Source organism: Idiomarina sp. T82-3 (genome assembly GCF_001577655.1).
GTDB classification, from domain to species: Bacteria; Pseudomonadota; Gammaproteobacteria; order Enterobacterales; family Alteromonadaceae; genus Idiomarina; species Idiomarina baltica.
The window spans coordinates 1-57,671 of the sequence record NZ_LSBQ01000012.1; the positions used below are offsets into that span (position 1 = coordinate 1).

A 57,671-nucleotide genomic window follows, 5' to 3' on the forward strand; every position below is an offset into this window, starting at 1 on the left:
AAGCAGCTGATCGATGAGTTTGTCTGATATTGGCATTCTGATATCCTTCTTCGATATTGCTAAGAATGCCATTTACACAGATATTTTTACACTCTCGATGCGCCCTCTTTTAACCAATCATTCGCTCCTGAAGACGATGATGAACAGTTGATGTCCTCTATCAAAATTACACATATCGCTTAATTTGAAGAAACGGCGGCTTCTGGAGTCGCCGAGTTTTCTTGTTCCATAATAGCTTCAACGATCGGACGATTAACCCGAATCATCGCTTTCAGCTCATCAATGTAATCTTGTCCTCGCTCAGAATAGCTGTGCAAACCGCTTAATAGAGGAATCGCACGTACTTGCTCCTCTCGATCACGCATCACTTCACGGATCTGACGTAACTCAAGATACGGTTCATGTGTATTAATGTTGCGCATGTAACTTCGAACCGATTGCGCCACGTGGTCAAACTTTGCCACTTCGTGATTCATCCCCTCAGGTCGTTGGCTTGGTACTAGTCCACAACCCTCGCGATAACACCACTGGCCAAATAAATTGAGCCCTTCTTGTGCAAACCGTGATGTACCCCAGGCGGACTCGTTCGCCGCTTGAACGAGGACCATCATGGTAGGAATAATATCCACCCGGCGCTTGAGGATTTCAAATTGCTGTTCGTTATCTAGGGTTGGATCAACTTCGTAGTAATCGACTAAACGAGCGAGTTGACTTTTATCTTGTTCGTTTTCAAAACCTCTGCTGTACGCATTCTCGATGGCAAATAGCTGTTGTCTTTCGTGCAGAATACGTAAATTCTCCGCTTCAATGATGGGCAGTAGATAGCGAAAAAACTCCCTCTTTTTCTCTCGTACATCATTAAACTCGTCAAAATTAGGGATCTCTGTACGAGGTTTTAGGGTTGGCACTGGAGGCAAACCGTGGCTCACTATATCTTTGTCGCTTGTCGGCTTCTCATATTTACTAAAAAACGGTAACAACAAAGCGGCTATACATACCAAGATAAAGAAAATAATAAATAATTTTTTTCGCATTTGAACTCCTTTAAGCAGTCCAGTCATCGGATTGATTTGATTGAGAGGGTGGCTGCAAGCGCACATTGACACCGATGACTTGGCGATAAATCAAACCCAACAGATTTACTAAATAAGGAATCAAAACAAAAAGCAATAGCCCATATGTAATGAGACCCATGATAAAAACCATGTAAAAAGCAAATGTTAGCGCAATAAAAAACGGCAAATGATAATGAGTAATACGGATTGAATAATAGATTGCGTTCAATGGCGATATGCGGCGTTCGACAACTAAGGGGATCGCTAAACAAAAAATCGCTGATGTATACAAGGTCACTATATAGCCTAGTAAAGGCGAGATGCTTGCAGCCAACCATACAAACAGTTGTGAAATTAACGTAGTGATCACGCCCGCAGCAATGAGCGAGGTCACCACTTCAAATCCCTTAAAAATGTGCAAGCCCTTGGTCGGAATATCGATGCTGTGACGTATCCCCATCAGAATAATGCCGCCAAACAACGGAGCCGCTATCGCAGTACTAAACAAGGCTAAGCCTAAGCCTTGAATGGGTGTCATTTGATTAATCGCTTCGGGAGATGAAAGTACTGACATCGGCAACACAATTTGAATGACAGTGACGATAACGAGTAGTACTGCGAGAAAGCTGATCATGGCCGTTACCAGAGGCCAAAAATGCCGCCCAGTAATAGCAAACGCTTCCTTTAGCCATTGCATCGGATGAACACGGTAGTTTCCCTTCAATGCTTCGGCTAAATCTCCGCCCACAATCATTTGTTCTTTTGATTCGTTTTGCTGCAATTTCGACCCCATAAAGCTCTATACATTTGATATAATTAGCGTCAACCATCGATTTTACCATCGATTCTGTAGCTGAGGAAATTTATGCCCACTCAACATCGACGTAAGCGCAGTCCGAAGCGTCCACGTCCAGTAAACCCGAAACTTGTTCTACTCAATAAGCCTTATGGTGTACTCAGTCAGTTTTCTGGGGAGCCAGATGATGTCACCCTTAAAGATTTCGTTCCTCATTCAAACGTTTATCCCGCCGGGCGGCTTGATAAGGATAGTGAAGGTTTAATGTTACTGACAAATGACGGCGTCTATCAGGCGCGTCTTGCGAATCCGAAATATAAAGTAGCTAAGACTTACTGGGTACAAGTTGAGGGCATTCCCGATGAAGCGCAATTAACGGCATTGCGTAATGGTTGTGAATTAAACGACGGACTTACCAAGCCGGCACAAGCTTTTGCTATTGACGCGCCTATAGGTTTGTGGCCGCGCAACCCGCCGGTGCGTGAGCGTAAAACAGTTCCCGACTCTTGGTTAAGCTTATCGATCACTGAAGGGAAAAACCGTCAAGTTCGTCGTATGACGGCTCACGTAGGACTGCCTACCTTGCGATTAATCCGTGCGCAAATCGGTCCGTTTAAGTTGGCTGGGTTACAGCCAGGAGAATGGCGCGAAGAGCCCCCAGTATGGTAAACTGTGCGACTAGCGTTCCGTGTAGTAACAGAGACAGTAAATCATGACTGAGTCCAAGAAAAACCCCAGTGAAACCAAAGTCATCGTCGGTATGTCTGGCGGCGTAGACTCTTCCGTATCCGCCTACCTACTTCTTCAACAAGGCTATCAAGTTGAAGGCCTCTTTATGAAGAACTGGGAAGAGGATGACGACGATGAATATTGTGCCGCCGCTGATGATCTCGCCGATGCAGAGGCCGTGTGTGAAAAACTGGGCATTGAGCTACACACCGTTAATTTTGCCGCGGAATACTGGGATAACGTGTTTGAGCATTTCTTAGATGAATATAAAGCCGGCCGCACTCCTAACCCTGACATCATGTGCAACAAAGAAATCAAATTTAAAGCATTTCTGGAATTTGCAGCGGAAGCCTTGGGCGCCGACTATATTGCTACGGGTCATTACGTGAGACGCGCTTTTAACGATGGCAAGTGGCAGTTATTACGCGGTTTAGATAATAACAAAGACCAAAGCTACTTTCTTTATACGTTGAGTCACGAGCACGTTGCTCAAACGTTGTTCCCTGTTGGTGAGCTCGAAAAGCCAGAAGTGCGCCGTATTGCCGAAGAGCAAGGTTTAGTTACTGCCGACAAAAAGGATTCCACAGGTATCTGTTTTATTGGAGAGCGCAAGTTTAAGGACTTTTTGCAACAATACCTTCCTGCTCAGCCGGGTAAGATCGAGAGCGTTGATGGTGAAGAGCTCGGTGATCATGAAGGACTAATGTACCACACCATAGGCCAACGCAAAGGACTTCATATTGGCGGTTTAGCTGACGCCGGCGATGATCCGTGGTACGTCGTTGATAAAGATGTCGAGCGCAACGTACTCGTCGTTGCTCAAGGCAAGAATCATCCTCGCCTATTCTCAAAAGGCTTAATAGCGAACCAACTACATTGGGTCAATCGTGAGGAAATAACAGAGCCGTTGCGGTGTGTGGTAAAAACACGCTATCGCCAAGCCGATATAGCTTGCCAAATAACACCTGCCGCAGATGGACGTATCACGGTTTCTTTCGATGAGCCTGTGGCTGCCGTAACGCCTGGTCAATCGGCGGTGTTCTATATCGATGATGTCTGTCTGGGTGGCGGAATTATTGAACAACGTATTACCGATTTTGAGGTGCGTTTATGAACGATTGGCAACAGCGGGTTGTTGCTTTAGCGGGAATGGCACAAGCCGCAATCGCCGTTCAGCAGGTCGCACGTACAGGCCGAGTCCATCATGAAGCTGTAGTGGACACCCTTATCAATAGCGTACTTAACCTGGAACCAGAGTCGACAGAAGCGGTCTATGGCGGTTTAGAAGGTGTTCGTCCGGGGTTGATTTTACTCGCCCAACAGTTTCGCAATAATGCCCAGCGTGACCTCGAAATTACTCGGTACATGGTAGGCATGGTGCACCTATCTAGACGCTTGCTGAATCAGCCAAAGTCGCTCAACTTATTAGCAGAGCGGCTACATCAGGTTGGCCGCCAGTACTATGAGTTTGGCTTCGATAAATATCAGATAACGGCGAGTCTCGCTTCGATTTACCGTGAAGTGATTAGCCCATTAGGGCAACCGATAAGAGTCAATGGCAATCCTAAACTATTAAAGCATGAGGCCAACCAACACTTGATTAGAGCCTTGCTTCTATCAGGTGTACGTAGCGCAGTATTATGGCAACAAGTCGGTGGTAAACGACGTCAGTTTTTATTAGGACGCAAGCGTATGCTGGCGGCCGTCAATGAACTACTCAGCGTGAGTGCATAACTTAAACTGTTTAACTTGGAGAACTTTGGATATGTTACCTTTTTCAACCCTTACGGCTATATCGCCTGTTGACGGGCGTTATGCCAGTAAAGTTGAGCCATTACGTGCCATATTTAGTGAGTATGGTCTAATTAAATACCGCGTGACTGTCGAAGTGCGTTGGTTACAAATGTTGGCTCAGCATGAGGGCATTAAAGAAGTTGCTCCACTTAGCGATGAAGCGAATCAACGCCTTAATGCGATCGTTGAAACATTCAGCGTCGAAGATGCTGAACGTGTGAAAGAAATCGAGCGCACAACAAACCATGACGTGAAAGCGGTCGAATACTTATTGAAAGAGAAAGTCGCTGACTTGCCAGAATTAGCCAAAGTCAGTGAGTTTATTCACTTTGCTTGCACGTCAGAGGATATCAACAACCTATCACATGGTTTAATGCTTACAGCTGCGCGAGACGATGTCTTGGTGCCTGTTATGCAAGATATTGTCGATACTGTAAAAGCAAAGGCACGTGAATACCGCTCGGTAGCAATGATGGCACGTACTCACGGCCAACCCGCCACGCCAACCACCATGGGTAAAGAGTTTGCTAACGTCGCGGTGCGTTTGCAACGTCAGCTTGAGCAAGTGCGCGCAGTGGCACTGATGGGTAAAATAAACGGTGCAGTGGGTAACTACAACGCGCACTTAGCGGCTTACCCGAACGTTGATTGGCATCAGGCTTCAGAACAGTTCGTGACTTCTTTAGGCCTGACTTGGAACGCTTACACCACCCAAATCGAACCGCATGATTATATCGCCGAATTGTTCGACGCGGTCGCACGCTTTAATACCGTGTTAATCGACTTTGATCGTGACTTATGGGGTTATATTGCGCTTAACCACTTTAAGCAGAAAACGATTGCTGGCGAAGTAGGCTCATCAACCATGCCGCATAAAGTAAACCCCATCGATTTTGAAAACTCCGAAGGTAACTTAGGCATCGCCAATTCGGTTATGAGTCACCTCGCGCAAAAGCTTCCGATTTCCCGCTGGCAGCGCGATCTGACCGATTCAACCGTGTTACGTAATCTCGGTGTTGGTATCGCCCATGCGGTTATCGCGTATCACGCTTCCTTGAAGGGCCTGAGCAAACTTGAAGTGAATGAATCTGTACTCACGGCTGAGTTAGACGCAAACTGGGAGTTGATGGCCGAGCCCGTACAAACGGTGATGCGTCGCTACGGCGTCGAAAAGCCATACGAAAAACTCAAAGAGCTCACGCGTGGTAAGCGTATCAAGCCGGCCGATTTGGTAACATTCATTGATGCGCTCGATGTTCCTGAAGCCGCGAAAGATGAAATGAAAGCCATGTCACCGATGAACTATATTGGTCGTGCTGAAGCATTTGTAGACGAGCTTAAGTAATGCATTTACAGAATGTCGATAAGCAAGTCTTTCTCGATTCTGACTGGCAAAAACGCCCGCGCTTGTTTAAGCGTGGGCTCGCCAACGTTGACTTGATCGAACCCGAAATTTTAGCCGGTTTAGCCATGGAAGATGGCGTTGATGCTCGTATTATCGAACATCGAGATCAAGCCTGGTCAGTCACTCACGGCCCTTTCGAGGAGTACGAATCGCTCGGTGAAGCGAATTGGACGTTACTCGTGCAAGCAGTCAATGAATGGATGCCCGATGTCCACTCGCTGTTGCAGGCGTTTCGTTTTTTACCCGAGTGGCGCATTGATGATGTGATGGTGAGCTTCTCCGTTGAAGGCGGTGGCGTTGGGCCACACGTTGACGAATACGATGTGTTTATTGTGCAAGGTGCGGGTCGTCGTCATTGGCGCGTGGGTGCACGTCAATCGACTACGCCAACTTATCCGTGCGAGGATCTCAAGCAGATCAAAGAGTCCTTTGATGCGGTCATCGATGAAGTACTAGAACCCGGTGATGTTCTGTATATTCCGGCTGGCTGCCCACATGATGGCATCGCACTTGAACCTTGTCTCAATTATTCCGTCGGTTTTCGTGCGCCGAATCAAGCCGAATGGCTTGCTCAGCTCGCTGACATGGCATTACAGACTGAGCAACTCAAACAACGTTACACCGATCCGAACCTCTCGTGTGACAACCCAAGTCATATCGTAACTGAAGCTCAGCTAGGCCAAGTCAAACAACTCCTTAAATCAGCGGTTGAATCGAGTGATTTTGATGAGCTCATTTTACGTGCTCAGTCAATGAGTAAGCGCCCTCTTCCTGAGCCCGAGTTGCCGATGGTGCCCGAACAAGTGCCTGCTTTACTAACGATGGATAATGCAACCGTCGTTCGTACACCGGGTTCGCGTTTACTAAAGCACTTCGACAAACCACATTACTTTGCCAACGGTGAGTTGTTTGTGGTGACCGCTGAAGCTGAGGCACTGGCTAAGCAGCTTGCAGAGCTCACCGATGAAACAGCGATTACCGAATTGGCCCCCGTGTGCAGTGACGCGTGTGGGCAAGCGCTGATCGCATGGTTAGTCAATCAGGGTGTTATCGAGCTATTAATTGACTAATTTTTGTTAACAAGTTGCCGTTTACGTCAACTGTAAACAACAGTTGCTAAACACCCGTTTGAATAACGATTTTAGTTTTGTTTTTTAGTAGCGCGTTAACATTCCAAGTGGTAATGTGCGCGCAATTTTGAAAACCAATGAGGATGGAAATTCATGTCTCTATTTGAGCATATTGAATTCGATAATCACGAACAAGTGACCTTCTGCCATGATGAAGAATCTGGTCTTAAGGCTATTATTGCCGTTCACGATACAACGCTCGGCCCGAGCTTGGGCGGTACGCGTTTATGGAACTACGCTTCATCGGCTGAAGCATTAACCGACGTGTTACGTCTTTCACGTGGCATGACCTATAAAAGCGCCATGGCTGGCCTTCCTCTAGGTGGCGGTAAAGCCGTGATCATCGGCGATGCTAAAACCATTAAAAGTGAAGCCCTATTCCGTGCTTACGGCCGTTTCATTGAAACCTTAGGTGGCAAATACATCACCGCTGAAGACGTCAACATTCGCACGGCGGATATCGATATCGTTGCTAAAGAAACAAGCCATGTAGCCGGTACTGCAGATAAAGCAGGCGATCCATCGCCTCACACTGCGCTCGGTACTTATTTAGGCCTTAAAGCGGCGGCAAAACACCGTTTAGGTTCTGATGACCTTAATGGCGTAACGATTGCAGTGCAAGGTTTAGGTGCTGTTGGTTATGACTTTGCCGAATACTGTGCTAAGGAAGGCGCGAAGTTGATCGTAACGGATATCAACGAAGACGCCATGCAACGTGCTAAAGATGAGCTCGGTGCACAGGTTGTGGGTCTTGACGAAATCTATGGCGTCGAGGCTGACGTATACGCGCCATGCGCACTCGGTGCAACAATTAACGATGAAACGCTTAAGCAGTTAAAAGTTAAGATCATTGCAGGTAGTGCAAACAATCAGTTAGCGACTCCAGCACACGACCAGAAAGTTAAAGACATGGGTATTCTATACGCACCTGATTATGTCATTAACGCAGGTGGTGTTATCCACGTCTGTTCTGAAGCAGCTAACTTCTCGCTTGAAGAGACTGACAAACGTGTGCGTGATATCTACAACACACTCGATAAGCTCTTTGCTCGTGCCAATGAAGAAAACCGTCCAACCGGCGAATTGGCCGACGAGATGGCGCGCGAAATCATCGCTAACGCGAAAAAATAACAGCGTAACGAGCTACCTTAGTGATTAAGGTAGCTCAAAATAACTTCAAGCGGGTGTCTCACCCGCTTACCTTCCAAACGTTTTACCTGCGAGCGGCAAGAGAATCCAGTCGCAGTAATACCACTGGTTCCGTACTGTTTAACCGCTTCAGCCCAATCCATTTGATACAAAGCAATACTCTCTTTCAAATTGCTACGTTCATGCCCAAACGTTCCGGCCATACCACAACAGCCCGCTTGGACAATATCGAGCTGCAAGCCGACACTGGTAAATAGCGCCTGCCAGTGCTTTGCTGACTCGGGAATGAAGCTCTGCTCGGTGCAGTGTAACAGCAAACCGTAACGGCGATGACTGCTCTCGAGATCGAGTTTCTCTGCCTTGCCCTGTAACCACTCGATGACTGTTTGCACGTTCAATGCTGCAGCTTTATCACCTAATACGTGGTGATACTCGTCGCGGAATACCAATGCGGTGGACGAATCAACACCCACGCGTTCAATTTCGGTATCGAACAAGGGCGCTAGGTACTCATAAACACGTTCAGCCGTTTGCTTAAACTCCGATAAGAAGCCTTTCACATGTTGAGCTTTACCTTGTCCAACAAACGGTATCAATACAGGTTGATAACCTAAACGAGCGGCGAGTTGCGCGAAAGCATGCACGATCTCAGCTTCGTAAAAGCTGGTGAAAGGATCTTGTACGATAGCCACTAGCTGTTGTTGCTGTTCTACTGGTAACTGGGCGAGCTCACTCGGCTCCGCGACTCTAAACTCTGACTGTTGCCACCGTTTAACCAAGTTAGGCACTGAAAACGCGGGCGTATCGACATAACCCACAACTTGTTTCAAGAAAAAGTTGCTCAGTGGGTTTTTGATAATGGCATTACTAAACTTAGGAAACTTTGCACCCACCTTAGCCGTGCTTTCAACACTTCGCACAAGATGATCTTTAATGGGGCGCGGATACCGAGAGTAGTAATGCTGTAAAAACTCAGCCTTAAACGTCGGCACGTCGACACTCACTGGACATTGATTAGTACAGGCTTTGCACGCCAAGCACTTGTCCATTGACGCCTTCACTTCATGGCTGTAGTCATCTTTCGAATCATTGCGGTTACGCCACTTTTCAAACCAAGATACTTCGTCATCAGGCTGCTTATCCGCGCGGTAATTCTGTTCCGCAGTTAAGCGCAACCATTCACGCATCAATGACGCGCGTCCTTTGGGCGACATACGACGGTCACGTGTCACTTTATACGAAGGACACATTGCTGCTCTGGTATCGTAGTTGAAACACAGTCCGTTGCCATTACAACTCATGGCATTGGCGTAGTAGTCACGTGTCTCAATCGGAATTTGACGGTCAAAATAACCGCGCTTTTGCGCATCAACAGAAACTAACTGCGCTTCGCTGTTTAACGGCGTAGCGATTTTACCTGGATTAAACTGGTTAAACGGGTCAGCGGCTGCTTTTACTTTTTGTAGTTCTTGATAAAGCGCCTCGCCAAAGAATTTCGGCGCATATTCTGAGCGATAGCCTTTACCATGCTCTCCCCACATCAAGCCACCGTATTTGGCTGTCAATGCAGCTACTTTATCACTGATTTCGCGCAATAGAACTTCATCATCTGGATTGGTTAAATCCAGCGCGGGGCGCACGTGCAACACCCCTGCATCCGCGTGACCAAACATGCCGTAATGGAGGTTGGCATCGTCTAAGATGTCGCGAAACTCCATTATAAAAGCCGCCAACTGCTCGGGAGGAACCGCGGTGTCTTCTGCGAAAGCAACGGGTTTACGCGCACCTTTAGTGGCACCTAACAGCCCGACCGCTTTTTTTCGCATGGCATAAATGGTTTGGATGCTTTCTAGGTCATCGCATATTTGATACCCGATCACCCCTTTATTATCTTTCGCTTTAATAAGCTTATCCAAGCGTTTACAAAGCGCATCAATTTTCCGCTGATTTTCCGCTTGGTCCGTCGCGGCAAACTCGACCATGTTGATGCCATTCATGACCTGTCCCTCGACCTCTTCTAGCAGCGGCGAAACGCTATGCCAGATGATGTCTTCACGCGCCAAGTTCAGCACATTGGAATCAATGGTCTCTACTGATGTTGCTTCAGCTTCAACTAAGAACGGTGAGTTATTCAGTGCCGCTTGGAAATCGGAATACTTTACGTTGATTAAGGTACGGTATTTGGGGATCGGTGTGATGTTGAGTTTTGCTTCTGTGACAAAGCCTAACGTACCTTCGGAACCCGCAATCAGGCGCGATAAATCGAGCGTATGATGCTCTGCATCGAAGGTGTGTTTTAAGTCATACCCGGTTAAAAAACGGTTTAACGGCGGAAATTTGGCGTCTATCGCCTCGCGCATACCCACACAGGTATTTAGTGCTTGTTTATATAACCGCCCTACCCGCGAATCGACTTCGCTGTAAGTTTGTGCCTGCTGTAAGTCCACCGGTTCACTGGCTAACAGCTCACCACCTTGTAAGACCGTGCGTAACGATAAAATATGATCACTGGTTTTACCGTATACTAACGAGCCTTGACCCGATGCATCCGTATTAATCATCCCGCCGAGCGTGGCACGATTGCTGGTTGATAAGTCCGGTGCAAAGAAATAGCCATGTGGACGCAACGCGTCGTTCAGCTGATCCTTTACCACGCCGGTTTGTACACGCACCCAACCCTCATCCGCATTGACTTCCAACACGCGATTCATATGGCGACTCAAGTCCACCACAATACCCGGCGTTAACGACTGTCCGTTAGTGCCCGTACCACCGCCTCGAGGGGAAAATGTCACTGAATGAAACTCATCTTGAGCTGCGAGTTTCAGTATCGTTTGAATGTCGGCTTCGTTGACAGGATAAAGGACGGCCTGCGGCAACTGTTGATAAACACTGTTATCCGTCGCCGCGATAAGCCGTCCTGAAAACGTGACATCAATCTCCCCACTAAAATCTGACTGTTCAAGCTCACTAATATATGCCTGATACAACGACGGCAGTGCGCGCTTGGCGTCTAACTTAGGGAGTTGTGTCATAACGTTTTATAGTCCTCTTACAGTTGTTCTGATAAGTACATCCAAGTTTCAATAACAGTGTCAGGGTTAAGCGAAACCGAATCAATTCCCTGCTCGACTAACCATTGAGCAAAGTCAGGATGATCTGACGGACCTTGACCACATATACCGACGTACTTACCACGTGCTTTAGCCGCTTTAATGGCCATTTCAAGCAATGCTTTAACAGCGTCGTTGCGCTCATCAAATAAGTGTGCAATTAAACCTGAGTCCCGGTCGAGTCCCAACGTTAGCTGGGTTAAATCATTCGAACCAATTGAGAAGCCATCGAACATATCAAGGAATTTATCGGCCAATAGTGCGTTTGATGGTAGTTCACACATCATGATCACACGTAAGCCGTTCTCACCTTGTTTCAGTCCCTGCTCTTCAAGTAAATCGATAACTTGGCGACCTTCCTCTAGAGTACGTACGAAAGGAATCATGATTTCGATGTTGCTCAGACCCATTTCATTACGTACACGCTTAATCGCTTCGCACTCGAGTGCAAAACAATCACGGAATTCCTCTGAGATATAGCGCGATGCGCCACGGAAACCGAGCATCGGGTTCTCTTCGTCAGGCTCGTATTGACTACCACCGACTAAGTTTGCGTATTCATTCGACTTGAAGTCTGACATACGCACAATAACGCGCTCCGGCGCAAACGCTGCGGCTAAGGTTGAGATCCCTTCAGCAAGACGCGCTACATAATATTCACGAGGTGATTCATAACCGGCGATCATGGTGCTGATCGTTGCTTTCAACGCATCTGGTTGATCGTCGAAGTTAAGCAACGCTTTAGGGTGCACCCCAATCATGCGATTAATAATAAACTCAAGGCGTGCAAGACCTACACCCGCATGCGGTAAACCAGCAAAGTCAAAAGCACGGTCCGGGTTACCGACATTCATCATAATCTTTAATGGTAAATCCGGCATTGCATCAACGCGCGACTCAGTGACTTCAAAGTCAAGCTCGCCTTCGTAGATGTACCCGGTATCACCCTCTGCACAAGACACGGTAACCGCTTGGCCATTGCTAATCAGCTGAGTTGCATTACCACAGCCTACAACCGCTGGAATGCCTAACTCGCGAGCGATGATAGCCGCGTGGCATGTACGACCACCGCGGTTGGTCACGATAGCCGCCGCGCGCTTCATAATAGGCTCCCAATCCGGGTCGGTCATATCAGTAACCAGCACATCACCAGGTTGGATTTTGTCCATTTCTTCGATGCTATCCAATACGCGTGCCACACCTTTACCGATGCGCTGACCAATCGCACGACCTTCACAGACCACCGCACTGGTGTCTTGTAGTGCAAAGCGTTCGATCGCTTGCCCTTTTTGGTTGGACTGCACCGTCTCCGGACGTGCTTGTACGATATATAACTTGCCATCGATACCGTCTTTAGCCCACTCGATGTCCATCGGACGACCGTAGTGTTTCTCGATGATTAATGCTTGGCGAGCCAGTTCTTCTGCTTCTGCATCGGTAATCGAAAAGGTTTGGCTTTTAGCTGAATCGATGTCCTCGATCAATGTTTGCTTACCATGTGCACGATCTTCAGAAAACACCATTTGGATTTTCTTACTACCCAAATTACGGCGCAACACCGCTGGACGTCCCGCGTTAAGCGTTGGTTTGTGCACATAAAACTCGTCTGGGTTTACCGCGCCCTGAACGACCATCTCACCCAAGCCATACGATGAGGTGACGAAAACGACTTGGTCAAAACCTGATTCAGTATCAATTGTGAACATCACGCCTGATGAAGCAATGTCACTTCGAACCATGCGCTGTACACCCGCCGAGAGAGCTACGCCTCTATGGTCATAACCTTGGTGCACGCGATAAGAAATCGCACGGTCATTAAATAACGAAGCGAAAACGTGTTTGATGGCTTCCATCACGGCATCAAGACCGCGGACGTTTAAGAAAGTTTCCTGTTGGCCCGCAAACGAAGCATCCGGCATATCCTCTGCCGTTGCCGAGCTACGTACAGCAAAGCTGAATTCATCGTTGTCTTCACTGAGTTGGCTAAAGGCTTGCTTGATATCGGCTTCGAAGGCAGGTTGGAAAGGCGTGTCGATGATCCACTGACGAATGGTGCGGCCCGCTTCGGTTAATTTATTGACGTCATTAACATCGAGGCCGTCGAGCAATTCATATATTTTGTCATTCAGACCACTTTGCTCAAGAAACTCGTTATATGCATCTGCTGTCGTCGCAAAACCGCCGGGGACTTCAACCCCTGCACCTGCGAGGTTACTAATCATTTCACCGAGTGAGGCGTTTTTACCCCCCACTCTGTTGACATCTTGCATTCCTAGTTGCTGATACCACAGTACGTTTTCTTGCACGTCTTTTTCCTCGATTTAATCCGATGGGAGGTATGATGTGGCAAACATTTTACACATACTTAGCCAACAAGTTAATATCCGATTTACAAAGCTTTCGATTTTTATCTATAGAATAAGGAATAAACGGTCATGAGAACCGCGTTTTACGTCTCTGATGGGACCGCTCTCACTGCAGAGGCGTTTGGTCATGCTTTGCTTTCGATGTTTCCCACCGAGTTTCGACATAAAACACTGCCATTTATCGATACCCAGGCTAAAGCGGAAATGGCGTGCAAACAGATTCAGCGTGCCGCTGAGGACGACGGCGAACCGCCGCTCATTTTTCACACCTTTGTCAATGTAAAACTCAAGCAACGTATTACCCAGTGCGGTGGAATTAGTTATGATTTTCTCGATAACTTTGTCGGCCAAGTCGAGCACGAGCTGGGGATTAAAGCAAAACCAAAAACTCACCGTACTCATGGCGTGCATAAAGACTACAACTTTCGCGTTGAAGCGATTAATTACGCACTCGATAATGACGATGGCAAAAAGCTGAACCAGTTGGATCAGGCTGATTTGATTCTTGTTGGCGTGTCACGTACGGGTAAAACACCAACCAGTCTTTATTTAGCTATGCAATACGGCATCAAAGTAGCGAACTACCCGATAACTGAAGATGACGATTTTGAGCGACTCAGTCTGCCCTATGAATTAAAAATGCAGCGTCACAAGTTATTCGGACTCACGCTCGATTCACAGCGTTTGCATGAAATTCGCAGTCAGCGACGTGAGGGTAGCCAGTACGCGTCGATGCAGCAATGTCGATTCGAATTGTCGGAAGTCGAAAAGTTATATCGCAAAGAGGCCATTCCCTTTATTAACTCGACACGTTTTTCAGTCGAAGAGATCGCTGCCAAAATCCTCGCACAAACGAATCTTCAACGCCGCCGTTACTAGTTCGTTATTGGTCAGTTCCAACAAAAACGGCGACCTTTTGGTCGCCGTTCAATACTGCTAACGCTGAGTTTAACTTGCGTTGGTGCTTTCGAAAATCTTATCCGCAGATGCCGCAACGAAGCCCGAATACAATTTACCCGGCTCAATTTCGTAGCGTTTAGCGAACTCATAAAAGCATGAAGGAATTTCTACTGTCTTATCGCTGAACTCGACTGGATGGTGATTAGCCATGGTCGAAGACTGTTCAAGATAGACTTCCGGAGAGCCTTTGATTTCGCCACCCGAAGTGTTCAGTTTAAAACCATTATCTTTAAGCGTTTGGTTGACCTCTTCTAGATCGGTGTAACCCGGTAATTGGTTAACACTTACGGTGAAGTGGTTAGCACAGAAACCGAATGCAGCCATCCACGCCGCGTATTCGCTTTCTTCTAATAACGCTTGATAATCTTCATGACTGACTTGCCAATGCGTTCCCGAGTACAAGAAGTCGTCCTTTTTGACATCTTCTGGATTAATGTGGCTCACCATTTCTTTGACCTTAGCCTGCAAGCTATCACTAAACTCCTCAGTCATCAGCTCGCTGATGAAGACCTTAGGCAACGTTGGATCGTCGTGCTCAAAGTGCTTCGCACGGAGTTTCTTGGCTTCAAAGTGATAGTCTCCACCCTCTTTGTAGCCTAGATCTAAAAAGTGTTGCGCGAGCGCTTCAAGACGTACCGGGGCAATATCAAACGTTCGGAAAGCAACGTGATCGTTTACAATCGGATGCCCTTTCCCGAGTACCTCGTGCACCTTAGGTGCCGATGGTGTACGAGAAATGTAATCTTGCCAAAGACGTTCAAACAGCTGCTCGACATGTTGAGACATGAAATTTAATCCTTTTAACGTAAAAGTTACTCAAAAATAGTGGCAAATTAACCGTGCCCATTTCGTGCGGCCCCGAGTGACTCAGCCACTAAAAAGGCAAGCTCTAGCACTTGGTCGGCGTTCAGCCGGGGGTCGCATTGGGTGCGGTAGCGGCTGGATAAATCAGCTTCGCTAATTTGGTACGCACCACCTGTACATTCTGTCACATCCTCGCCGGTCATCTCCAGATGGATACCACCTGCATAGCTCCCCTCTGCTTGATGTACCGCAAAGAAGTGACGTAATTCTTTATGTATGGCGTCAAAGTTACGTGTTTTCAACCCACCATCTGCTTTTGTCGTATTGCCATGCATTGGATCACTCGACCACACCACATTCCGACCTTCTTGCTGTACACGTCGAACCAGACGCGGAAGGTTGTCGGCTAAATTGTCGGCACCCATACGTGAAATGAGCGTTAGACGGCCTGCCTCATTATCCGGATTGACCGCATCGACTAACCGAATTAGCTCGTCAGGATCCATGGTCGGTCCCACTTTGACGCCAATTGGGTTATGGATTCCGCGCATGAATTCAACATGCGCGTGGTCAAGTTGACGAGTGCGCTCGCCAATCCAGATCATGTGCGCCGAGCAGTCGTAGGGTAGACCGGTCAATGTGTCGGTACGTGTCAAAGCTTGCTCATACGGCAATAATAAGGCTTCATGTGAGGTGAATAGCTGAGTTTCATGTAAGGTTGCATTATTTTCAGCATTAATTCCCAACACTTCCATAAATTTAAGCGCGGACTGAATTTGCTCGGCAATCTCTTGATAGCGTTCTTTCAGTGGGTTCGCGGCCAAAAAGCCCAAGTTCCACTTATGAACTTTATGCAAATTAGCGAGGCCGCCTTGAGCGAATGCGCGCAAAAGATTTAGCGTTGCTGCAGAGTGATGGTAAGCCTTCAACATGCGTTCTGGATCAGGCGTGCGAGCCGCGTCAGTAAATGCCATATCATTAATGATATCACCGCGATAGCTCGGTAAGCTCACACCATCGATCGTCTCAAGATCACTTGAGCGTGGTTTTGCATACTGCCCGGCCATTCGTGCGACTTTAGTCACTGGACACGAACCTGCAAAGGTCATCACGATGGCCATCTGCAAAATCACTTTGAATGTATCGCGGATCTTTGGTGCATTAAAGTCTGCAAACGATTCAGCGCAGTCACCGCCTTGCAGTAAAAAGCCCTCGCCATGACAGACATCCGTCAACTGACTACGTAACGCACGTATCTCTTCTGCGAACACTAATGGCGGAAATTGACTCAGTTGTGACTCAACGTGTTGTAAGTGTTCTTTGTTTGGGTATTGCGGCTGTTGCTTGATGGGTTTATCACGCCAACTACGTGCACTCCACTGGCTCATAACATCCTATCCAGTTGTGGTTATCGAAACCACCAATCTAGCGAGGTCAGGCGTGAAAAGCAATGCCCAACCCCGCGTGAATGCTAAGTTTTTATTTAAATTCTGCGTAATGCATCAATTCGCTCGCTCAAGGGCGGGTGTGACATAAACAAACGACTCAAGCCACTGCGTTTACCGTTGATACCAAAAGCCAACATTGAACCCTTTAATTCAGGTTCCTGCCCCCGCTGTAAACGCTCGAGTGCGGCTATCATTTTTTGCTTACCAACCAGTTGAGCCGACCCCGCATCAGCACGAAACTCACGTTTGCGTGAAAACCACATCACGATGATGCTCGCCAAAATACCAAATACGATCTCTAGCACCATAACGATCCCGAAGTATGCCAGGGTTCCAAGACCGCCACCTTGCTGATTATTGCCACGGGTCGCGTTATCAATCGCACTCGCAATAATGCGAGCAAAGAACATCACGAACGTATTCACTACGCCCTGAATCAGCGTCAATGTCACCATGTCACCGTTAGCAATGTGGCTCACCTCATGCGCTAATACCGCTTCGATCTCATCTTGATTCATCTGTTCAAGCAACCCGGTACTGACAGCCACCAGAGAAGCAGACTTACTGCGACCGGTGGCGAATGCATTAGGCGCGTGAGACGGGAAGATAGCGACTTGTGGCATCGGTATACCGGCTTTTTGTGTTTGTTGCTTAACCGTTTCAACCAACCAGCGTTCAGCCGGTGTCCGCGGTTGCTCGATAACTTGCGCGCCTGTTGCCCTAACCGCCATCCAGCGCGAAATAAACAGTGATACAAAGGCGCCACCAAAGCCAAACAGACCACACAGTATTAGAAGCCCTAGCGGGTTTTGCACGGTGAGACCCGTGTTAGCGCTTATGATATTAAACACGAAACTAACGACCACCAAAATGGCTATATTGGTCATCAAAAACAGCAAGATGCGTTGCATACACATACCCTCAGTAAGCTAGGACAAATCGGTCTAGATGATATGCTAAATATGGGTGATTGGCTTACATTTCTAGTGACGAATACGTAAAATATTTTAATTATTCACGTTAGAACTAGAGCTAACCCATGACACAACACAAGAATCTATTACTTTTAAGCAGTTCTCGCGTCGGAGATACCGACTATCTTGCCCACAATAGAGAATGGATTAAGAACGCCGTAGGCGATGCAACATTGCTTTTTATTCCCTATGCCGGCGTGGGTATGACGCATAGCCAATATACCGATAAAGTTCGCAACGCGCTTGCGCCTGTCAACGTGGCCGTCACTGGTATAGAGGAATATGCCGATCCGATAGCTGCCGTGCGTGAGGCCCAAGCAATTGCTGTGGGTGGCGGCAACACCTTTCAGTTATTGAATTTAATTTATCAACAACAGCTGATTGAGCCGCTTCGCGATACCGTAAATGCGGGGACTCCCTATGTTGGCTGGAGTGCAGGTTCAAATATTGCGGGTAAAACGATCAAAACCACCAATGATATGCCGATTGTTGAGCCACCGAGTTTCAATGCTTTACGTTTAGTTGAGCTACAAATGAATCCACATTACACCGACTATCATCCACCTGGCTTTAATGGCGAAACGCGCGATGATCGCCTCAACGAATTTATCGCACTCAATAGCGCCGAAACAGTCTTGGGTTTGCCCGAGGGTACAGGGCTCCAAATACGGACCGGAGAGTGTTACTGGCGCGGAGATGCAGAGCCCGTGCTCATTGATAGCGCGGGCAAACAGATTCAACACAACTTAGAACGCATTCGCACATTAATCGGGTAAATTAATTAAGTGCCCGAGTGCCAAGTTTTGCCAGTTCGCATCAAAGCTTATCGAGCCAAGGTGCGAACTCGCCATACGCTGCTTTAAGGTGTCGAGGTTCTGTTCAAATCGTGCCATGGGTTCAACAGTGGGTTGATTAGTTATCCAGCCAGAAATAGGCACTGACGATGAAAATATCGCTTGTTCAGTAAGCATCGCATGATTCAGACAGCCAAGCTTCATGCCCACGGTTAGAATGACCTCAGCATTAATTGCTTTTACAAACTCGGGCATCATTAATCGCTCGGAGAGCGGTAAAAGCCAACCACCGGCTCCTTCAACAACAATGGCATCGGGGTTCAACGCAACAAGTCGCTCAAACTGCTGCAGCATATCCTCAAGTGATAATGAGACACCGGCTTCTTGTGCCGCGATATGAGGCGCGATTGCCGGCTCAAATGCATAGGGATTAGTTAAAGCATAATCACAATCCAACGTCATATGGCGTCGTGCATTAGTGGCATCAGCATTAATCCAACGTGTGCCGTCCCAGTCACAACCGCTCGCGACGGGCTTCATAGCCAGCGTTTTGAGGCCTTTGTCTGCAAGGTGTTGTAACACAGCTTGAGTTACAACAGTTTTACCAGAGTCTGTGTCAGTACCTGTAATAAAATAAACTTTCATATTAACCTTTAATTAATACATCTTGTCTTTAATTAATGTTACTTCTAGCACTTTCCAGGTCAATGGGAGTCCTTTTGATGTGCGTTTTTGCTCATAATTGGCTTTCAATTTTTGCCATCGTGTCGGCGTCATCAGACCGCGATCTTGCTGTGGTGTTTGGCTCGCACCCACACCTTTTATATGGCGCAGTAAACTCTCAAACTGCTCAAAATAATCCGTATAAACGACAACCTCACTGGCAACTTCAAATCCTGCTTGACGGAACTTAGCTTCAACTTCAGCTTGTGTGCGGTAAGCTATCGTGTGCTGTTTATCATCTAGCGCTGAATAGGCGTCCACAAGTTCAGCGAACGTCCCCGTGAGTAAAGTGTTCATCAGCACCTGACCGCCGGACCGAGTGACACGAAAAAGCTCATTCGCCACGGTGTTTATATCAGGGCACCATTGCAATGAAAAATTAGCAAATACGGTGTCAAACTGAGCATTTTCTGCCGGAATACATTCTGCGCTACCCTGCTTATACGCAACCTGGGGAAACAACTTGCTCGCCTGAGCCAGCATGCCCACAGCGGGGTCAACACCGAGGTAATGACGACAGTGCTCAAGTAGTAGCTGTGTTTCTGAACCCGGTCCACACCCCAGATCTAAGCAGTCGCCCAGATTGCTACTTTGTGCTTTTTGGTATAAACGCTGCGCAAAGACGTGCTGTGTTTTATTAAATTGCGTATATGTCGTGGCTGCTTTATCAAAGCGCTTAGCTACTTGAGTGAGCCATTGTTCAGGTTGCATTGTCACCGGTTATGTCCTTTCTGCATTAAGATGATCGAACATCACATCAATCATCTTCATATCAACCGTACTACTGAGGCTAATACGTAGACGCGCTGTGCCTTTTGGCACCGTCGGTGGCCGCACGACGCTGACATCGATACCCGCCTCTTTCAAGCGTTTCCCGGTCGCCATGGCGCGACCTTCTTCCCCCAGAATAATCGTTTGGATAGCGCTGTCCGAAGCCACTGAGTGATACTGGTATTTCTTAATCAGTTCCTTCATCCGAGCGATCCGTTCATTCAGTGCGTCACGCCTTAACTGCCCTTCGCGCCCTCTAACAATCTCAATCGATGCGAGTATCGCTGCCACCTGCATCGGTGGCATCGCAGTCGAATAAATATATTCGCGACAAAATTGGCGAATCTCGTCGATGTCATCTCGACTGCCTACAAGTGCCGCCCCACTGGCACCCAGCGCTTTTCCAAAGGTGATGGTGCCCAGCTTAACCTGTTGGTTGAGCTGTCCTAGATAACCTTCACCGTGCTCTCCGATGACACCAATACCATGTGCGTCATCCAGTAACCACTGAACAGGTGATTGTTCAGTGAAATCCCGGCTTTGAGCAATGCTAAGCCGGTCCCCATCCATGCTGTAGATACTTTCACTGATAAACCAGTCGTGAGTTTGAGCTGTTGATGGCCAAGTTAAGTGAGGCACGCGCTTAAATCGAATACCGCTATTTAACATGCCTTCCACCATGGACGCGTGTATCAAGCGATCAGCGTAAATGCGTCCGCCCTGTGCTTGACAATGGGCATGCAATAAACAGGTAATGGCGCCATGATTTGCCGCGAATCCTGTATTAAACAGGATAGCATCCTCGAACCCCAACCAGTCGCACAGTGTTTCTTCAAGCTGTTGATGCAACTGGGTGTAGCCACTCAACAAGGGGGAGCCTGTACTTCCCACTCCCCAGTTATCAATTGCTTGTTGTGCCGCGGCTTTTACCCGTGGATGTTGCGCTAAACCCAAATAATCATTCGACGACAACTGCGCAGGTCGCGCACTGGCGGTGCGCACCTGCTGCGTTCTATAGAGATTTGAATCGCGACGCTGCTCAAGACGCGTCGTAATAAAGTGGCGGTTGCTGTTGTTCACTAATCGCCTCGTTAATGACGGTTTGATGGACTTCATCGTCATAGCCATCACGGGTTTCTGGCGTAATACCTAAACGGTTAAACAATTGCAGGTCGGCATCGGCTTCGGGATTACTCGTGGTGAGCAACTTCTCACCATAGAAAATCGAGTTTGCGCCGGCTAGAAAGCACATCGCTTGCATTTCATCACTCATGTACTCGCGACCTGCCGACAGACGCACATGCGAAGCAGGCATCAAAATACGTGCAACGGCAATGGTGCGCACAAAATCAATCGGATCTAAATCGTCTAGGTTTTCAAACGGCGTACCTTTCACTTTAACCAACATATTAATTGGAACGCTTTCAGGGTGCTTGGGCAAATTAGCTAACTGGACCAACAATGATGCACGATCCTCAACGGATTCACCCATCCCAACGATACCGCCTGCACAGACTTTCATACCCGCATCACGCACATTACGCAAAGTATTGAGTCGGTCTTGATAAGTACGAGTAGTGATAATGTCGCCATAAAACTCGGGCGAGGTATCCAAATTATGATTGTAATAATCAAGCCCTGCCTGTTGCAGCGCAGCGGCTTGTTCGGGCGATAACATACCAAGCGTCATGCAGGTTTCTAAGCCTAACTCTTTTACACCTTTCACCATCTCAATAACATAAGGCATGTCGCGATCTTTTGGATTTCGCCACGCAGCACCCATACAAAAGCGGCTCGCACCTTTATCTTTTGCGAGTTGTGCCTCTTGCAATACTTTTTCAACGGCCATGAGCCGCTCACGATCAAGCCCCGTGTGGTAATGCGCACTTTGTGGGCAGTATTTACAATCTTCGGGGCACGCACCTGTTTTAATTGATAGTAAAGTGCTGACCTGCACCTGATTAGGATCAAAGTGCTGACGGTGAACAGTCTGGGCTTGAAACACCAAGTCGTTAAAAGGCATTGTCAGTAATTGGCTGACCTCTTCCGGCGTCCAGTCATTTCTCACTTCTGTCTTTATTTGCGCGCTCATATCGCTGTTCTCTTTTATTTATTGGCTTCTCATGCTCGACTAGATTACTGCTAATCGATAAACTGTCAATTTTTTACGAACGCAAAACTTTACAAGAGGTCATAAAGTGAGCAACTCGTTACAGCAAGCTATCCAGTTTGACCAGCAACACATATGGCACCCTTACACCTCTATGACGGATCCCTTACCTTGTTATCATGTCAAATCCGCAAGCGGATGCGAAATTGAGCTGTCATCCGGCGAAATCTTGGTGGACGGTATGTCCTCTTGGTGGGCCGCTATTCACGGGTATAACCACCCTCAACTCAATGCGGCATTGCACGCGCAAGCCGATAAGATGAGTCATGTGATGTTTGGTGGCCTCACCCATCAACCCGCAATCAACATGGTTGAGCGTTTGATCGACCTCACACCTGCACCTCTTGATCGCGTGTTTATTGCGGATTCGGGGTCAGTCAGCGTCGAGGTCGCGATAAAGATGGCACTCCAATACTGGTTCTCTATCGAGCAGCCTAAGAAAAACCAATTATTAACCATTCGTGGTGGCTATCATGGCGATACGTTTGCTGCTATGTCAGTGTGCGATCCCGTTAATGGCATGCATCATATGTTTCGACATGCCTTATGTAATCAACGTTTTGTTGAGCGCCCAGCAGTAGAGTTTGGTGAGGAATGGGATCCGAGCAGTCTGAATGCTATTCAACAGGAATTGGAGCAATATCATGATGCTGTAGCGGCAGTGATTGTCGAACCCGTAGTGCAAGGTGCTGGCGGAATGCGATTCTATCACCCAGAGTATTTAACGCAGTTGAGAGAGCTCTGTAATCATTATGACGTCTTGTTGATCGCAGATGAGATTGCCACGGGGTTCGGTCGCACGGGTCAACTATTTGGCTGCGATCATGCCGGTATCGTACCGGATATTATGTGTGTCGGTAAGGCACTGACCGGAGGCTATATGACGTTAGCCGCAACAGTGACACATGCTAAGGTTGCAGAAGCAATTGGTCAGGGACAAGGCGGTGGCGCATTAATGCACGGACCTACCTTTATGGGTAACCCACTTGCCTGTGCCGTCGCAAACGCCTCCTTAACCATAATTCAAAGCGGTGACTGGAAAACGCAAGTACCGCGTATCGAATGCCAGTTACGTGAGGAGCTTGGCCCATTAAAGCGTCACCCGAGTGTTGCGGATGTCCGAGTATTGGGTGCAATCGGCGTTGTTGAACTGAATAAACCTGTTGATGTGGCGCGCACGCAAGCACTTTTTGTCGAGCTCGGTGTGTGGATACGTCCATTTGGTCGTCTCATGTACATTATGCCGCCCTACTGCATCAGCGCACAGCAACTCAGTAAGCTTACGCATGCGATTGCGGTCTACCTTGAAACAACCACTAACTAGCTAAAACCGTAAAAGAATAATAATAAGCCACTGATACTGGCGAGCCCCAGTATCAGTGTATTCACCCATATATGCGTTCGACGTCTTCGGTGGAGCCATATATTCAGCACACACGCGATACAACTCACTACAAGCCCAAGCGCCATTAGGAAAAGATAAAGCTGAGCTAGGCTCGCAATCCAACCTGAACGAAGGTCTACATCCAACCATTCACTGAGTAATGTACCCGTTTCCGGTTTTGCGTAGTCATAGACTATCAATGCAGCAATAAAAATAAGCCAGCCGAGGATAGAAAGCGTCCCCATGACTCGCCGCCAAGCACCCAATTTCTGCAATCGTTTACTGTCATTGCTACGCATATCGTCAGTTTTAATAGGATCCTACTTGAGTCTGTGCCAAAGACAGGTAACATAGCAACCTTTATTTAGTTAAATTTGCATTTCGGAGATTTCTAACCCATGTCGTATGCTTCTGTCGTGGATGTGTTAGCAGGAAAAGTCGCCGTTGATGAAACAGTTACGGTCCGTGGATGGGTACGGACGCGGCGTGATTCAAAAGCGGGTATTTCATTTATTAACGTACATGATGGCTCATGCTTTGATGCCATCCAGGCTGTTGTGCCTGCTGAATTACCTAATTATGAGTCCGAAGTGCTCAAATTAACGACTGGATGTTCAGTCGCTGTAACCGGTGTGGTGGTTGAGTCACAAGGTAAAGGTCAATCGTTTGAGCTACAAGCGACTGGCGTAAAGGTATATGGCTGGGTTGAAGACCCCGATACCTATCCGATGGCACCTAAGCGCCACAGCATGGAGTATTTGCGCGAATATGCTCATTTACGCCCGCGCACCAACGTGACCGGTGCTGTAATGCGTGTACGCAATACATTGTCGCAAGCCATCCACCGCTTTTTCCACGAGCACGGTTACCTGTGGGTCAGCACACCGATTATTACTACGTCGGACTGTGAAGGCGCCGGTGAAATGTTCCGTGTTTCGACGCTTGATCTGATGAATGTCCCTAAAACCGAGCAAGGTAATGTTGACTTCTCACAAGACTTCTTCGGTAAAGAGGCGTTTTTAACGGTCTCGGGGCAGCTCAACGTTGAATCCTATGCATGCTCATTGAGCAAAGTGTATACTTTTGGTCCGACATTCCGAGCGGAAAACTCAAACACGAGCCGCCACTTGTCAGAATTTTGGATGGTTGAGCCAGAAGTTGCGTTTGCCGACCTTGATGATGTTGCGCACCTTGCCGAAGACATGTTGAAGTATGTCTTCAAAGCGGTACTTGAAGAACGCCCTGACGATATGGCGTTCTTTGAGCAACGCATTAATAAAGACGTGGTCGAGCGCCTCACACGTATGGTCGACAGTGACTTTGTTCACATGGACTACACGGATGCCATCGAGATCTTGAAAAACTGTGGTAAGAAATTTGAGTACCCAGTTGAATGGGGAGTCGACCTACAATCGGAGCATGAGCGCTATTTAGCCGAGGAGCATGTCGGAGCGCCTGTCATCTTGAAGAACTACCCTCGTGATATCAAAGCTTTTTACATGCGCCAGAACGAAGACGGCAAAACCGTTGCAGCGATGGACGTATTAGCACCAGGTATTGGCGAAATCATTGGCGGTAGTGCGCGTGAAGAGCGCCTTGATGTGCTCGACCAGCGTATTGCGGAGATGGACCTGCCGGCTGAAGAGTACGAGTTCTATCGCGACTTACGTCGCTACGGTACGGTGCCTCATGCAGGTTTTGGCTTAGGCTTTGAGCGATTAGTGTCTTACGTTACGGGTATGCAAAATATTCGTGATGTGATCCCCTTCCCGCGTGCGCCTAAATCGGCACAGTTCTAAGCTCGCCCGTTTATCCAATATGAATATAAAAAAGCCAGCAGCTGCTGGCTTTTTTATTATTAACACTCTATTGCGCTACTCACCCACTTGGCTCGCGGTTAAAAAGTAAGGCAAATAGTCCTTCTCAGGTTTTATAGGTGTGGGTACTGCGGGCGTTCCAATGTAAAGAAAACCTACAATTTCATCATCTTCGCTGCATTTAAATTGCTCGCGCACGTAGTCGCTTTGAGCCGGCCAACCCGTACGCCAAATAGCCCCAAGCCCTTGCGCAAAAGCCGCCTGTTGCATCGCCATCAGCGCACAGGCTGTGGTAGCAAACTGTTCGTCACGAGGCACTTTATCGTGCTTTTGGTAACGCAAACAGGCAGTAATGATAAGTGGTGCCCGAAATGGGATTTGGCCAGCTTGTTCAACTCGTTCTTCGGAAAAATCGTTAAGCCTCGCAGCCTGTTGATAAATGTCCGCCAATATTTGTCGATCACTCCCCATAAATTGATAAAATGCATAGGGACTTAGGTTCACGTGATCGGGAACTCTCACAGCAGCTTTTTTAATGATTTCAAGCTGTTCGGGCGTTGGCGCTGGTTCTATTAAGCGCGGCATTGATGAGCGTGTCTGTAGCAGTTCTAGCGCGTCCATATTACCTCTATTTTTTCTGCTTTTGTCATGCTTCGTTACATTCTTACTCTGGTTATGCCCATACGGATTGTATAAGCTACGGAATAATATCTTAAGTTAGGAAGGCCCTATGCGTTTTATTGGCTCTATATTTAAATATATTTGGCGAATCATCAATGGATTACGCGTTGTAATCCTGAATATCATTTTCTTCGCATTATTAGTCGGCTTTATCGCCGTTCTTGTCAGTGAAGAAGATCCCGTTGAAGTACCGGACAATAGCGTACTCGTATTGAACCCTCACGGTATCTTGGTCGAAGAACAGACATACCGTGACCCGGTCGACCAGTTTTTTAATCGTGCATTTGGTGCTGACGATGAGATCCCTGAGGTCCTATTATCAGACGTCATTGATGCCATCGAGAAAGCGAAAACTGATGATCGCATCGGTGCATTATACCTCGATCTTTCGGCGCTGTACCCAAGTGGGGTGAATAAGTTACAGGCCGTTGGTGAAGCACTGAGTGATTTTAAAACCAGTAAAAAACCTATCATCGCTGCTGGCGATTACTTTGAGCAGTATCAATATTACTTGGCTTCATATGCTGATAAAGTCTATTTGAATCCACTCGGCTCAGTTGCTTTTGATGGGTTTGATTATTCACAAGTTTACTTCAAAGAGCTACTCGATAAGCTTAAAGTCAAGCCACACGTATTTAAGGTCGGTACCTATAAGGCAGCGGTTGAACCCTTCATACGTAATTCAATGTCCGACGAAGCGCGTGAAGCGAACGAATATTTGTATGATGCGATGTGGGAAAACTTCAAAGCAGATGTCACAGCACAACGTCAACTTTCAGACACTATCACTAGCGGTCAGCTTGACGACTACATGGCGGCGTTTGAATCAGCGAATGGCGATATGGCGCAAATGGCACTCGATACCAACCTTGTCGACGCACTTAAAACACGCACCGAAATTCGCAATGAGTTGATTAACCTATCAGGTTACGATGAAGATGCAAAAACCTTCCGTAACATTGGTTTTTCAGCCTACATTACTGAACCTGATGAGGATCTCAACCCTCTTGCTGAATCCAAGAAAGATCAAATTGCGGTTGTGGTAGCCCGTGGTCAAATTGTCAATGGCACACAGCGTGCAGGCATGATTGGCGGTGACAGCACAGCTGCCCTATTGCGTAAAGCAGGTGAGGATGAACGCACTAAGGCAGTAGTTTTGCGCATAGACTCACCGGGTGGTAGTGGTTTCGCTTCAGAAATTATTCGTCAAGAAATTCTGCAGCTAAAAGAAAAAGGAATCCCCGTCATTGCGTCAATGAGCAGTGTCGCCGCTTCTGGTGGCTACTGGATTGCCGCTGAAGCGGACGAAATCTGGGCGGCGCCAACCACAATTACTGGCTCAATCGGTGTATTTGGCTTGGTCATGACGTTGGAAGACAGTGCTGCTGCAATTGGTGTACATAGTGACAGCGTTAGTACCACAGAAATTGAGTCACTGAATACCCTTGAAGGTATCAGCGACAGTCAAGCACGTATCTTGCAACGCTCAACGGAGAACTTTTACCAGTTCTTTATCACCATGGTCGCCGAAGCTCGCAATATGACCCCTGAAGCCGTCGACGACGTGGCACAAGGTCGTATTTGGACAGGACGTCAAGCATTGGAGCGTGGCCTGGTTGATAACTTAGGTGACTTTGATGATGCCATACAGGCGGCAGCTAAACGTGCGGATTTAAATGATTATACGGTTAACACCATTACTCAAGATTTAAGCCCGCAACAACAGTTTTTCGCCAATTTGATGGGTCAAACAAGCCTATCATGGCCATTTGTATCTAATGAACAAAACTGGTTGATTCGTAACGTAAGACATGTTGTGAGCGAGTCTCAGGCGTTGCAAAACTTTAATGATCCAAAAAATATTTATACCTACTGTGCACTGTGCGTCCAACCGCGGTAAACTGTGTCTCAACACACAGTCACCCTTTGGAGTAGAGTTTGGAGCGTAAGAATATTTACGTCGCCTATACAGGCGGTACCATAGGTATGAAAAAGTCGGCTCAGGGTTATGTCCCAGCAGCGGGACACCTGAGCCAATGTGTCGAAAATCTACCTGAGTTTTTCCGGGATGAAATGCCTCGCTTCGATATCCATGAGTATACACCGCTCATGGACTCGTCAGATATGACCCCTAGCGATTGGGTTCGTATCGCGCGAGATATAGAGCGTAACTATCATCAGTACGACGGGTTTGTCATACTGCACGGTACTGATACCATGGCCTATACTGCATCCGCTCTCTCTTTCATGTTGCAAGACCTAAGCAAACCAGTGATTGTGACAGGCTCTCAAATACCGCTCTCTGCTTTACGATCAGACGGGCAAATTAATTTGCTTAATGCGTTATATATTGCCGCTAATTACCCGATCAATGAGGTCAGCCTGTTTTTTAACAACACCTTATTCAGAGGTAACCGCGCAACTAAAGCTGATGCTAATGGTTTTAATGCGTTCTCGTCACCTAATTATCCCTCCTTGCTGGAAGCCGGAATTCAAATAAAGCTCAATGCCGGTAAGTTAGGTAAACCGCCTACGGTTCCCATGTCCGTAGCAGAAATGACGCCTCAGCCAATTGGCGTTGTCATGCTCTATCCTGGCATTTCGGCAAAGTTAATTGATAATATGATGCAGCAACCGGTAAAGGCGCTCATCATTCAAAGTTATGGTGTTGGTAATGCGCCACAGGATAAACAGCTACTCGATAGCTTTAAGCGTGGCATCGATCAAGGCATTATAATTGTTAATTGTACGCAGTGTTTTAAAGGTCGAGTCAACATGGATGGTTACGCTACGGGCAACGCGCTCGCGCAACTGGGTATTGTCTCAGGTAGTGATATGACAATTGAAGCAGCGCTCACTAAGTTGCATTATCTGTTATCACAAAACCTCTCTCGCCAAGCCATTATTGAACACATTACAACGGACTTGCGCGGCGAACTAACACAATAATTTACAACAATAATAAGAACAGTATATGGCAACTCAAAAACCAGCTTTTGCCTCACGTTTAGGCTTCATACTTGCCGCTGCGGGTTCCGCGGTAGGCGTTGGCAATATTTGGGGCTTCCCTACTCAGGCCGCTAGTAACGGTGGTGGGGCATTCCTGCTCGTATATCTCGTCATGATATTGCTGCTCGCCTATCCCATGTTGGTTGCTGAAATCACCATTGGACGGCTCAAGCGCACCAACCCTATTGATGCCTTACGGTCGATGTCTGAACATAAACTTGGACGTATGTTTGGCGCTATCGCTGGTATTGTCGGATTGTTAGTACTGGCGCTTATTTTGAGTTTTTATGCGATTGTCTCGGGGTGGCTTTTATCATATATGTTGGCTCCACTCATGACACTTATTGGACTAAACGCAACAGCAACTTGGCTTACTGAATTCAGTGTTGAGCGCAACTTAATTGCGATGCTTGTGTTCATGTTGTTGACCGTCTACGTCGTTCGCGGTGGTGTCAATCAAGGGATCGAACGTTGGTCTCGCCGGCTCATGCCAATGCTATTTGTGCTCCTAATTGGTATGGCTTTTTATATTCTTGCTCAACCGGGTGCCTCTGAAGGTTTGATTATGTATTTGCGTCCAGACTTCAGTGAGGTTTTTAAACCGGAACTGATTATCAGCGCAATGGGACAGGCATTCTTTTCCCTTTCGCTGGGTGTTTGCGTGATGATGACCTACGGCGCGTACCTTTCCAATCAAGAAAACATTCCTAAAACTGCCGGTTGGGTGACGCTAATTGATACCAGTGTTGCGTTTTTAGCGGGCCTTCTGATATTACCGGCTATGTTTGTCGCACAAAATAATGGTGTAGAAATCTATGCGGCAGATGGCACGTTAAAATCCGCAGACACACTCGTATTCACTGTGCTCCCCGCAATGTTTGATAGCTTAGGTGTTGCTGGTCTGTTTGTTGCGTTTGCATTCTTTTTGTTAATGCTGATAGCCGCAATTACATCGTCCATTTCAATGCTTGAAGCACCTGTCAATGCGTTACGTGAAGAGCTTAATCTCGAGCGACACTCTGGGACTTGGGTTATTGCAACAATAGTTACTTTAATTTCTGGCGTGATTGTCGTTAATTTCGAATCGTTATTTGGTGCCGTCATCACCTTCAGTACGGTTTATATGCAGCCCATTATGGCCTTGGTATTTGGTGTGATGTTGACTTGGATTTTGCGTCAACACTTACTGCTTAAGGCGTTGCAGCAAGGTGCAGAAGATATTGAGCGGTCACTTTTCTGGAAAATTTGGCCATGGTACGTGAAGTTTATCTGTCCAATACTCATCGCACTCGTTATCTGGCAAGGCTAGAGCCTTGCCAGATAACGCCATGGTTAGGCTAAAGAAAATAGCTGCATAAATTCGTCAGCGGTCATCCTCAAAGTCGATGAAGCATCATCACACTGAGACATAATATGATTCGCACGCTGTGCTGGGTAACAAGTCTTCAAGTTGGCTAAAAACTTGGATTTTAACACTTCCATACCCTCGTCTCGGCGTTTCCTATGACCGATCGGATACTCAACAGTCACTTGTTCTGTTTTTCCTCCATCTTTAAAGAATACTTGCACCGCATTCGCAATCGAACGTTTATTCGGATCTAAGTAATCAGCACTGAAGGATTCATTTTCAGTGACTTCCATTAACTCACGAAGTTGGTCAATTTTAGGGTGCTGCTCATGGAAGCTATCCTCGTAATGATCAGCTGTGAGCTCACCGTAGGCGAGACATACTGCGGTCATATATTGTAGACAATGATCACGGTCGGCGGGGTTATTCAATGCGCCACGCTTAGAGATAATGCGTATAGCTGACTCATGTGTAGTTATTTCGATGCGCTCAATTTCGTCTAATCTATCTTTTACCTGATTGTGCAATTTAATAGCTGCTTCACAGGCGGTTTGCGCATGAAACTCGGCCGGAAAACTCAGTTTAAACAAAATGTTTTCCATAACATAACACCCGTAATCACGCTCAAAAAAGAACCGCCGCTCGCTTTCGGGCTTCACCTTTTGGTCTCGATTAGTTTTGCTGAAGAGGACATCATAGAACCCCCATTGAGGCGCCGACAACGCGCCTGGGATCCCCATTTCACCTCTTAGTGCAATATCGGCAAGCCGAACCGCGCGCCCACATGCATCGCCAGCCGCCCAAGATTTGCGCGAGCCCGCATTAGGCGCATGACGGTATGTGCGCAGCGCTTGACCGTCGACCCATGCATGCGACAAAGCGACTTCAATTTGTTGTTGGTTTCCGCCCATAAGCCAAGTAGCAACCGCTGTGCTTGCGACCTTAACGAGCACTACATGATCCAAACCAACCCGATTAAAGCTGTTTTTTATTGCTAAATTACCTTGTATCTCGTGCGCCTTGATCATCGCTTCTAAAACAGTATCCAGACCAATGGCCGCTTTCCCATCCGCGCGATTTCGTTGACTCACGAAGTCGGCAACGGCGAGAATAGCGCCGAGATTATCGGAGGGGTGTCCCCACTCTGCGGCAAGCCACGTATCATTGTAATCTAGCCAACGAATGATGCAGCCGATATCCCAAGCCGCTTTCTCAGGATCAAGTTGAAAGTGTGTTCCAGGCACACGGACCTGTCCTGAGCTTGCGTTGAGCCCCAATCGCGGACCTAAATGCTTGACACATTCTGGATATCTTAGTGCGAGTAGCCCGCAACCTAGCGAATCTAATAAACATGCATAAGCGGTATCTTTTGCTTCATCACTCGCTTTCAGTGGCGTAGCAACGTATTCAGCAATGTTCTTGATTTCAATATCAAAATCTGGACGCTCGTTACTATCAAATTGATCCGACACGTATCACCTCCCTGCTATATTTATTACATGGCTACGTTGCTGTAGCGAGATTCGATCGCTGACATCGGACAAAAAAACCCGAAGCAAATGAATAGCCTCGGGTATAGGGGAATGGCTCAAATGATGAGCCGTGCGCTAATTAAACTATTAAGTGGCTAAAAAGTAGACACTACATTTTAGTCTAGAACAGATTTTTGAAAGATCTACTTAATTTAAATAAATTTTAAAAATTTAATGAATCAATTGATTGGCGCTTGTAGTCGCATTTAAATCACAGCATGCCAACAACTTATGCACAACCTTTAAACAGGTTGTAGAAGTTCTGCGTCGTAACCCGAGCAACCTCTTCTAACGATACACCTTTAGTATCCGCGACACATTTTGCGACATCGGTCACATAAGCGGGTTGGTTCTGCTTGCCGCGATGCGGCACAGGAGCAAGCCAAGGACTGTCTGTTTCAATCAATAGACGTTCCAACGGCAGTGCTTTAACCACATCTCTAAGCGCTTGCGCATTACGAAAACTTGCGATACCTGAAATCGAAATATAAAACCCGAGTTCTTCAATCGCGCGCTCGGCCATCTCCAAAGTCTCAGTAAAGCAGTGCAAAACACCGCCGCAACGCTCAGCATGACCATTTTTAAGCAAAGCCAATGTGTCTTCTCGCGCATCGCGTGTATGAATGATCAGAGGTTTATCAAGTTCAACGGCGATATCGATATGTGTTGCAAAACTTTGTTGCTGAATCGCTTTGCTATCAGGATCATAAAAATAATCTAACCCGGTTTCACCGATAGCTACCACGCGAGGTTCACTTGATAGCTGTTTAAGATGTCCATGCATATCAGCAAGTGGCGTCTTGTTATCATTCACATAAAGTGGATGTAAACCACAGGATATACTCACATCATCGAATTCCACCACGCTATCTCGCATATGAGGAAAATCTTCTAAGGTCACGTTCACACACAAAATCTTCTCAACTTTCTGTGCGCGCGCGTTGTCGACCACTTGTTGCAAAGTCAGCCCAATTTTATCTGGATCGATTTTGTCCAAGTGGCAGTGGGAGTCGACAAACATTTTTGCTCCTAAATACTAAAACAACCTAGCTAAAATGGTACCACATAATTGCCGATGAGGCTGAATCAAGGCTAAACAGCGCATTCGTAATAAGGCGTGTTGCTCATTGATCATGAACCCGGCGAAATGAATACCATTGATACCAATCAGGTGCGCACTGCGCACTAATTTACCGACGTAAGGTGGTAGGTGGTCGGGCAATAAAATACTGATACGCACATCATGATGGGGTTGAGCCGATACGGGACACCAAAGAATAAGCTGGCTATCGATTTGTGTGATGTGCCGTGCGAGTCGCTCGGCTGAATCAAAGGTATAGCTCAGCTGTGGGATCAGTTGCATATTCTTGCGTCCAAGTTAACCAATGGTTCTGCAAGATTATAGCGATATTAAGCCCGCGGGCTTGTGTTGATAACTGTCTTAATTGTCGAATATCGCGTATTTTTTCCTCAAGCGGAGCTAATCCGCCTAAGCCATTAACCACTATCAAACGATAGGCTTCGTAACAGTCAGGAAATGTCAGCTGGGCGATAGGTGCTGTAGCACTCACCCGCCATAAATCCGTTAAAACATGCTCACTTACGTCAAGCCATTGCTGCAAGCTATGTTTGGCTCCTAAAGCGGGCCAAGGTGAGCGCTTATCGATGGCACTGATCAACTGTTCAGCTAATCGTTGCTCAGATTCGTATTCAGGCTTAGGTAAGGCAATGTGGATCCACTGCATTCGACTGCGTAAAGTCGCTAAAATTCGCTCGGGTTGCTCAACAGACAATAACCAAACGACATTTTCTGGCGGCTCTTCTAAAATTTTTAAAATAGCATTGGCGGCTTGTTCAGTCATTCTATCCATAACTTCAAGGTAAATGACACGTCGACCGCCTTGGTTGGCTGTTTGATGAATAAAACGCGTTAGGCGCCGCACCTCATCTACACCTAAGGTACTGTGCTTTTCATCCACATTAAACTGAATTACGTCCGGATGATTATTCGCCTGACGTAATAAGCACGCCTTGCAGCGTCCACAGGCTCTTTGCCCTGGTTGACGACATAACAACAAGGAGATAAATTCCTGCGCAAGCGCCTCAGTACCCTGTTCGGGAGCCTGTTTAAAATAGTAAGCATGAGATAATCGTTGCGCCTTAAAGGCTGCCAATAAGTGCTGCCAGGGTTGTCTCATCCAAGGAAAGCTCATTAAAACAAATGCTCCTCTAGCGATCGTAATATGGCTTGGTGAACGTTTAACATTTCTTGGTTTGCATTGATTATGACGATGTTTGGATCGCGTTTAGCCAGTTCTAAATAGCGAGTTCGTGTGCGTCGGAAGAATTCAATATCCTCTTCCTCAATACGATCGAGCTCTCCGCGACCACGAGCACGCTGTAAGCCTGTCTCCTCGTCAACATCCAAATATAACGTGAGATCGGGCACAAAAGAGCCGAGCGCAATGTCCTTTAGCTTTTCCAGTAATTCGGCACCTAGCTCGCGGCCTCCCCCCTGATACGCTTGCGAGGAAAGATCATGACGATCACCAATAACCCAGGCTCCCTGTTCAAGAGCAGGCTCAATAACTGTTTTTACCAACTGCACACGGCTTGCGTACATTAAAAGTAATTCGGTCGCCGGTTGAACTTGCTCTTCCCAACGTTGCTTTACAAGACTGCGAATAGCCTCGGCCATGGGTGTTCCACCCGGTTCTCTTACGGTCTCGGTACGAATACCTTTGGCTTGAAGGTGGCTTACAACGCTCGCCATGGCAGAACTTTTACCGGCGCCCTCTAAGCCCTCAATGACGACAAATTTCCCTTCCATTTAAACGTTTTTCCCTATTCGGTCTCTTAATTTAACTGATAACGGTTCACCGCACGTTGGTGCTGCTCTAAGGTTTTAGAAAACACATGTTCACCTTTCTTATTGGCGACGAAGTAAAAGTATTCCGACGGTTCAGGCTGTGCTGCTGCCCATATTGATGCCTCGCTGGGGATTGCAATCGGTGTTGGTGGCAGACCATCTATTCGATAAGTATTATACGGTGTTTTTTCCCTTAAATGTGCCCGCGTCAGGTTGCCATCAAAATTATTAATTCCATAAATCGTCGTTGGATCGGACTGCAAACGCATCCCTTTGCGGAGTCGGTTATGAAATACACTAGACACCATGCGCCTCTCACCCGACACGCCGGTTTCCTTCTCAATAATCGAGGCTAAAATCAGTAGTTCATACGGCGACTGTACTTCGCACAATGTATTACGCTGTTGCCACGCCCTATCGATAAGCGTCACCATCTTAGCATGTGCACGACGCAAAATTGATAAATCTGTTTCGTGCGCTCGATAATGATAGGTCTCGGGGTAGAACCACCCTTCTGCGGAGTCTTGCTTAATATTCAGTAAGTTGGATAAAGCCTGAGTATTTTTGATTGATTGACGGAGGTAGTCGGCACCATGTAGCTGTTTTAGCCACTGTTCTAGCGTCTTTCCTTCGATCAGCGTAACACTAAATAATGCTTCATCATTGTTTTTAATACGTGCCCATAACGAACGCCACGTATCTTGATGCGATACACGATAAACGCCAGCTGGCAGGTTATCAACACCCACTAAAACTTGGCTTAACCGATAATCAAGCGTTGCAAAGTCTCTACTAAAACGCGTGTTAATGCGCGTAACAATGGTACGCGCTGTATCACCCGGTGCGATTTCGAACACGCCATCCTTTGAGTCCACTTTGGCCAATGGCTGGGCCAATCGCCAATCGACTAACACAAACACCGCGCTAGTCGCTATGATCAAGAGAGACAACAGTAAAATTAAGAGCTTAAGCGCACGTTTCATCAGTAAAGGCTTTTAGGTCCGCTGGAATCGTATTATCAATAACCTTATCATGAATTTGCGAAACGGGAATCACACCGCGTACTGAATTTACAATCAACATCGCATTAATATCAGTCAGATCAGTGAGCTCTTCTTCAACTATCGAGACGGAGGGTAACAACCCTTGGTCCAGTATCGCCTGTCTCAATATGCCGGCAATACCGCATCGCTCGAGTTTAGGGGTAAACCAGCGATCATGACGCCGCCAAAATAAATTGCCTTGTATTGCTTCAATAACGTACCCCATACTCGAACATACAATCAGATCGTCAAACCCCCTTTCCGCTCGCTCTTTGTGCAACATAACTTGTTCCAAACGGTTAAGCGTTTTCAGCCCAGCCAGCAACGGCTGTTCGCCGAGTTGCATGTCGGCAAAGCCCACATGACACGATGAATTAAATCGTGAGGGTAATGGTGAAGTCGTCAGGTACCAATTGGGTGAAGCTTGCTCCGGTAAACGGTAGCCTTGTTGACTGTTTCCGCGCGTGACAATCACTTTCATAACACCGTTTTGCTGTTTCTCGCACGTCTTAAAAACGGCTTGCGCGATGTCGTCAAAACATGCATCGCCGAGTCGCATACCTAAGCGTTCGCTTGTAACCAGCAATCGTCGCTTATGGTAAGACCACAGCTGCGGTTGTCCATGTTTGAATACTAACGTCGTAAAATGACCGTCACCAAACTGAATTCCGCGATCGAGACCTGCATTAGCATCGTAAAGCGTATCGAACATAACTCAACCTCGGCTATATCAGGGATCCCAGCACCATCTGATATAAAAAAGGCGACCTGTGGTCGCCTCTCAAAATCTTGCAAGCAATGCCGTTTATTAGTCGTCAGAGTGAGACTTCACGTAATCGATTGCCGCTTGAACAGTTTTGATTTTCTCTGCTTCTTCATCAGGAATTTCAGTTTCGAACTCTTCTTCAAGAGCCATTACCAGTTCAACTGTATCAAGTGAATCAGCACCTAAGTCGTTTTCGAAAGAAGCTTCTGGTTTAACTTCTTCTTCTTTAACACCTAGTTGCTCAATGATGATTTTTTTAACGCGTTCTTCGATAGTGCTCATGATTATAAAATCCTTAAATAGTCTTCACGAGTGTCAAAATTTTCGGCTAGTTTAGTGAAACCAGCGCGAAATATAAAGTAAAAATTTAAAATTATCCTAGAGGTCGTACCCCTAAGACTTTACACCATGGCCATACCACCATTCACATGAATGGTTTCACCGGTGATATAGGCTGCCCCTTTGCTCGCTAAAAAGACCACAGCAGAGGCAACTTCCTCAGGTTGACCTAAACGCTCTGCTGGAATATTAGCATAGATCGCTTGTTTTTGATCGTCCGTTAATGATTTCGTCATATCGGTATCAATAAAACCAGGTGCGACACAGTTTACGGTGATACCGCGCGCTGCTACTTCTTTGGCTAGCGACTTGGAAAAGCCGACTAATCCAGCTTTCGCAGCACAGTAATTAACTTGTCCTGGGTTTCCAGTCGTCCCAACGACAGAGCTGATATTGATAATTCGACCATGGCGTCGTTTCATCATGCCACGGATAACCAATTTACAAATACGGAATACAGCAGTGAGGTTGGTATCAAGAACCGCATTCCACTCATCCTCTTTCATACGCATCATCAGGTTATCTCGCGTTATTCCGGCATTATTGACCAGAATATCGATTTTACCATGCGTCTTTTCAAGATCTTTGATTTTATCCGCCAGCTCGTCTGTTTCATTGACGTTTAACGCCAAGCCCTGCCCTTTATCACCCAGGTATTCCGCAATCGACGCCGCGCCTTTGTCACTTGTCGCTGTACCAATTACAAAGGCTCCTTGAGCCGCTAACTGCTCAGCAATTTTGCGACCTATACCGCGGCTTGCACCGGTCACGAGTGCAACGTGTTCGTTCAATGAAAACATGATTAACCTCTTTACTTATTCTGTTTCAAACGCTTCAGGTGTATTAAGTGCTTGGCAACCAAAAGCTTTAGTAATTCGTTTTGAGAGACCGGTTAATACTTTGCCCGGGCCTACCTCATAAGCGGCCTCAACACCCATTTCAGCTAGCTTTTCTACCGTTTCTGTCCAACGAACTGGAAAATACAATTGCCGAACTAGCGCGTCTTTAATTGCCTCAGGATCATCGTTAATAGAAACATCCACATTGTTGATTACATCACATGATGCCGGCTTAAAAGTGACCGCTTTTAACGCTGACATGAGTTGTTCAGCTGCGGGCTTCATTAATTCACAGTGCGACGGCACACTCACCGGTAGAGGCAATACACGTTTCGCTCCGGCTTCTTTAAGTAATTCACCTGCCCGCGCAACGGCATTGCGGTGTCCTGCAATCACAACTTGACCTGGAGAATTATAGTTTACCGGTGTCACCACTTCATCTTCGGCCGCTTTCTGACATAACTCAGCAATCACCTCGTCGTCCAGACCAATGACTGCAGCCATTGCGCCTTCACCTGGAGCGACCGCGTTTTGCATCGCTTCACCTCGCAAAGCAACAAGACGAACCGCATCACGAAACTCTAAAACACCCGCGCAAGTTAACGCCGAGTACTCACCCAAGCTATGACCCGCCATCACTTGAGGCTGGCTCAACTCTTTTTCCTGCGCCAAACGAAAAAGTGCAACACTTGCCGTTAATAATAAGGGTTGCGTGATCCGCGTATCGTTTAATTTTTCGTCCGGCCCCTCTTGCGCGATAGTCCATAGATCGTAGCCCAGTTCCTCGGACGCTTCTGCAAAAGTTGTTTGAATAATATCATTTGTTTGCGCTAACTCAGCTAACATGCCTTTCGCTTGTGAGCCTTGACCTGGAAATACATAAGCTATTTTTGTCATAGTGTCCTCTAAAATTTGACCAACGCGGAACCCCACGCAAAGCCGCCACCAAATGCTTCTAGTAGCAAATTGTCACCGCGCTTAACGCGACCATCCCGCACTGCCACATCCAACGCTATAGGCACCGACGCAGCAGATGTGTTACCCGTTCTATCGAGTGTTATAATGACCTGTGACATCGGTAGTTTCAATTTTTTAGCGGTTGCTTTAATGATTCTTAAGTTCGCTTGATGCGGAATTAACCAATCTAATTGCTCGGGTTGCAGATTATTCGCCGCCAAGGTATCTGTCACTAATCGACTCAGCTTATCAACTGCGACACGAAATACCTCGTTGCCTTTCATATACATCCAACCTTCGCTCGAGCTCGTTTGCGTACCTCTGACCGGCTGTGATGCGCCCAATAAATGCCCAAACTCACCAGCGCTGGCAAGATGCGTCGAAAGAATACCTGCATTGTCATCAGACTCGAGTACAACGGCTCCTGCTCCATCACCAAATAGAACCAACGTATTACGGTCTTCTGGATGGCACATTCGCGCTAACACGTCGCTACCAATAACCAAGACGCGTTGATGCTGACCCGTTTTGATATACTGGTCTGCTACACTTAACGCGAAAATAAAACCAGAACACGCAGCGCCAATATCAAATGCGGGTATCTCAGTGATCTTTAACAGGGCTTGAATTTCGCATGCGGCACTCGGAAATGCATGGTCAGCCGACGTTGTTGCAACGACAATCATATCGATATCATTTGCATTAAGACCAGCAGCTTCTAGCGCCTTTCTAGCGGCGGCGGCCCCCATGGAGGCAACGCCTTCATGGGTATCGGCGATGCGACGCTCTTTTATTCCTGTTCGCTCTGTAATCCATTCATCAGAGGTATCAACTTGTTGACTGAGATCGTCGTTCGTACGTCGTAGACTCGGGAGGTAATGTCCCGTGCCGACGATTTTTGAATACGTCATAAAATGGGTACTTAATGTTGTTCTAATAGGACCGATTCAACACGATCTTGAATTTTTTCTGGAAGACGATGGTTCGCTTCCTTAATCGCGTGAGAAATCGCGCTTTCAAATGCCTTCGCATTCGCACTACCGTGGCTTTTCACAACCACACCACGCAATCCTATCAAACTTGCACCGTTATAGTGGTCGGGCTTCAACCGTTGCCAGGACTTTTTAGTCCGCTTTTGTAGAAACTTAAAGAACCAACTATATAGCCAATGAGACGTCAACGATGCTTTCAATTCATCGATAATTAACGTTGCCAGACCTTCACAGCTCTTCAATGCAATATTTCCAACAAAGCCATCACATACAATAACATCCGCACGTCCGCTAAAGAGGTGATTACCTTCAATAAAGCCGATATAATTGACATGCTCTGACTGACTTAACAACTGTGCCGCACTGCGCACTTCATCGTTGCCTTTCAGTTCCTCCTCACCCATATTCAGAAGCGCGACAGATACATTTTTGTCAGACTCCAGCACATGCGCCGCTACCGAGCCCATGACACCAAATTGAAATAACGTTTCTGAATCGCAACTTGGATTCGCACCCAAATCAAGCAAATAAGACCGTCCTCCGGTCATATTGGGTATTGCTGCCATTAGCGCTGGTCGCAGCACGCCCGGGATAGGCTTCAAAATAAAATAGGCTTGGGCCATCAAAGCGCCTGTATTGCCACCACTGACGACGCCATCAACTTCGCCGTGAGCATGCATGTCGAGCGCAATGCGCATGGACGATTGTGGTTTTTGACGCATCGTCGCACCTGGCTTGTCGGTCATTTCGACGACTTGTTCGGCGTGAACACATGTGACTTGAGGATGATGAGAGAGTTCAAACTGGTCAAAAAGAGGAGATAAAATAGTCTCGTCACCGACCACGACGAATTGTGTCGTTGTGTTCTGTTTAAGACTATTTTTTAAGGCTTCGAGCACAACAGAGGGGCCGTTGTCGCCCCCCATCGCATCGATCGCTAGTTTTAATTCAGGCATCGCCTGGAATCAACAATTACTTGTTGACGACCTTGCGACCTTTATAATAACCGTCAGCTGTTACATGGTGGCGACGATGAGTCTCACCAGAGGTAGAGTCAACCGACAGTGTAGGGCCGCTTAGCGCATCGTGTGAACGACGCATGTCGCGTTTTGAACGACTTTTACGATTCTGTTGAACAGCCATTTACGCTATCTCCTAGTTATTTACGCTTTAATTCTTGTAACACAGCAAACGGGTTGTCAGAAGGCTTTTCATCGTCTTCTTCGATTTCACCCCATGTCATTGCGTCACGGTCTACGGAGCAATCCTCTGGAGCATGTCTTGCAACAAGAGGCATTGCCAAAATAAGTTCATCTTCAATTAACCCGTGAAGGTTAACTTCGCCGAATTCGTTAGCCTCGATCGCTTCATAGCGTTCAGGTAACTCATCAGCTCCCTGCTTGGAAGAAACAGGAGCATACGCAAATTGTGCAGTAATATCAACCTCAAATGGTTGATTACAGCGTTGGCAGGTTAAAATAACGCTGACCGACGCCGTACCGGAAAAATAGCTCATGCCCTGCTCATCTACACCAAACTCAACCACCACATTAGGATCGGTCTCGCAAGGCTTTGCAAGCAACTCCTGCAAACGCTTTAAAGTTTGGACGGGGACGACCCCATCAAACGTTTGCTTTTTATTCGCGCTCTTTACCGGGTCAACGCTGACCGGAATTCTGACCTTTTGCATAGGCGGTTAATGATACCTTTAATAACTGACTCTGACAAGCTTAATCCTTTTAGGTAAGCGGGTTAACGCCGACATTACGTAACAGTTTAAGCAACTTAATTGTGGGTAACCCGATCAAGCTGTTCGGATCACTGCCTGATAATTCTGCGAATAATGCCGTACCTAAGCCTTCACTTTTGAAGCTACCCGCGCAATTCAGCGGTTGCTCAAGCTCAACGTAACGACTGATTTCTGCCTCTGTTAGATCGTTACGGAAAGTGACATAGAAGGGTTCGCATACGGTTTGTGCTATATCTTCTCTCGCATCGTACAAGCTTAAACCGGTAAAAAAAGTGACCTTCTGCCCTACGAAACTGAGTAGTTGCTCTACTGCTCGCTTATGAGTGTGCGGCTTACCGAGGATCTCGCCGTTACAAACAGCAACTTGGTCTGAGCCAATAATCAGAGCATCTTCTGCACCGTGCATTACACGACTTACCTTTTTAGCTTTTTCTTCAGCGAGCCTCTGTACCAACACTTGCGGTGCTTCGCCGGATAAAGCTTGTTCATCGATTTCCGGTTTAAACGTTTGGAAATCGAGATGCAGACGCTTCATCAGTTCGCGTCGGTATGGAGAAGACGAGCCAAGAATAAGTGTTCGAGCCATATCATTCATCCTTTATACAGCAGTTTTTATTCGTTTCAGCACGGTGGGCAAACCCATCAGATCATCTATCACCGTCACAGCGCCATGTTCGATAAGTCGCTCTCGGGCATGGGTGCCAAAGCTTACACCCACCGCTTTTACGCCAGCGTTGCTCGCCATTTGCATGTCATGAATAGAGTCACCGATAAGCACTGTCTCGTGTGCGTCAACCTCGAGTTCAGTCATGAGCTCATGCAACATTCTAGGCGAAGGCTTGCCCTCGCTCTCGTCGCTGCATCGCGTTGCCGCAAAAAAACCGCCGGTTTGAGTTTCGAGCAACACGCGGTCAAGCCCTCGTCGCGCTTTACCCGTCGCAACAGCCAACTTAAGAGCGTCTTGCTGCAGTTGCTGTAGCAGTGTCAAGGCACCGGCAAACAAAGGAGATGGCGTTTGGTTGCGCTCCACATACTCATCCCTATACACCGCTAAGAAGGACTGATGAGTATCGGCATCAAGCCGACCAAATAGACGTTCAATCGCTGGTTCTAAGCTGATGCCGATAATCTCTTGCACGTCACTGCGAGAAGGTATTGGAAGCGATAGCATACGTGCAGTTTCTTGCATTGCAGAAACGATACGCGGGACAGAGTCCATGAGTGTTCCATCCCAATCGAATACGACCAGTTTGACCACGTTAACCTCGTTTACTTATTAAATACGCGTCAGCTCATTGAGGATAGCCGTTAACGAGCTATCCATTGGCGCCTCGAATGACACTGTTTTTTCGGTAACGGGATGTTTAAATGACAGTTGCCAAGCGTGTAAAAACAATCGCGTCAGTCCACCTTGCTGCATCCGTTCATTGAACGATGCGTCACCATATTTAGGATCGCCGGCAATTGGATGACCTGCGTGCAACGCATGTACGCGAATTTGATGGGTACGCCCTGTCACCGGTGAAGCTTCAACGAGTGTCGCCTCCGCGTATCGTTGGTTAATTCTGAAGCGGGTATGAGAAGGTTTACCTTCGGCATCTACGCGAACAATTCGCTCACCCGACTTCAGCGTATTCTTTTTTAAGGGGGCTTCGACATTGCGAACATTCTTCTGCCACTGACCACGAACCAGCGCGAGATATTGCTTATTCATCTCTTTATCCCGCAATTGGGCGTGCAGAACCTTAAGCACACTGCGCTTTTTCGCAATCATTATTAAACCGCTGGTATCCCGATCAAGCCGATGCACTAACTCGAGCGCGTTATCTTGCGGACGCAGCGCGCGCAACCCCTCGATCAGCCCAAAGTTCAGACCAGAGCCACCGTGCACAGCAAGCCCCGAAGGTTTATTCACGATCATAAATGCATCATCTTCATATACGATCGCCTGCTCGAGCTCAGCTACCTTTGCCAATTTAGGTGACGGTAACTCAGGCTTAGGAGACACCTTAACAGGCGGAATTCGGATAGCATCCCCTGCTTTGATTTTGTAGTCCGGCTTTGTGCGCTTTTTATTTACGCGCACTTCGCCCTTTCTCAAAATACGATATACCAACGACTTCGGGACGCCCCGCAGCCGCGCGATTAAAAAATTGTCGATACGCTGCCCTGCTTCATCGCGGGCGACGTCGTGCCACTGCACTTGATTAAATTCTGTATCCATGACGCTATTTTAACACCAATCTGCTTGTGCGTGTGTATAAAAAAACATGCTTGTCTTGCAGGCATGGTTTGTGATTTAATGAAGTGTCAAATTTTATACCTCGCTGAGTATGCTTTTGCAGCCGTGTGTGGCGCGCGCTCGGTGAAGGGTTTGAAACGACACAAATCGTGTGGTTGGTGACAGACCATGCTCCACCCCTACGTCGAGATACGGTTTTAGCCGAGATGTCGAATGCACAGGGCTGTTTTGGAGATGTTTTTGTTCGCCAGTCACGTTTGTAATTAACGCTACTTGGTAGCGTAGCCCCCATCCACTGCATGTGTTGGGGAGCGGATTTGAAGACAGACAGTCAATCAGATAAAGAATAGTTTGCGGCACACGTTTAGTTCAGCGAAGTTAGAACTCGACGGGTGGCCATGCAAGGTTCCTCACGAACCCCAAGTACAATCAGTCAAAGAAGTAAAGCACGTCTGCTACCGCTATACGCTTACCAGTGGCACAATAATATTGAGTCACTAAAATGAAGAGAATGTTAATCAATGCCACGCAGCTCGAGGAGTTGCGTGTTGCGCTGGTTGATGGTCAGCGCTTATACGATTTAGACATCGAAAGCCCAGGTCATGAACAAAAGAAAGCGAATATTTACAAGGGTAAAATCACCCGCATCGAGCCTAGTTTAGAAGCCGCTTTCGTTGACTACGGTGCTGAGCGCCACGGCTTTTTGCCTCTCAAAGAAATTGCCAAAACCTACTTCCCCGATGGTTACACTTTTAATGGCCGCCCCAACATCAAAGATGTTGTCCGTGAGGGTCAAGAAGTTATTGTCCAAATTGATAAAGAAGAACGTGGTCAGAAAGGTGCTGCTTTAACCACCTTTATTTCATTGGCTGGCAGTTACTTGGTGCTCATGCCCAATAATCCACGCGCTGGCGGTATCTCACGTCGAATCGAGGGAGAAGAACGCTCCGCTCTCAAAGAAGCGCTGAGTGAAATTAATGTTCCCAAAGAAATGGGGCTTATTGTACGTACCGCAGGTGTCGGTAAGTCAAAGGAAGAGCTCGAGTGGGATTTGAACGTTCTCATTCATCACTGGACGGCTATTAGCGAAGCGGCACAAAAGCGCCCCGCTCCGTTTCTAATCCATCAGGAAAGTAACGTTATTTTTAGAGCATTACGTGATTACCTTCGCCGTGATATTGGTGAAGTGCTCATTGATAGCAAAAAAGTATTTGAACAGGTTCGCGACCATATTCAGTTAATTCGTCCCGATTTCGTCAATCGCGTTAAATTGTACGAGGGCGATGTACCTCTGTTCAGTCACTACCAGATTGAAAGCCAAATAGAGTCGGCGTTCCAACGCGAAGTGCGCTTGCCATCCGGCGGTTCTATCGTGATTGACCCGACTGAGGCGCTGACGTCCATTGATATTAACTCAGCGCGCGCAACCAAAGGTGGCGATATTGAGGAAACGGCATTCCAAACAAACCTCGAAGCCGCTGAAGAAATTGCACGCCAATTGCGTCTGCGCGATGTTGGTGGCTTAGTCGTTATCGACTTTATCGATATGACACCAACACGTCATCAACGTGAAGTTGAAAACCGTTTACGCGACAGCCTTGCACATGATCGCGCACGCATTCAAGTCGCAAGAATTTCTCGCTTCGGCTTGCTCGAAATGTCGCGCCAACGCCTGCGCCCTTCGTTAGGCGAGTCTGCCAACGCCATTTGCCCGCGTTGCAGTGGTCAAGGCACCATCCGCTCAAGTGAATCTTTAGCACTATCGATCTTACGCCTCATCGAAGAAGAAGCAATCAAAGACAATACCGTGCAGGTTCAAGCGCAAGTCCCGGTGTCGGTTGCGACCTTCTTACTAAACGAAAAGCGTGCTTCAGTTATCAAGATCGAAGAGCGCCATAACGTAAAAGCCGTTATTATTCCAAACCATCATATGGATACACCTCATTTTGAGGTTGTCCGTATCCGTGATGACGAAGTGCCAGAGGCGGCAAGTTTTAATCAGGTGCAAAAACCGGAGCAACAAGAAGAAAGCGTTGCGATAACGCTGACTAAAGAGCGTCAACAGCTTGAAGAGCCAGCGCTTAAAGGCTTACAAGCACCGACGGCGCCACCGGCACCTACTCCACAGTCACAACCTAAAGCTAAAGCGGGTTCTGTCTCGCTACTGAAACGTATTAGTCAGTGGTTGAGTCAATTATTTGGTACCGATGAAGTTGAAGAAAAGCAGCAGCCTAAGCCGCGTAACAACAATAATCAACGCCGTGGCCGCAATAATAACCAGCGTCGCAACAATCGTAACAACGGTCGCCGGAATAATAATCGCTCAGCGAATAATCGCGATAGTGACAAACCAAACACGAACACAGACAGCAAACCTCAGGATAAGTCGAAAACTGAAAATGAACGCTCCAACTCAGAGGGTCGTGCTAATTCGAATCGTCGCAATCGTCGTGGTCGCAATAGAAACCGTAATCAACACCAGAACGCATCAGCTAACAAAACGAGTGAAACTGTCACTAATCAAGCTGAAGAGCAAGCTGTTGAAAAGTCTAAAGGTGAGACTCAAGACAAACGTGAGTCACAGCCTAAAAAGCGCCGTGAACCAAGAAAACTAGAGCGTTCGGTGCGTGTTAAAGGTGATCAGACTGAAAATCCAACGGCAAAAAAAGATGTGGCAAAATCAGCTGAACCTGAGCAAAGCAAGGCAAAACCTGCTAAGCAAAAGCAGAAAGTGCAACAAACTGAGGTTGTAGAGCAACCCAAAGAGGTAACAGCGTCAAACGAAGCAAAACCTCAGGTCGAGTCAGCACCGACCGATGACGTAATTAAGCAAAAGGTCATGGATCCGCGTATGCAGGCGGCTGCAGAAATTGTTAAGCAAGCAGCAGATAGCAACGACAAAGCGCCGCAGCAAGATCCGCAAGAAACGCCTAAGGAAGCAACTAACGCAGCTCAACAAGAAAGCACGAACGTTGCTACAGGCAGCGAATCAGAGTTGCCTGAGGAACCGGTCGCGGCTGATGTTGATGAACCTGCTCGTGATATTGAGGCGGATACGACAGCAGAGTCAGAAAAGTCACCGACGGTCGCAACTGAGCACGCTTCTGCACCGGCTGCATCACCGACAACGGAACAAGCACCTAAAGAACGCAACCGTTCACGGCGCTCGCCTCGTCACATGCGAGCAGCGGGCCAACGTCGTAAGCAGGAACGCGAAATGAGTCAGCAAAGTAAATCAGTGACTACACCGGTTATTCCATCTACGATTACCGGCGGCAAAGCGTTTGCTCAGATGACAAAGGCGTCAGCTCAACCTCGAAACTCGGAGTTTAGTGCTTTATCGATTGCATCGGCTGAAACTCGCATGCCGTTTGCTAAATCAGAGCGTGTGGCATCTTTCGCTTCGGCGACCCATTCCGCGCACGCTGTGATGACAAAATGCACGAGCAATTAACCCGTCGTTGAAGGTTAAATATGAGAAAGGCTGCAACTATGCAGCCTTTTTTTTAGCTTCGTAATGTGTACAGCCTACTCGATAGTTAGTCGATCTCGGTTTTTATCGAGCGTGCGCTGACCAATCCCCTTCACCTCAAGTAATTGGTCAATATTTTTGAATCCACCTAACTGCTCACGAAATTTAACAATATTTTCAGCTTTCGATTTCCCCACGCCAATCATAGCCACGGCTATTTGATCAGCCGTCGCTGTATTGATGTTTAACTTCTCGTACTGACTTTCGGCAGCTTGCACATAAGGCATTAACGGCGAACTCATTGGTGTAGGTGCAGCTACTGCCGCTTTACCCATTGAGAGACCTGAGAGCACAACTACTGCTGTGGGTATTAGAAATTTACGTAACATTGATTTCTCCTCTTGCTACGCTGATCGATTCAGCGCAACAAGCATAGTGAAAAGGAGAAAACTTTGCGGGTCTTTTTAGGGAATTACGTCATTACCTCGATAGAGAAGCAATAATGTCTGACACTGCCTGAGCGGGATCGCTGGCTTTTGTAATCGGGCGTCCTATGACCATGAAGTCAACGCCTGCTTGTTGCGCTTGCTGGGGCGTCATCACTCGCTTTTGATCATCCTGTTTGCTTCCTTTGGGACGGATACCTGGTGTCATAAGTTTAAAAGACTCACCCAATGTAGACTTAAGTATTTCAGCCTCTTGTGCTGAGCAAACAACGCCATCTAAGCCCGCACTTTGAGTCAGTTTGGCTAATGCCATCACCTGCTCTTGAGCATTTCGGTGCACACCTATTTCAGTCAGGTCCTCATCCGTCATACTGGTAAGCACAGTCACGGCAATGAGTAGCGGTTGGTGAGACTCTTTTTCCAAGGCTTGTTTGGCGGTAGCCATCATCTTTCGCCCGCCCGAGGCATGAACGTTAACTACGTCCACACCGAGTCTTGCCGCCTGCACAACCGCTTTTGCGACTGTGTTCGGTATATCATGAAACTTAAGGTCGAGAAAGACTGAAAAACCATGTTCAACCCAGTTTTTAACTAACTCGGGTCCTGCCGCGGTGAATAACTCTTTGCCGACTTTGAGTCCAACTGATTTCGCATCCAGTTGTTCAGTGAGACGATTAGCCTCTTCTGCAGTTTCAAAATCAAGTGCAACGTAAATCAAAGGTAAGCTTTTATTATTCACCGTCTAATCCTTTAATGGGTTTAGTGGAACCCCATGTTTTACACGAGGGGCATTGCCAATAGAGGGTTTGTCCAGAGAAGCCGCACTGGCGACAGGCATAACTCGGGCGTTGTTTAATATGCTCAGCAACCATTTTTTGCAACATGCGCAAGCTCTCCCGAGCATTGCCTACATCTGCTGCACGAATGTGAAAGTCCATAAGTTGATGGAAACCTCGCATGGTTGCATGTTGTTCCATCGCTGAGCGAATAAAGCGTTCTGCCGCATCACCGCCTTGATTCTCAAACAGGTATTCGGACAATTCAATGACCGCACTCGTACCTGCGTTAGCGGCCACACATCGATTAAGGAACTCAATGTAGCCGGCTTCATCCTGTAAACTCATGTAACATGCTTTCAGAGGCTGCAATACATCACGTATAAACTGTTTATCTTGTTCAAGCACATACTCATAGCTATGAATGGCCTCTCTGAGTTGGTCTCGCCCAGCGTAAATTTGGCCGAGCAATATACTCGCTCGCACGCACCGCTTATCGTATTTCAGCGCCTTTTTACAATATTTGATTTGCTTCGAAACCGATTGCTCAGTGAGAGACAATTCACAATATAGCTGCCCTACCACAGCTTCGATGTGATCATCACGATTTAACCTTAGAGCGACTTTTATCGCCTTATCCCAATCATGGGTTGCTTGGAAGAGTTCGAGTAAATAGTGTCGGCTTGCAGTTCTAAATAGCTTGTGATTTTGCAACCGCGAAAACATTTGTTCTGCGCGGTCATAAATACCCGCTGATAAGTAATCCTTACCCAGTTCAAACATCGCATTCAGTCGATCGTATTCGGTAATATTACTTCTATTGATAAGGTTCTGATGGATTTTAATTGCACGTTCGACTTCGCCACGGCGACGAAATAATGTACCTAACGTCCAATGAGTTTCAAGCGTGTCGCTATCAACGTCAAGCAGTTCGACAAATAGATCAACCGCCTTATCAGGTTCATCAGATAGCAGTAGGTTAAGACCCGCTGCATACTTCTTAGAAAACTGTTGCTGTTCTTTGCGCTCTTCTGAGCGCACACTATTGCGTCCCATGAACCAACCATAGGCAGCTGCAACAGGAAGAAGTAAAAACAGCAGCTCTAACATAAACGATTACGACTGCTTTTCACGTGATTCAGTCGCCTTATGCTCGGCTCTTTTTAAGCGTCTCTCAAGCTTAGCATTACGCATTCGCCACTTTACACCATACAGCACTAGCAAAATGAGACCTATGGAAAATCCAACGGCAAGAAAAATGGCCGCTAAACCAGCGACAGAAAAGTCAGTTTTTGCTACAAGAAAGTTTACACTCACCACCGTTGGGTTCTGTGCACCAAACGCGAGTGCTAGCAAAAACAAGAGGATAATGGGAACTAATATTAATATCCGTCTAAGCACGTTCCGAACCTCATATAAATAAAAACGGCATGCTAGTATAGCATGCCGTTTTCAACGAACGAACGCAAACTAATTAAAATTGTCGACGCGCTCCCGTAATTCTTTACCCGACTTAAAGTGAGGAACGTACTTACCATCCAACTCAACTTGATCACCCGTTTTAGGATTACGTCCAATTCGAGGTGCTCGATAATGAAGCGAAAAGCTTCCAAACCCACGAATTTCAATGCGCCGACCCTTTGCTAAACTTTGAATCATCTGTTCAAGAATATCTTTCACAGAAGACTCTACCGTTCGCGGAGGCAGGTCCGAGAACTTCAGTGTTAATTTCTCAATCAACTCCGACTTTGTCATCTTACCTACCTCCTCGCTAAAGGTTTAATTAATCGTCGGTCTTAGCCGCTTTGAACGCATCAGCCATAGCGCTGTTGATACCAGAGCTTTCTTGCTGTTTGTTCACTTGTTCAACGGCTTCTTTCTCTTCAACTTCGTCTTTCGCACGGATAGACAAGCTTAACGTACGGTTCTTACGATCGACGCCCATGAAGCGCGCTTCAACGCTATCGCCAACGCTTAACTCAGTGCTTGCGTCTTCAACGCGCTCGCGTGAGATGTCCGCTGCACGGATATAACCTTCAACGCTGTCTGCTAATTCAACTTTAGCACCTTTAGCGTCTACTTCAGTGATAGTACCGTTTACGATAGAACCTTTCTTGTTCGCTGCCAAGAAGTTGTTGAACGGATCTTCTTCAAGCTGTTTGATACCTAAAGAAATACGCTCACGCTCTGCGTCGACTTGCATCACAACCGCAGTGACTTCTTCGCCTTTCTTATAATCGCGGACCGCTTCTTCGCCAGTCGCGTTCCAGCTGATGTCTGAAAGGTGAACCAAACCGTCGATACCGCCTTCTAGGCCAATGAAGATACCAAAGTCAGTGATTGACTTGATCTTGCCAGAGACTTTATCGCCTTTGTTGTGGTTCTTAGCAAACTCTTCCCAAGGGTTAGGTTTACACTGTTTAAGGCCAAGAGAAATACGACGACGTTCTTCGTCAATTTCAAGGACCATAACTTCAACAGTGTCATCCAAGTTAACCACTTTAGAAGGATGAACGTTTTTATTCGTCCAATCCATTTCTGACACGTGTACAAGACCTTCAACGCCTTCTTCGATTTCAACGAAGCAGCCGTAATCAGTCAAGTTAGTCACGCGGCCAGTCAGGCGAGTGCCCTCTGGGTAGCGGTTTGCGATATCCGCCCATGGATCTTCGCCAAGCTGCTTAAGACCAAGTGATACACGAGTACGCTCGCGATCAAACTTAAGTACTTTAACAGTGATTTCGTCGCCCACATTAACGATTTCGCTTGGGTGCTTAACACGTTTCCAAGCCATGTCGGTAATGTGTAATAGGCCATCTACGCCGCCAAGGTCAACGAACGCACCGTAATCGGTAAGATTCTTAACGATACCTTGAACTTCTTGACCTTCTTGCAAGTTCTCAAGAAGCTCTTCGCGCTCTGCACTGTTTTCTTTCTCGATAACTGCGCGGCGAGAAACAACAACGTTGTTACGCTTCTGATCAAGCTTGATAACTTTGAATTCAAGGTCTTTGTTTTCAAGGTGTGCAGTTTCACGTACTGGACGTACGTCAACCAATGAACCTGGCAAGAACGCGCGAACGCCACCCAGATCCACAGTGAAACCACCTTTAACTTTACCAGAAATGATACCAGTAACAGTTGCGTTATCTTCGTATGCTTTTTCCAGCTGCAGCCAAGCTTCATAGCGCTTAGCTTTTTCGCGTGAAAGAATTGTTTCACCGAAACCGTCTTCAACCGCGTCTAACGCTACGTCGATCTCGTCACCTACGGTGATTTCAAGTTCGCCGTCAGCATTACGGAATTGTTCGGCAGGGATAGCACTTTCAGATTTCAGGCCTGCGTCGACTAAAACAAGATCTTTTTCGATCGCAACGACAGTACCTTTAACGATAGAACCCGGACGAGTTTCGACTTCTTTCAGGCTCTCTTCAAACAGCTGTGCAAAATTTTCTGACATATGTATTAACTTCACTTTTTAGATGACATCCACTGGACATCCTGTTCAGCGGGGTTATTAAATTCACCTGCACGTATCCTTACAGCAGGTCCCTAAATAGCTCGTCTTAATGACCAGCTAGCTAGTTTGTGACAGTTTGCTATGTGCAAACTCCATAACCGAATCGACGACTTCCTCTATGCTTTTGTCACTTGAGTCGATGTACAAAGCATCTTCGGCCGGTTTAAGCGGTGCGACAGCACGATTTGTGTCGCGATCGTCGCGCTCTTTAATTTCGGTTATTAATTGGTCAATGTTAGCATCAAAACCTTTTTCCTTCAATTGCAGGAAGCGACGTTGTGCACGCTCCTCAGCAGAGGCGGTCAAGAATACTTTGGCTTCAGCATCAGTAAATACCACTGTGCCCATGTCTCGTCCGTCGGCAATCAGGCCTGGAAGCTCTTTGAAACCACGTTGACGCCTTAACAACGCTTCTCTAACCCTTGGTAACGCAGCGATCTTAGATGCCATGTTACCCACGCTTTCAGTGCGAATTGTCAGGGTTACATCCTCACCTTCTAAGATGATATGCGTTAGGCTTTTGTCTTCCTCGGCTTCGAATTTCACATCTAGGTGTGAAGCTAACGTGACAAGTTTTTCTTCTTCTTCGGGCCTAAAGTCGTGATGAATCGCGGCTAATGCCAAAACACGATAGATTGCGCCACTATCAAGAAGGTGCCAGCCTAATTTCTCGGCCAACAAACGGCTCACTGTGCCTTTGCCTGAGCCACTTGGCCCATCGATTGTAATTACGGGTACGCGAGTCGCCATAAATTCCTCTATTTGCCCTGCTCTTTGCAGATTTAAGCGCGCAATTATACTGATTTGTGAAAATTTTGCATCTTTTGTCACGCGCCGTTTACATCAAAGTTTGATGTAAGACTATATTTTAATCGTGACAAAGCCGTGAAAACTCATCAAAAAATTGCGGATAGGTCTTCGAGCAGCATTGAGGATCGTTGATGCTGACGCCTACCGGAGAAAACGCAATCAAGGCACTACACATCGCCATGCGGTGATCATCATAGGTATCTAGCAAAGCATGTTGCCAATGCGCTGGAGCCATCACTGATAAATAATCTTCGCCCTCTTCCACCTGAGCGCCGACTTTACGCAATTCAGCCGCCATCGCCGCCAATCGGTCGGTTTCTTTTACGCGCCAACTGGCGACGTTACGAATCACCGTCGTTCCTTGAGCAAATAATGCCATAGGAGCGAGCGTCATTGCGGCATCAGGCAGATCATTGCAATCCACATCGATGGCTTTCAATTCAGTGCTCCGGGATACACGAATTGCGTTATCCAACATCTCGACGTTTGCTCCCATTTGCTGCGCTAGTTCAGCAAAATGTACGTCGCCCTGAATTGAATTTTTACCCACGCCATAAATCGTGATTGGACCACCACTAATTGCTGCCGCGCCGATCCAGTAGCTCGCTCCGCTTGCATCACCTTCAACAAAGTAACTGCCTGGCGAACGATAGCTCTGGCGACCGGGAATTTTGTAATGACGGTCACTGTGTTTATCAATTTGAATGCCAAAATCACGCAGCATCGATAAGGTGAGTTCGATATAAGGAACCGAGATAACCTCGTTCACTAATAACAATTCGCTGTCGTCAGCAAGCAAAGGTAAAGCCATCAACAACGCCGAGATGTATTGACTCGACGCGCTACCATCAATAGTCACCTCTCCGCCCTTAAAACCACTCTCGATAGTCAACGGTAAGAAACCGGGTTCTGCATGACACTGAATGTTTGCGCCGGCCGCGGTTAAGCTGTCAATTAGCGCCGCGATTGGGCGCTCGCGCATGCGCGCATTGCCATCAAGCCGCATCACTTGCGTGTTGCTCAATGAGGCGGCAAGCACAGCGACAAGAGGACGGACGGCAGTGCCTGCATTGCCAAGATAGAGTTCGTTATGAGCGGGTTGCCAACGGCCACCACAGCCTTCGACTTGGTATTCGGAGGGATCCAAATCACTGCGTTTAACAGATACGCCGAGTGTCGTTAAGGCATCGATCATGCGCGCCGTATCATCACTTTCAAGCACATTCTTTAAGGTCACAGGTTGGCCACACAATGCCGCCATCAGCAGTGCACGGTTTGAGATGCTCTTCGAACCCGGCAGTGTAACCGTGCCGCTACACGCTGAACGCGGTGCAAGGTGTAGCGGATCAGGTAAATTCAACAACGTAATACCTTTATTTAACAATGCGCTCCATTGCTTCGATGAACGCTTGGTTCTCTTCTGGCAGACCGATACTTACACGCAGATGATGAGGTAATTCGTAGCCTGCGACTGGACGTACAATCACGCCTTCATGCAATAACTTTTGATAAATATCATCAGCGTCCGATCCCACTTCAATAGTAAGGAAGTTGCCGTACGAAGGAATATAATTGAAGTTGTGTTGCTCGCAAAAGCGAATCAACTGCTGCATCCCCTGTGCATTAACGCGCACCGCTTCAGCGAGATAATCATCATCGTCTAATGCCACTTCCGCCGCTTTCAATGACAGCGCATTAACATTAAACGGTTGGCGAATACGGTTCATTAAGTCGGCAATCGCCGCAGAGCTCACCGAAAAGCCAGCACGTAACCCTGCAAGGCCATAGGCTTTTGAAAAGGTGCGTGTCACAACCAAATTATCGAATTCAGCTAACCACTCAATTGAAGGCGCGCGCTCGTCATTCGGAATATATTCGTAATAGGCTTCATCAAGCACAACCAAAACGTTATCAGGTACTTGTTTGACAAAGTCATACAACGCATTTGTCGTCAAAAAGGTGCCCGTCGGATTATTTGGATTAGCGACGAATATCATCTTCGTTTTCGGTGTTATCGCCGCGAGCATCGCATCGAGATCATGCCCATAATCTTTGGCGGGAACCGCGACCGGTGTTGCCCCAATCGCTTTCGTCACCAGTGGATAAACAACAAACGCATGCTGAGAGAAAATGACTTCGTGCTGGTCACTGACAAAGGTACGCGCTAATAGCTCGAGTACGTCATTTGAGCCATTGCCTAAGGTCACTTGATTTGTCGCTACCGAGAACTTGTCAGCAATTTTGCTTTTAAGATAAAAGCCATTAGCGTCCGGGTAACGAATCAAATCATCGATTTCACCCTGGAGGGCTTGCTTGACACGAGCACTAATACCCAACGGATTCTCATTTGAAGCCAACTTAACGACTTTATCTAAGCCTAGTTCACGCTGCAGTTCATCCATTGGTTTGCCCGCTTGATAGGGTTGTAACTCCCTAACGCCGGGGTTTGCCATCTGGGTTGCATCAAACTTTGCCATGCTCATTCCTTCTTTTGTTCTTTTATTTTGATAAGCAGATTTAGCCGTTTGTACGCTCAAATTCGCGCATAAAGTCAATCAACGCCTCAACGCCCGCATAAGGCATGGCATTGTACAGGCTCGCACGCATGCCACCGACAAATCGGTGACCTTTGAGACCGACTAGGCCTGCCTGATGAGCTTGCTCTAGAAAGTGCTTGTCGAGCTCATCGTCAGCTAATTGAAAGGGTACATTCATAATAGACCGATAGTCAGGGTGAACTTCATTTCGATAGAAGTCAGACGCGTCAACATAGTCATACAAAGCCTTGGCTTTACGCTGGTTGAGCTCACCAATACCCGCAAGACCGCCTTGTCTTTTCAGCCACTTAAACACGAGCCCAGAGAGGTACCAAGCAAAGGTGTTGGGCGTGTTGTACATCGAGTTATCTTTGGCCTGTAACTGATAGTCCATAATCGAGCTCACCTCAGGTTGTGGTTGACCTAAAAGTGACTTTTTAACAATCGCGATAGCAAAGCCTGAAGGACCAATGTTTTTTTGAGCGCCTGCGTAAATAACCCCAAAACGGCTAACATCGAGAGGTGCAGAAAGGATATTTGAAGACATATCGGCAACGATAGGTGCCTGCACATCAGGAATATCGTGAATCGCGATACCATCCACTGTCTCATTCGGGCAATAGTGGAAGTAACGCGCATTGTTACTTAATTGCCATTCACTGGCGGGTTGGATACGTTTGCCCTGCTCTGTTTGTTGAGCTGCGCCCACAACATTAACTTGGCTCACATACTTCTCAGCCTCTCGAATGGCATATCCTGACCAAGTGCCGCAATCAAGATAATCGACAGTGTCTGTCTTTGCTGCAATGTTTTGTGGTACGGCAGAGAACTGACCGCGACCACCGCCTTGCAAAAACAGTACATGATAATCATCCGGTACGCTCAACAACTCTCGCAAGTCTTGCTCAGCTTCTTGCGCCATTTTTACGTAAGCAGGATCGCGGTGTGAAAACTCCATCACCGAGACACCTGTACCATTCCATTGTAAGAACTCTTCCTGTGCTTGCAGCATGACCTCGGCCGGTAACATCGCCGGCCCGGCCGAAAAGTTAAAGATCTTACTCATCGTTTGCCTCAGATTTATCAGACGACTGTTGTTCAGATGTCACTTCACTTGCTTCACTTTCAACAACCACATCTTCGAGATCGTCCTCGTCGACTTCATCAATGCGCTGTAAGCCAACAACTTGTTCATCGTCACCGGTACGGATCAAACGCACGCCTTGCGTGTTACGACCGACCATCGAGACTTCATTGACGCGCGTACGAACCAACGTACCTTTGTTGCTGATCAGCATGATCTCATTGCCATCTACAACTTCCATCGCGCCGACTACAGCACCATTACGTTCGCTGACTTTTATCGACACAACACCTTTAGTAGCACGGCTCTTAGTCGGATATTCCTCGACCAAGGTGCGTTTACCAAAGCCGTTCTCTGTGACCGTCAGAATCGCCGCTTGTTGCTCATCTTCGTACGTGCCCGGAACGATAAGGCTAACGACTTTCTGTCCTTCCTCGAGACGGATACCACGCACACCGGTAGCCGTACGACCCATTGAACGTACTTGGTCTTCTCTAAAGCGAACAACTTTACCGCCGTCTGAGAACAGCATAATCTCTTGCTCGCCATCGGTGATATCAACACCGATTAATTCGTCGCCTTCATTCAGGTTGAGCGCAATAATACCGCCGTTACGTGGGCGTGAATATTCAGGTAATGGTGTTTTCTTAACCGTGCCGTGCTTAGTCGCCATGATGACGAACTTATCTTCTGGATAATCACGGGTTGGTAGAATCGCCGTAATACGCTCATCCGATTCAAGCGGTAATAGGTTGACAATAGGCTTACCGCGCGAAGCGCGACTCGCCAACGGCAACTGGTAGACCTTCATCCAATAAATACGACCCCGGGTCGAGAAACATAAGATGGTGTCGTGAGTATTGGCAACCCACAGGCGTTCAACGAAGTCGTCGTCTTTCATCTTCGTGGCTGCTTTACCTTTACCACCTCGGCGTTGCGCTTCGTACTCAGTTAATGGCTGATACTTCACATAGCCTTCGTGAGACAGCGTTACCACAACGTCTTCTTCGTTGATCAAGTCTTCCATGCTGATATCGTGCGCAGCCGCGGTGATTTCGGTTTTACGTGCATCACCGAAGTTGTCACGAATTTCAACCAACTCTTCGCGAATCACTTCCATCAAACGTTCAGTTGAGCGCAAGATATGCAGGAGTTCTTCGATCTGTTTCAACAGACCTTTATATTCGTCAAGGATCTTCTCGTGCTCTAAGCCGGTCAGCTTATGCAAGCGAAGATCCAAAATAGCCTGTGCTTGCTCTTCGGTCAGGTAGTAGCTA

55 protein-coding genes (1 of these 55 running past the window's edge) are annotated in these 57,671 nt (G+C 47.2%); 14 read left to right on the top strand and 41 right to left on the bottom strand.

What is annotated here, in order from left to right; translation table 11 throughout:
- Window positions 1–179: 179 nt before the first annotated feature.
- A complete protein-coding gene (locus AWU56_RS08430) occupies window positions 180–1,034 on the bottom strand; it encodes a glucosaminidase domain-containing protein (RefSeq protein WP_006955769.1) in 855 nt (284 codons plus the stop codon).
- A gap of 10 nt (window positions 1,035–1,044) precedes the next feature.
- Window positions 1,045–1,848 (bottom strand): hypothetical protein, encoded by an 804-nt coding sequence (locus AWU56_RS08435; protein ID WP_272978086.1) that lies wholly within the window; start codon window positions 1,846–1,848, stop codon window positions 1,045–1,047.
- 72 nt (window positions 1,849–1,920) lie between these two features.
- Between AWU56_RS08435 and AWU56_RS08440 the strand changes: the two genes are divergently transcribed.
- From AWU56_RS08440 to AWU56_RS08465, 6 genes are all read left to right on the top strand, one after another.
- Complete coding sequence (locus tag AWU56_RS08440) at window positions 1,921–2,520, top strand: pseudouridine synthase (protein WP_006955771.1); 600 nt, start codon at window positions 1,921–1,923, stop codon at window positions 2,518–2,520.
- Window positions 2,521–2,563: 43 nt separating this feature from the next.
- Window positions 2,564–3,694, top strand: coding sequence for a tRNA 2-thiouridine(34) synthase MnmA (mnmA, locus tag AWU56_RS08445; protein WP_006955772.1), 1,131 nt, complete (start codon window positions 2,564–2,566; stop codon window positions 3,692–3,694).
- Entirely contained in the window at window positions 3,691–4,314 is a 624-nt protein-coding gene (hflD, locus tag AWU56_RS08450; protein ID WP_006955773.1) for a high frequency lysogenization protein HflD, read from the top strand. The genes mnmA and hflD overlap by 4 nt, the downstream gene beginning before the upstream one ends.
- A gap of 31 nt (window positions 4,315–4,345) precedes the next feature.
- On the top strand, window positions 4,346–5,719 hold the full coding sequence (gene purB, locus AWU56_RS08455) for an adenylosuccinate lyase (protein WP_272978429.1): 1,374 nt from the start codon (window positions 4,346–4,348) through the stop codon (window positions 5,717–5,719).
- A complete protein-coding gene (locus AWU56_RS08460) occupies window positions 5,719–6,849 on the top strand; it encodes a cupin domain-containing protein (protein ID WP_286682236.1) in 1,131 nt (376 codons plus the stop codon). Before purB ends, AWU56_RS08460 begins: the two co-directional genes overlap by 1 nt.
- Before the next feature lie 153 nt (window positions 6,850–7,002).
- Window positions 7,003–8,040 carry a Glu/Leu/Phe/Val dehydrogenase dimerization domain-containing protein gene (locus AWU56_RS08465; RefSeq protein ID WP_006955776.1) on the top strand — a complete coding sequence of 346 codons (1,038 nt, stop codon included), beginning with the start codon at window positions 7,003–7,005 and terminating at the stop codon, window positions 8,038–8,040.
- 17 nt (window positions 8,041–8,057) lie between these two features.
- Here AWU56_RS08465 and ydiJ read toward each other — a convergent pair whose 3' ends face one another.
- Both ydiJ and ppsA read right to left on the bottom strand, forming a co-directional pair.
- On the bottom strand, window positions 8,058–11,093 hold the full coding sequence (ydiJ, locus tag AWU56_RS08470) for a D-2-hydroxyglutarate dehydrogenase YdiJ (RefSeq protein WP_286682237.1): 3,036 nt from the start codon (window positions 11,091–11,093) through the stop codon (window positions 8,058–8,060).
- A gap of 17 nt (window positions 11,094–11,110) precedes the next feature.
- Window positions 11,111–13,477: a phosphoenolpyruvate synthase gene (gene ppsA / locus AWU56_RS08475; RefSeq protein WP_286682238.1), complete on the bottom strand. Its 2,367-nt coding sequence runs from the start codon at window positions 13,475–13,477 to the stop codon at window positions 11,111–11,113.
- Between the two features lie 129 nt (window positions 13,478–13,606).
- On the opposite strand from ppsA, the gene ppsR reads away from it, so the two are divergent.
- Complete coding sequence (gene ppsR / locus AWU56_RS08480; RefSeq protein WP_006955779.1) at window positions 13,607–14,416, top strand: posphoenolpyruvate synthetase regulatory kinase/phosphorylase PpsR; 810 nt, start codon at window positions 13,607–13,609, stop codon at window positions 14,414–14,416.
- Window positions 14,417–14,485: 69 nt separating this feature from the next.
- Here the strand turns inward: ppsR and AWU56_RS08485 are convergent, their stop codons facing one another.
- The 3 genes from AWU56_RS08485 to htpX form a co-directional block, all read right to left on the bottom strand.
- The gene (locus AWU56_RS08485; RefSeq protein ID WP_286682239.1) at window positions 14,486–15,283 is read right to left on the bottom strand and encodes a DUF1338 domain-containing protein; all 798 of its coding nucleotides are present in this window, start codon (window positions 15,281–15,283) and stop codon (window positions 14,486–14,488) included.
- A 47-nt stretch (window positions 15,284–15,330) separates the two neighbouring features.
- Window positions 15,331–16,689 (bottom strand): class II 3-deoxy-7-phosphoheptulonate synthase, encoded by a 1,359-nt coding sequence (locus AWU56_RS08490; protein ID WP_286682240.1) that lies wholly within the window; start codon window positions 16,687–16,689, stop codon window positions 15,331–15,333.
- A gap of 95 nt (window positions 16,690–16,784) precedes the next feature.
- Window positions 16,785–17,660, bottom strand: a complete 876-nt coding sequence (htpX, locus tag AWU56_RS08495) for a protease HtpX (protein ID WP_286682241.1) — start codon at window positions 17,658–17,660, stop codon at window positions 16,785–16,787.
- Between the two features lie 128 nt (window positions 17,661–17,788).
- Between htpX and pepE the strand changes: the two genes are divergently transcribed.
- The gene (pepE, locus tag AWU56_RS08500; protein ID WP_286682242.1) at window positions 17,789–18,499 is read left to right on the top strand and encodes a dipeptidase PepE; all 711 of its coding nucleotides are present in this window, start codon (window positions 17,789–17,791) and stop codon (window positions 18,497–18,499) included.
- Here pepE and bioD read toward each other — a convergent pair.
- The 4 genes from bioD to bioB are packed head-to-tail and all read right to left on the bottom strand — an operon-like array spanning window position 18,488 to window position 22,103.
- The gene (bioD, locus tag AWU56_RS08505) at window positions 18,488–19,162 is read right to left on the bottom strand and encodes a dethiobiotin synthase (protein WP_286682243.1); all 675 of its coding nucleotides are present in this window, start codon (window positions 19,160–19,162) and stop codon (window positions 18,488–18,490) included. The two genes, pepE and bioD, sit on opposite strands and share 12 nt — an antisense overlap.
- 12 nt (window positions 19,163–19,174) lie before the next feature.
- Entirely contained in the window at window positions 19,175–19,951 is a 777-nt protein-coding gene (locus AWU56_RS08510; protein WP_286682278.1) for a methyltransferase domain-containing protein, read from the bottom strand.
- Window positions 19,952–19,960: 9 nt separating this feature from the next.
- Window positions 19,961–21,091 (bottom strand): aminotransferase class I/II-fold pyridoxal phosphate-dependent enzyme, encoded by a 1,131-nt coding sequence (locus AWU56_RS08515; RefSeq protein ID WP_286682244.1) that lies wholly within the window; start codon window positions 21,089–21,091, stop codon window positions 19,961–19,963.
- Complete coding sequence (gene bioB, locus AWU56_RS08520) at window positions 21,051–22,103, bottom strand: biotin synthase BioB (RefSeq protein ID WP_006955787.1); 1,053 nt, start codon at window positions 22,101–22,103, stop codon at window positions 21,051–21,053. The genes AWU56_RS08515 and bioB overlap by 41 nt, the downstream gene beginning before the upstream one ends.
- A 106-nt stretch (window positions 22,104–22,209) precedes the next feature.
- Between bioB and bioA the strand changes: the two genes are divergently transcribed.
- Window positions 22,210–23,505, top strand: a complete 1,296-nt coding sequence (gene bioA / locus AWU56_RS08525; protein WP_286682245.1) for an adenosylmethionine--8-amino-7-oxononanoate transaminase — start codon at window positions 22,210–22,212, stop codon at window positions 23,503–23,505.
- Here bioA and AWU56_RS08530 read toward each other — a convergent pair.
- Window positions 23,502–23,864 carry a hypothetical protein gene (locus AWU56_RS08530; protein WP_286682246.1) on the bottom strand — a complete coding sequence of 121 codons (363 nt, stop codon included), beginning with the start codon at window positions 23,862–23,864 and terminating at the stop codon, window positions 23,502–23,504. The genes bioA and AWU56_RS08530 overlap by 4 nt on opposite strands.
- A gap of 99 nt (window positions 23,865–23,963) precedes the next feature.
- Between AWU56_RS08530 and asnS the strand changes: the two genes are divergently transcribed.
- Entirely contained in the window at window positions 23,964–25,364 is a 1,401-nt protein-coding gene (gene asnS, locus AWU56_RS08535) for an asparagine--tRNA ligase (protein ID WP_071462722.1), read from the top strand.
- 75 nt (window positions 25,365–25,439) lie between these two features.
- On the opposite strand, the gene AWU56_RS08540 is transcribed toward asnS, so the two are convergent.
- Window positions 25,440–26,003, bottom strand: coding sequence for a nitroreductase family protein (locus AWU56_RS08540; protein ID WP_286682247.1), 564 nt, complete (start codon window positions 26,001–26,003; stop codon window positions 25,440–25,442).
- 109 nt (window positions 26,004–26,112) lie between these two features.
- Between AWU56_RS08540 and sppA the strand changes: the two genes are divergently transcribed.
- From sppA to AWU56_RS08555, 3 genes are read left to right on the top strand one after another with little or no spacing between them, the layout of a single operon-like run.
- A complete protein-coding gene (gene sppA, locus AWU56_RS08545) occupies window positions 26,113–27,963 on the top strand; it encodes a signal peptide peptidase SppA (protein WP_286682248.1) in 1,851 nt (616 codons plus the stop codon).
- A gap of 38 nt (window positions 27,964–28,001) precedes the next feature.
- Window positions 28,002–29,012: an asparaginase gene (ansA, locus tag AWU56_RS08550; RefSeq protein ID WP_286682249.1), complete on the top strand. Its 1,011-nt coding sequence runs from the start codon at window positions 28,002–28,004 to the stop codon at window positions 29,010–29,012.
- A gap of 25 nt (window positions 29,013–29,037) precedes the next feature.
- Complete coding sequence (locus tag AWU56_RS08555) at window positions 29,038–30,381, top strand: sodium-dependent transporter (protein ID WP_286682250.1); 1,344 nt, start codon at window positions 29,038–29,040, stop codon at window positions 30,379–30,381.
- A 23-nt stretch (window positions 30,382–30,404) separates the two neighbouring features.
- On the opposite strand, the gene AWU56_RS08560 is transcribed toward AWU56_RS08555, so the two are convergent.
- The 17 genes from AWU56_RS08560 to rluC all read right to left on the bottom strand — a co-directional run bounded on the left by AWU56_RS08560 (window position 30,405) and on the right by rluC (window position 43,731).
- Complete coding sequence (locus AWU56_RS08560; protein WP_286682251.1) at window positions 30,405–31,892, bottom strand: bifunctional 2-methylcitrate dehydratase/aconitate hydratase; 1,488 nt, start codon at window positions 31,890–31,892, stop codon at window positions 30,405–30,407.
- 289 nt (window positions 31,893–32,181) lie between these two features.
- On the bottom strand, window positions 32,182–32,973 hold the full coding sequence (locus tag AWU56_RS08565) for a TatD family hydrolase (protein WP_286682252.1): 792 nt from the start codon (window positions 32,971–32,973) through the stop codon (window positions 32,182–32,184).
- 15 nt (window positions 32,974–32,988) lie between these two features.
- Window positions 32,989–33,315 carry a hypothetical protein gene (locus tag AWU56_RS08570; protein WP_040487952.1) on the bottom strand — a complete coding sequence of 109 codons (327 nt, stop codon included), beginning with the start codon at window positions 33,313–33,315 and terminating at the stop codon, window positions 32,989–32,991.
- Window positions 33,281–34,165, bottom strand: coding sequence for a DNA polymerase III delta subunit-related protein (locus tag AWU56_RS08575; RefSeq protein ID WP_286682253.1), 885 nt, complete (start codon window positions 34,163–34,165; stop codon window positions 33,281–33,283). The genes AWU56_RS08570 and AWU56_RS08575 overlap by 35 nt, the downstream gene beginning before the upstream one ends.
- Window positions 34,165–34,782, bottom strand: coding sequence for a dTMP kinase (tmk, locus tag AWU56_RS08580; RefSeq protein WP_286682254.1), 618 nt, complete (start codon window positions 34,780–34,782; stop codon window positions 34,165–34,167). Before tmk ends, AWU56_RS08575 begins: the two co-directional genes overlap by 1 nt.
- Before the next feature lie 26 nt (window positions 34,783–34,808).
- Window positions 34,809–35,804, bottom strand: a complete 996-nt coding sequence (gene mltG / locus AWU56_RS08585) for an endolytic transglycosylase MltG (protein WP_286682255.1) — start codon at window positions 35,802–35,804, stop codon at window positions 34,809–34,811.
- A complete protein-coding gene (gene pabC, locus AWU56_RS08590) occupies window positions 35,788–36,576 on the bottom strand; it encodes an aminodeoxychorismate lyase (RefSeq protein ID WP_286682256.1) in 789 nt (262 codons plus the stop codon). The genes mltG and pabC overlap by 17 nt, the downstream gene beginning before the upstream one ends.
- Window positions 36,577–36,672: 96 nt before the next feature.
- Entirely contained in the window at window positions 36,673–36,912 is a 240-nt protein-coding gene (gene acpP, locus AWU56_RS08595) for an acyl carrier protein (RefSeq protein WP_071462711.1), read from the bottom strand.
- Window positions 36,913–37,031: 119 nt separating this feature from the next.
- Entirely contained in the window at window positions 37,032–37,769 is a 738-nt protein-coding gene (fabG, locus tag AWU56_RS08600; protein ID WP_006955316.1) for a 3-oxoacyl-ACP reductase FabG, read from the bottom strand.
- 15 nt (window positions 37,770–37,784) lie between these two features.
- Window positions 37,785–38,705 carry an ACP S-malonyltransferase gene (gene fabD / locus AWU56_RS08605; RefSeq protein ID WP_286682257.1) on the bottom strand — a complete coding sequence of 307 codons (921 nt, stop codon included), beginning with the start codon at window positions 38,703–38,705 and terminating at the stop codon, window positions 37,785–37,787.
- Window positions 38,706–38,713: 8 nt separating this feature from the next.
- Window positions 38,714–39,676 (bottom strand): beta-ketoacyl-ACP synthase III, encoded by a 963-nt coding sequence (locus AWU56_RS08610; protein WP_286682258.1) that lies wholly within the window; start codon window positions 39,674–39,676, stop codon window positions 38,714–38,716.
- Between the two features lie 11 nt (window positions 39,677–39,687).
- The gene (plsX, locus tag AWU56_RS08615; RefSeq protein ID WP_006955318.1) at window positions 39,688–40,713 is read right to left on the bottom strand and encodes a phosphate acyltransferase PlsX; all 1,026 of its coding nucleotides are present in this window, start codon (window positions 40,711–40,713) and stop codon (window positions 39,688–39,690) included.
- Window positions 40,714–40,729: 16 nt separating this feature from the next.
- Complete coding sequence (gene rpmF / locus AWU56_RS08620; RefSeq protein WP_006955319.1) at window positions 40,730–40,900, bottom strand: 50S ribosomal protein L32; 171 nt, start codon at window positions 40,898–40,900, stop codon at window positions 40,730–40,732.
- Between the two features lie 16 nt (window positions 40,901–40,916).
- Window positions 40,917–41,447: a 23S rRNA accumulation protein YceD gene (yceD, locus tag AWU56_RS08625; protein ID WP_286682259.1), complete on the bottom strand. Its 531-nt coding sequence runs from the start codon at window positions 41,445–41,447 to the stop codon at window positions 40,917–40,919.
- Between the two features lie 49 nt (window positions 41,448–41,496).
- Entirely contained in the window at window positions 41,497–42,093 is a 597-nt protein-coding gene (locus AWU56_RS08630) for a Maf family protein (RefSeq protein ID WP_006955321.1), read from the bottom strand.
- A 12-nt stretch (window positions 42,094–42,105) separates the two neighbouring features.
- Complete coding sequence (locus AWU56_RS08635) at window positions 42,106–42,765, bottom strand: HAD-IA family hydrolase (RefSeq protein WP_006955322.1); 660 nt, start codon at window positions 42,763–42,765, stop codon at window positions 42,106–42,108.
- A gap of 18 nt (window positions 42,766–42,783) precedes the next feature.
- The gene (gene rluC, locus AWU56_RS08640; RefSeq protein ID WP_286682260.1) at window positions 42,784–43,731 is read right to left on the bottom strand and encodes a 23S rRNA pseudouridine(955/2504/2580) synthase RluC; all 948 of its coding nucleotides are present in this window, start codon (window positions 43,729–43,731) and stop codon (window positions 42,784–42,786) included.
- Between the two features lie 520 nt (window positions 43,732–44,251).
- Here rluC and rne point away from each other — a divergent pair.
- The gene (rne, locus tag AWU56_RS08645) at window positions 44,252–47,203 is read left to right on the top strand and encodes a ribonuclease E (protein WP_333810335.1); all 2,952 of its coding nucleotides are present in this window, start codon (window positions 44,252–44,254) and stop codon (window positions 47,201–47,203) included.
- Window positions 47,204–47,277: 74 nt separating this feature from the next.
- Here rne and AWU56_RS08650 read toward each other — a convergent pair whose 3' ends face one another.
- From AWU56_RS08650 to gyrA, 11 genes are all read right to left on the bottom strand, one after another.
- Window positions 47,278–47,610, bottom strand: a complete 333-nt coding sequence (locus tag AWU56_RS08650; RefSeq protein WP_006955325.1) for a ComEA family DNA-binding protein — start codon at window positions 47,608–47,610, stop codon at window positions 47,278–47,280.
- A 91-nt stretch (window positions 47,611–47,701) separates the two neighbouring features.
- On the bottom strand, window positions 47,702–48,406 hold the full coding sequence (gene pyrF / locus AWU56_RS08655; protein WP_286682261.1) for an orotidine-5'-phosphate decarboxylase: 705 nt from the start codon (window positions 48,404–48,406) through the stop codon (window positions 47,702–47,704).
- Window positions 48,399–49,553 (bottom strand): lipopolysaccharide assembly protein LapB, encoded by a 1,155-nt coding sequence (gene lapB, locus AWU56_RS08660; RefSeq protein WP_006955327.1) that lies wholly within the window; start codon window positions 49,551–49,553, stop codon window positions 48,399–48,401. The genes pyrF and lapB overlap by 8 nt, the downstream gene beginning before the upstream one ends.
- Before the next feature lie 6 nt (window positions 49,554–49,559).
- Window positions 49,560–49,844 carry a lipopolysaccharide assembly protein LapA domain-containing protein gene (locus tag AWU56_RS08665; protein WP_286682262.1) on the bottom strand — a complete coding sequence of 95 codons (285 nt, stop codon included), beginning with the start codon at window positions 49,842–49,844 and terminating at the stop codon, window positions 49,560–49,562.
- Between the two features lie 69 nt (window positions 49,845–49,913).
- The gene (ihfB, locus tag AWU56_RS08670) at window positions 49,914–50,198 is read right to left on the bottom strand and encodes an integration host factor subunit beta (protein ID WP_286682263.1); all 285 of its coding nucleotides are present in this window, start codon (window positions 50,196–50,198) and stop codon (window positions 49,914–49,916) included.
- 28 nt (window positions 50,199–50,226) lie between these two features.
- On the bottom strand, window positions 50,227–51,903 hold the full coding sequence (gene rpsA, locus AWU56_RS08675) for a 30S ribosomal protein S1 (RefSeq protein WP_286682264.1): 1,677 nt from the start codon (window positions 51,901–51,903) through the stop codon (window positions 50,227–50,229).
- A gap of 117 nt (window positions 51,904–52,020) precedes the next feature.
- Window positions 52,021–52,713: a (d)CMP kinase gene (gene cmk / locus AWU56_RS08680; protein ID WP_006955332.1), complete on the bottom strand. Its 693-nt coding sequence runs from the start codon at window positions 52,711–52,713 to the stop codon at window positions 52,021–52,023.
- A gap of 118 nt (window positions 52,714–52,831) precedes the next feature.
- Complete coding sequence (gene aroA, locus AWU56_RS08685; RefSeq protein ID WP_286682265.1) at window positions 52,832–54,157, bottom strand: 3-phosphoshikimate 1-carboxyvinyltransferase; 1,326 nt, start codon at window positions 54,155–54,157, stop codon at window positions 52,832–52,834.
- Window positions 54,147–55,250 carry a histidinol-phosphate transaminase gene (gene hisC, locus AWU56_RS08690; RefSeq protein ID WP_272978475.1) on the bottom strand — a complete coding sequence of 368 codons (1,104 nt, stop codon included), beginning with the start codon at window positions 55,248–55,250 and terminating at the stop codon, window positions 54,147–54,149. The genes aroA and hisC overlap by 11 nt, the downstream gene beginning before the upstream one ends.
- Before the next feature lie 40 nt (window positions 55,251–55,290).
- A complete protein-coding gene (gene serC, locus AWU56_RS08695) occupies window positions 55,291–56,376 on the bottom strand; it encodes a 3-phosphoserine/phosphohydroxythreonine transaminase (protein ID WP_272978476.1) in 1,086 nt (361 codons plus the stop codon).
- Window positions 56,369–57,671, bottom strand: partial view of a DNA gyrase subunit A gene (gene gyrA, locus AWU56_RS08700; RefSeq protein WP_286682266.1) — the final stretch only. It continues 1,337 nt past the right edge of the window; only the last 1,303 of its 2,640 coding nucleotides appear in the window; its start codon lies off the right edge, out of view; its stop codon occupies window positions 56,369–56,371. Before gyrA ends, serC begins: the two co-directional genes overlap by 8 nt.

What these genes read in the sequence shown, in the direction of transcription:
- AWU56_RS08430 (WP_006955769.1), bottom strand. Translation starts at nt 1,034, where the DNA reads ATGCGAAAAAAATTATTTATTATTTTCTTTATCTTGGTATGTATAGCC.
- AWU56_RS08435 (WP_272978086.1), bottom strand. Translation starts at nt 1,848, where the DNA reads ATGGGGTCGAAATTGCAGCAAAACGAATCAAAAGAACAAATGATTGTG.
- AWU56_RS08440 (WP_006955771.1), top strand. Translation starts at nt 1,921, where the DNA reads ATGCCCACTCAACATCGACGTAAGCGCAGTCCGAAGCGTCCACGTCCA.
- mnmA (WP_006955772.1), top strand. Translation starts at nt 2,564, where the DNA reads ATGACTGAGTCCAAGAAAAACCCCAGTGAAACCAAAGTCATCGTCGGT.
- hflD (WP_006955773.1), top strand. Translation starts at nt 3,691, where the DNA reads ATGAACGATTGGCAACAGCGGGTTGTTGCTTTAGCGGGAATGGCACAA.
- purB (WP_272978429.1), top strand. Translation starts at nt 4,346, where the DNA reads ATGTTACCTTTTTCAACCCTTACGGCTATATCGCCTGTTGACGGGCGT.
- AWU56_RS08460 (WP_286682236.1), top strand. Translation starts at nt 5,719, where the DNA reads ATGCATTTACAGAATGTCGATAAGCAAGTCTTTCTCGATTCTGACTGG.
- AWU56_RS08465 (WP_006955776.1), top strand. Translation starts at nt 7,003, where the DNA reads ATGTCTCTATTTGAGCATATTGAATTCGATAATCACGAACAAGTGACC.
- ydiJ (WP_286682237.1), bottom strand. Translation starts at nt 11,093, where the DNA reads ATGACACAACTCCCTAAGTTAGACGCCAAGCGCGCACTGCCGTCGTTG.
- ppsR (WP_006955779.1), top strand. Translation starts at nt 13,607, where the DNA reads ATGAGAACCGCGTTTTACGTCTCTGATGGGACCGCTCTCACTGCAGAG.
- AWU56_RS08485 (WP_286682239.1), bottom strand. Translation starts at nt 15,283, where the DNA reads ATGTCTCAACATGTCGAGCAGCTGTTTGAACGTCTTTGGCAAGATTAC.
- AWU56_RS08490 (WP_286682240.1), bottom strand. Translation starts at nt 16,689, where the DNA reads ATGAGCCAGTGGAGTGCACGTAGTTGGCGTGATAAACCCATCAAGCAA.
- htpX (WP_286682241.1), bottom strand. Translation starts at nt 17,660, where the DNA reads ATGCAACGCATCTTGCTGTTTTTGATGACCAATATAGCCATTTTGGTG.
- pepE (WP_286682242.1), top strand. Translation starts at nt 17,789, where the DNA reads ATGACACAACACAAGAATCTATTACTTTTAAGCAGTTCTCGCGTCGGA.
- bioD (WP_286682243.1), bottom strand. Translation starts at nt 19,162, where the DNA reads ATGAAAGTTTATTTTATTACAGGTACTGACACAGACTCTGGTAAAACT.
- AWU56_RS08510 (WP_286682278.1), bottom strand. Translation starts at nt 19,951, where the DNA reads ATGCAACCTGAACAATGGCTCACTCAAGTAGCTAAGCGCTTTGATAAA.
- bioB (WP_006955787.1), bottom strand. Translation starts at nt 22,103, where the DNA reads ATGAGCGCGCAAATAAAGACAGAAGTGAGAAATGACTGGACGCCGGAA.
- AWU56_RS08530 (WP_286682246.1), bottom strand. Translation starts at nt 23,864, where the DNA reads ATGCGTAGCAATGACAGTAAACGATTGCAGAAATTGGGTGCTTGGCGG.
- asnS (WP_071462722.1), top strand. Translation starts at nt 23,964, where the DNA reads ATGTCGTATGCTTCTGTCGTGGATGTGTTAGCAGGAAAAGTCGCCGTT.
- AWU56_RS08540 (WP_286682247.1), bottom strand. Translation starts at nt 26,003, where the DNA reads ATGGACGCGCTAGAACTGCTACAGACACGCTCATCAATGCCGCGCTTA.
- sppA (WP_286682248.1), top strand. Translation starts at nt 26,113, where the DNA reads ATGCGTTTTATTGGCTCTATATTTAAATATATTTGGCGAATCATCAAT.
- AWU56_RS08555 (WP_286682250.1), top strand. Translation starts at nt 29,038, where the DNA reads ATGGCAACTCAAAAACCAGCTTTTGCCTCACGTTTAGGCTTCATACTT.
- AWU56_RS08565 (WP_286682252.1), bottom strand. Translation starts at nt 32,973, where the DNA reads ATGTTTGTCGACTCCCACTGCCACTTGGACAAAATCGATCCAGATAAA.
- AWU56_RS08570 (WP_040487952.1), bottom strand. Translation starts at nt 33,315, where the DNA reads ATGCAACTGATCCCACAGCTGAGCTATACCTTTGATTCAGCCGAGCGA.
- AWU56_RS08575 (WP_286682253.1), bottom strand. Translation starts at nt 34,165, where the DNA reads ATGAGCTTTCCTTGGATGAGACAACCCTGGCAGCACTTATTGGCAGCC.
- tmk (WP_286682254.1), bottom strand. Translation starts at nt 34,782, where the DNA reads ATGGAAGGGAAATTTGTCGTCATTGAGGGCTTAGAGGGCGCCGGTAAA.
- mltG (WP_286682255.1), bottom strand. Translation starts at nt 35,804, where the DNA reads ATGAAACGTGCGCTTAAGCTCTTAATTTTACTGTTGTCTCTCTTGATC.
- pabC (WP_286682256.1), bottom strand. Translation starts at nt 36,576, where the DNA reads ATGTTCGATACGCTTTACGATGCTAATGCAGGTCTCGATCGCGGAATT.
- acpP (WP_071462711.1), bottom strand. Translation starts at nt 36,912, where the DNA reads ATGAGCACTATCGAAGAACGCGTTAAAAAAATCATCATTGAGCAACTA.
- fabG (WP_006955316.1), bottom strand. Translation starts at nt 37,769, where the DNA reads ATGTTTTCATTGAACGAACACGTTGCACTCGTGACCGGTGCAAGCCGC.
- fabD (WP_286682257.1), bottom strand. Translation starts at nt 38,705, where the DNA reads ATGACAAAAATAGCTTATGTATTTCCAGGTCAAGGCTCACAAGCGAAA.
- AWU56_RS08610 (WP_286682258.1), bottom strand. Translation starts at nt 39,676, where the DNA reads ATGACGTATTCAAAAATCGTCGGCACGGGACATTACCTCCCGAGTCTA.
- plsX (WP_006955318.1), bottom strand. Translation starts at nt 40,713, where the DNA reads ATGCCTGAATTAAAACTAGCGATCGATGCGATGGGGGGCGACAACGGC.
- rpmF (WP_006955319.1), bottom strand. Translation starts at nt 40,900, where the DNA reads ATGGCTGTTCAACAGAATCGTAAAAGTCGTTCAAAACGCGACATGCGT.
- yceD (WP_286682259.1), bottom strand. Translation starts at nt 41,447, where the DNA reads ATGCAAAAGGTCAGAATTCCGGTCAGCGTTGACCCGGTAAAGAGCGCG.
- AWU56_RS08630 (WP_006955321.1), bottom strand. Translation starts at nt 42,093, where the DNA reads ATGGCTCGAACACTTATTCTTGGCTCGTCTTCTCCATACCGACGCGAA.
- rluC (WP_286682260.1), bottom strand. Translation starts at nt 43,731, where the DNA reads ATGGATACAGAATTTAATCAAGTGCAGTGGCACGACGTCGCCCGCGAT.
- rne (WP_333810335.1), top strand. Translation starts at nt 44,252, where the DNA reads ATGAAGAGAATGTTAATCAATGCCACGCAGCTCGAGGAGTTGCGTGTT.
- AWU56_RS08650 (WP_006955325.1), bottom strand. Translation starts at nt 47,610, where the DNA reads ATGTTACGTAAATTTCTAATACCCACAGCAGTAGTTGTGCTCTCAGGT.
- lapB (WP_006955327.1), bottom strand. Translation starts at nt 49,553, where the DNA reads ATGTTAGAGCTGCTGTTTTTACTTCTTCCTGTTGCAGCTGCCTATGGT.
- ihfB (WP_286682263.1), bottom strand. Translation starts at nt 50,198, where the DNA reads ATGACAAAGTCGGAGTTGATTGAGAAATTAACACTGAAGTTCTCGGAC.
- rpsA (WP_286682264.1), bottom strand. Translation starts at nt 51,903, where the DNA reads ATGTCAGAAAATTTTGCACAGCTGTTTGAAGAGAGCCTGAAAGAAGTC.
- cmk (WP_006955332.1), bottom strand. Translation starts at nt 52,713, where the DNA reads ATGGCGACTCGCGTACCCGTAATTACAATCGATGGGCCAAGTGGCTCA.
- hisC (WP_272978475.1), bottom strand. Translation starts at nt 55,250, where the DNA reads ATGGCAAAGTTTGATGCAACCCAGATGGCAAACCCCGGCGTTAGGGAG.
- serC (WP_272978476.1), bottom strand. Translation starts at nt 56,376, where the DNA reads ATGAGTAAGATCTTTAACTTTTCGGCCGGGCCGGCGATGTTACCGGCC.